This is a genomic window from Tunturibacter psychrotolerans (assembly GCF_040359615.1).
Classification (GTDB): Bacteria; Acidobacteriota; Terriglobia; order Terriglobales; family Acidobacteriaceae; genus Edaphobacter; species Edaphobacter psychrotolerans.
The window spans coordinates 2,302,914-2,360,584 of the sequence record NZ_CP132942.1 but is presented as its reverse complement, the minus strand read 5'-3'; the positions used below and the strand labels follow the sequence as shown (position 1 = coordinate 2,360,584).

Sequence of the window (57,671 nt, the reverse complement as noted above, 5' to 3'; positions counted from 1 at the left end):
TCCGATGTGGCTGAACGCCTGCGGAAAATTGCCTAAGAGTTCCTTCGTATCTGGAAGGATCTCTTCCGAGAGCAAACCAACGTCATTGGCAAAGCCGATGGCCTTGGCGAAGGTCTCCTTCGCTCGATCTAACTGACCTGACATCGCTTGTGCCTGTGCAAGCCAGAAGGTGCAGAGAAGAAAAGAACCTTCCTTACCAGACAAGCCATCTTGCGCAACGTAGCGAAAGACAAGACCATGCTGGTCCGTGAGATGTGCGACAGTTGCGTCGATGGTGGAGAGAACTCTCGCATCGTCCGCCGGCAGAAAACCGACGATGGGAATCATCAAAGAGGACGCATCCAGGTCGTCTGTCCCAAATGCTTGCGAGAAAGATCCGACTTTTTGGCTCCAACCTTGCGAAAGTATCGCTCCGCGAATCTCCTCTCGAGTCTGTCGCCAAGAAGACACGCTATCTGCAGCTTGCAAGAGTTCGGCCATTTGAATGCCTCTATCCAGAGCAACCCAGCACATCAGCTTGGAATAGAGAAAGTGTCGCGGTTCACCGCGAATTTCCCAAATTCCCTGATCCTTTTGCTGCCAGCGTGAGGCCGCTGCGTCTACGATACTGACCAGAAATTCGCGGGTGAGCTCGTCCAGATCGTTAAGATGTTGCCTTAGCAAAAAGACAGCCTCCATCAATTCACCATAGACGTCCAACTGGCGCTGGTTCCATGCGCCATTGCCTATGCGTACCGGGCTGCTATCGCGCCATCCGCGCATTTGAGGAAGCGTCCGCTCGGTGAGGTCGTGCTCACCACGTATTCCAAACATGATCTGTAAATCCGCGCCTTTGCGGACCTGCGTCAGGGCTGCTTCCGCAAGGAAATTGAAGAACTTCAATGCTTCATCCGGACACGCCGCAACCCACAGAGCCTCGAGCGTAAAGCTGGCATCTCGAACCCAGGTGAAGCGATAGTCCCAGTTTCGGTCTCCACCAACCGATTCCGGCAAAGAGGTCGTGGGCGCCGCAACAATGGCCCCTGTTGGAAAGTACGTAAGAGCCTGGAGCACACGACCACTATGAGCGACGAGTTCCTTCCAGGGCCCCTGATAATTTTGGTGCAACTGAGACCAAGTCTGCCAGCCCTCCACCGTATCGGACGAGTGATCAGCAATCTCCGTCTGGCTCCACGAAGACAGAGGTTCGTCGAGAATCGAGCGATGTTGTAAGGAAAAGTGAAGGGCTTGACCTGAGTTGAGCGTGAACTCGGTGCGCGCAGCGCTCTCCACTATCTCCAAATCGAGAGGTGTGGAAAGGAGAAACATGCTCGATCCCCCACGGCTTTCCAATCCTCCGCTGACGCGCTTCAAAAGCGGAAGCACAAGCCCGTATTCTGGCCGTGGGGAGTATTCAAAGTCGACATGTACGTGACCGTCCATGCAAACAATTGAGCGTAACAAAGCGTGTGGGGATCGACGGCCAAGATCGTGTCCTCGCTCGCCCATTCCAAGGGCCATTGCATCTGTAACAACTACCGTTCCTGATTTCACGACGAATGTTGTCTCTAAAACCATCGCTTCTTTCACATACTTCCGACTTATCTGCACAATTTCCCTTGGACAGATGCACCAGTGTCCGCAGTCCGTATCAAGGAGCTGACCGAAGACAGACTGAGAATCGAAGTCCGGCATACACAACCAATCGATTGAACAGTGCAAGCTCACGAGAGCAGAGGAACGGCAATCGGACAAGAGGGCGTATTCAGCGATCGGTGTACTTTGCAAGTGAATGCCTCCCAATTAATAAGAGCGGTTGGCCTGCAAGCCTGATCATTGGGCATCACCGACCACTTACGTACTCACAGCTATCTGATACCCGTTTTAGGGATCGTGGTAGGCAATCTCTTCAGGCTATCGCCTAGAGATTTCTCTAGGTGGGACTTGCGATCCTATAGAAAAGTACAGTCCAGGAGCTGCAGTCTGTGGGCTGTCTTTGTAGCGGTCTCTTCGACGATGATCACACAGTTAGGTCAGATTGGCTCGAACCCCTTGAAAGTTTTCGTCGGAACGTTGTCGGCAACTCCAGCGTGTATGTTCCCAACGAAGAGATCAGTGAAAGGGCTTGGAGGATCTGGCCGGGCCTAGGTGAGGACTGCCGTCGCACTGGTTCATTTGCGATGCGAAGCGATCTTAAAGGTGTCCCAGAGGGTGCAAACGTGTTGTTCTCAAGGTCTTTTATTCTCGCGCTGACTGCTCTTCTCCCGCTCATTAATCCAATTGGATCTGCGCTAGTCTTCCTTGGATTAGTGAGGGACGAGCCTGCAGCGGTCTATCGCCAATTGGCGCGAAAGATTGCGTTCTCGACGTTTGGATTTCTCATCGTCATCGAGTTTTTGGGTTCCTTACTCCTCGCCTTCTTTGGTATATCCCTTCCCGTTGTTCAGGTCACAGGGGGGATCGTCATTGCAGCAACGGCATGGGCACTGCTGTTCGAGAAGGACGCCAACGCATCAAACCGTGCGAAACATCAAGAAATCGAGGGAAGCGCGCCCACAGAACATGAAGATCTGAATGACAAGATCTTCTATCCCTTCACCTTCCCCATCACGGCCGGGCCAGGGACTCTGGTAGTAACAATCACGCTCAGTGCGCACGCTACAGCTAGCAGCCTGATTGAAAAGGGCGAAGCTTATGGTGGGATTGCCCTAGCCGCAGCGGTTCTGAGCGCATCGGTCTACCTCTGTTATGGCTATGCACCGAAGCTGATTAAGGCAGTCTCGCCGGCCACCGTACATGGCATTTTGCGCGTCATGGCCTTCATCCTGATGTGCATTGGTGTGCAGATTGCTTGGAACGGCATGTCCCTCTTGGGGATGGTGCTGCCAATGCATCACTGACCCGATGTGTCATGTGTCTAAACGAGGTCGCACCCTGTTTGTAGATTAAACAGTCGCGATTGTCGGTACGATCGGCATCTTCCGATGGAGAGAATAATCTTCTTACACAGAACAAAAGCACCAATCACTTCTGGCGACGCTGAGAGCTGCTCATTTCTCTTCCGTCATCATCGAGCAGCTCTCGCATATCTTAAGGGGCCAGCAGTCTGATCGGAGGCCGGCGCATGTCATCTCCATGTGTCAGCACATAGGCCGACAGCAGAGCGTGAACGCTACCTTTCATGCTCGAGACGTGCAAATCGGCATGGAAACGGGCAGGTTGAGTGCATATCGTGGAACACCTTCGCACAATAAATTCGGCTCGGTCCAAAGGTGCGGATGTAAATACCTGCGGCCGCTAACATTCCGAGACAAGGAGCGATGAAGTATATCCAGATCCCCCACCAGATCCAGGCAAAGATCGCCGATGAGAGGGTTCTAGCGGGATTTACGCTGAAGCCCGAGATGGAGGAGCATATAGCAAAATAAAAGACAGTGACCGCGGCAACAAAGAGCGGACTAAAGCGTGCCAGGGTCCGATGGTTCGTGGCAAAGAGCACGACACACATTAGCAACGCGGACAACAGAAACTCCGCGATGAAGGCGGCTGCCCGCCCGTAGCTTCCTGGTACGGTAACAACATAGTGAACTGGGTCGGATGATAGAGAAAGCCCAAGTAATTGACGGGCAAGGAACACCCCGCACAGAGCTCCTGAAAAATGAGCCGCGACGTACGAAAGAGCATCCCAACGGTGCATTCGACCAAGCCAGAGGTAGGTCAGACTAATCGCGGGATTGAAATGCGCTCCTGAACGTCTGCCAAACGGTGATCGAACGATAAGCAATGTCGCCCCTGCAACACCCACTCCCATAATCGCAGCGTTTTCGGCCCGCGAGAGAGCAAAGCGCGCCATGGGAGACGTATTGCAATAGAGAATTGTCCCGAAGAGACAGATGCAGAACATCAGTGCACCCGTTCCCGAAAACTCCGTCAAGTACTCGCGCCAATGTGTCCTAACTGCCTCTCCGAGCGAGGCAGACGGAGACAGAGCGGTTATTTGAAAGCCTGGGGATGACATGGATCGATCGCCACTGGTGCATGGGGCACAGTTGAAGAGCTGAAGGCAATCCTTGAAGGACTGCTTGTCGCCCTCCATCGCCGTACTTAGAGTGCAGCAATCAAAGCCGACGAAGCACTAGAGAAAAATACAGGTATGTCCCTATGGAATGGGTAGATGCCTGACTCTCCTGCAGAGCGAAGAATACTAGTTGAACAAGCGATGTTGCCTAGTTTCGGTGCGCCATGGGCCTGGTCAGGCTCGGACGTAGGAGGCGCTGCTGGGGCGTCAACAGCTGCAAACTCCAGCTTCAAAGGAGACAACAATGAAACGAGCAAGCATGAATTTCGAAACGACGACCGTGACACGCCGTACGATGTTGGGCGGTGTTCTTGCCAGCGCCGTGGCTTCCATGGTGCCGTCGAAGGTGCTGGCCGAAGTCGTCGGCGTGTCCGCAGACGGTAATGAATACGCTCCCAAATCAAACAAAGCTAACCTGTACGCATTTCCCGGAGTACAACCGGAAACAACCGTGATCGCGGCCACATGGCCGCTCCGTCTGAATCGATTTGACTGGAGCGCGCAAAAGGAATCGCAGGTCACGATCCACTCGGGAGCGCGGAGGTGGGACGTAGAGTTGCCTGGCGGCGCGGCGGATACTGCAGTGTTGGAACAGCATGGATGTCGAATCTTTGCAGGCAGCGTCACGACACAGCCTGGAGTAGACGGTGTCGTTCTCAAGGCAGTGATCGTCGAAGTGCCAAAGAAGGCGGTGGCCGGCTCAGGAGCGATGGATATATGGGCTGAGCGAGTGTTGCATACGGGACAGCGGCAGCGAGTCGGATCGCCGTTCATCGCCGCCCTTCTCGTGGAAGACGACGGCTTGGCGAGGTCGTATCACAACATCTCTCCCTCGCACGATCGCGCGATGCTCATGGAAGACGTTGTCAAGGCGATTGCAGCGAAGGGGCGCAAGAGCGGAATGGCAGGCGATCCGGATGCTTACGCCCGACGGGTGGCCTCGCGGCTGCTACCCGACGTGCTGCACTACGATCCACAGTGGCCTTCCGGTTTTACGTTCGCTGCTCAAAACGGCCGGCACCCGGAGGAAGTTTCCGACCTGGTCGTGGATACCATTCTCAGCGGATCACCCGCTCCGGGGTCGCCAAAGGCAGACATTCGCCTTCAAAAGTCGTTCCCATTCTTCCCACGGCACGACTCCGCCGCCTATACCTTTCGATCTTCCGCACTCACTTCATGAAAGAGGTTACGTATGTCGCATCATTTCGATACAAAACTTGCGAAAGAGGATCCAAGCCTAAACGTCTGCGATTTCTATCTCTTCGAGGGCGCACCCGGTCACACGGTGATGGCTATGACAGTCAATCCGGATGCAGGTCTGTCTGTGCCAGATGTTCTCCATAAAGAAGGCCTATACGCCTTTCGGTTCGACCTGAATGGTGACTCGCACGAGGACGTGACGTTCAACCTCCAGTTCGGTGATGCTCGTCACGCCGATGGTGAAGAGCACACCCACATTCAGAGTTACAAGGTTCGCAGAGCAACGGGCAAAGATGCCGCTCGCAGTGCCGCGGGTGAAGTCCTGATTGAGGGTGAGACCGAGAAGGTCGAGACCAAGAATGGTGTTCGTGCCTATGTTGGGTTGGCGCCAGATCTATTCGCTGGCGACGCTGTTGCCATCATCGGCTGGATCAAGACGTACTACAAAGAAAAGCGGTATGACGCCAGCCACTTCCAAAATCGGAAAAATTTCTTCGGTCACCGGAACGTCACTGCAATCGTTCTAGAGGTTCCAAACGAGCTCATCGGAAAGGGCAAAGTACATGCGTGGGCCACATCGTCGCTATATGGGCATGCGCCGGAAATGCAGGTACAGCGGTGGGGACTGCCGTTGTACACCCACATCTTCCTGACCGATCCTTCAAAGCCAGAACTGATCGACAAGTTCAACGCCGCAGGACCAGCCGAGGACATTGCGAACTACGCCGGCGTGACCGCTGAGTTCGCCGAAAACATGTCGACCTATGCAGGGTCGGTGGTCAATCCATCCGAATACGGGAAGCAGGTCGTAGCCCGCCTTCTTCCCTGCGCCCTTCCTTATGAACTCGGCACAGAAGCTGCATTCGATCAGGCAGCTTTCAACGGTCGGCCATTGGGTGATGACGTCATGGACATCATGCTGCAGTTGGCATCGAACACTCCACTTGCAGATGGCGTCGCCCCAGACCTCAGCCGCACCCGGAAGGAATTCCCCTACTTCGGTGCCGCCTACACGAAGGAAGAACAAGTCGGAGTCGTTCCCGTTCCGCGTCCCACCAAATAGAGCAACTCTTTGTCGCAATGCGCGTAGCACGGACATCGGTGCTTACTGCAGCGGGAAAGGTCGAAGGGGCCGGGGTTTCCGGTCCCTTTTCACTTTTGCCAACGGATTGCGGGACAAAGGTTCAAGGCCCTCACACCTCCAATCGACTCAACCCCAATCGGACGCACTGAAGGCGTCCTCCTCGATCCCATGCAAGCCTCGCAGCCGTACGCCGGTTTGAAAAAAACCACTGCAATGATGATGAATAAACACCTAATAATCCGGGCCCAGGCCTTAGCTATCTTTCTCCTGATGTGGTGTGCAATATGCTCCGCGCAAACTCCCTCTGAACCCAAAGGAATGGGGCAGATGACCGGGCGTGACGACTCTGGCGCGGATCGGAAAACCTATACCCTCGGCAGGTACCCAGAAGATCAGAAGCCGTTGTTGGGTCGGGATGCCCTTTCCGACTGGGGACAGAAACACAGGGTTCGTTCATTTGGATGGCTGGATGGTGGATTCACTTCGGTTAGCAACGCCAGCGGGCTTGTGGTCGAAGCCCCGATACCGAATCGCTTCAGTAACCAGTTCATGCTCGACGCTGCGTGGCTAGTTTTGGAACGATCGACCACCAAGAGACTCTCGTGGGGATTTCGAACCGATTTTTACGCAGGTTCCGACGCTGCTCTCCTGCGCTCGCAGAACCATTTTGGACCGACCGGCCCGCGATGGGGTACCGAATTCCGCCAAGCTTACATTAAACTGCACACGCCGATTCTGTTTCGGGAAGGGATCGATTGGACCGCCGGAAAAATCAACATTCCCACGGGTGTCGAGACGACGCTTTCACCCTACAACCAGCTCTATTCCCGCGGCTATTTCTGGACGCATGATGGTTCGAGTGGAACCGCGCTATTTGCAACCGCCCACACTAACTCGCAAACCGATATCGTCCTAGGAACGACGATGGGCTACAACACATCCTTCATTCTTCGCGGGCGCGCTCCCAGCTATCTGGCCAAACTTATTTATCATCCGACGACCGAGAGGAAACAACAATATCTTGTAACCGTCTATACGGGGCCGAAGCCTCTAGCTGCGGCATCAAACCACGTTGGGACCTGGCAGACACTTGCTGAACTGCAGGCGCGCGAGGTATGGGCCCCTCGTTTCAATCAGGCTTTCGAGGTTGGGTACTTTTCTGATCCGCATGACCCGGCCAACCGAGGACACAACTCGGGGAGCCGGGATGTGTTCGTTATCTCGTCTTATGAACTGAATCGGATTGCCGCGTTGCAGACGCGGTTGGAATGGTTTGCCGATCCTCACGGAGCAAGAGCCGCGGTTCCGGGCACCTACGGAGAAGCAACCGCGGGTATTACGCTGCGCCCCAAACCGTGGTTCGAGTTTCGCCCTGAGATCAGGGGAGACTTTTCCGGGCAGCATTCGTTTGGAGCCGCAGACTCGCCTATCCGGCATCGCAACGAATTGAGCGCTGGGTTCGAGCTGCTTCTCAAGGGCCGAATCTTTTGACGAGCATGCAGGACACACGCGACGCGCTCAATGAGAGATAGTGAAACGACTATCTTCTGCTTGGGATCCGCTCTGCGCTTTCAGGATCGCGTTCACTTATCGTTGCTTGGTTCTCCGATAAAGTTGAGCGGTAGGAACGTAAAATCTTGTTGTGACATCCGTATATGGCCGACGCCAGGAAACGGTAAATGGGAGCCGGCGATCAGATCCCTCTGAGAGCCAACCTCTTTTAGCATCTTGAAACGTTCCGCTCGGGCTTGTGTCGGATCACTATCGAACAGGATTGTTGTTTGGGGCGTGGTGAGTTGCACCTCGGCCACGTGAACGATGTCACCCCAAAATAGAATTCGAGCACCGTCGCTCTCCAGAGCGAACATGGTATGCCCGGGTGTGTGACCGGCAGCGCTTATCGCACGCAGGCCAGGCAATAGCTCCTCTCCACCGTGGAACCACTTGAAGTGGGCCGCGTCGATGTAAGGCTGTATCGCTTTACGGGTCTCGACGATGTTGTTTTCGACGAACTTGGCCTGTTGGTCTGACGGATGCCTGGCGGCGCTATCCAACGCCCGCTTCTCGTTCTCCGGATTCAACCAGTAGTCTGCCTCTCTGTCATCGGCATGGAGGACCGCGTTAGGAAACGCTCTTATCCCATTGCTAGTCAATCCGCCCTCATGGTCGATATGCATATGCGTCAGGAAGATGTCGTCGACCTGATCTGGTTCGTACCCAGACGCCCGAAGATTCGCCTAAGATGATTGAGTGTTGGACCAAGGGTAAGTCCGGCACCCGTATCGATCAGAACGAGCCTGCTACCGAGAAGGAAGCAGTTTACCAAGGTGGCATAAGGCTCCTTGATGAAGGACGCGGTGAGTGTGTGGTCCACAAGCGCCGGGGTGGTGTGGGTAAGCAGTTGATCCATCGGCAGTGGTACGGTCCCATCCGACAAAACCGTGACCTCCACTTCTCCCACTGTAATTCGATAAAAGCCGGGAGCTTGAAAGCCAACCTTTTTTGCCGATCCGTGCATATCTGGACTCGCCATTCCTGTGACCGCGATCAATCCAATTGCGAAGACGTTTCCGAATCTCATCTCAAGAGCCTCCAATACTAACTGTGTAGATAAATTTGTGGACTCCGCCCAACCGAGCACAGGATGATCTGTCGAACTTTAAAGTGGATTCGACTTGGTCTCGCGTCATCGAGAGGCGCACGCAGTGGCACTATCTGTGCGTGCTCGCGACAGGTTTTTGGCCACCGCTTTGTTGCAAGAGTTTAGCCACGAGCCCGGTCCACCCGGTCTGATGACTTGCGCCCACACCCGACCCGTGGTCACCATGAAAGTACTCAAAGAAGAGCAGAAGATCTTTCCAATGTGGGTCGCGTTGAAATTTCTCTATGGACCCATAGACTGGACGCCGGCCGGCTTCATTCTTCAAAAAGATGGCGCTCAGACGGTTTGATAGCTCAACCGAGACTTGCGCGAGAGTCATCAGCGTGCCGGAGCCGGTGGGGCACTCCACTTTGAAGCTGTCACCGTAATAGAAGTGGTATTTCTGCAGCGACTCAATGATGAGATAGTTCATGGGGAACCAAATCGGACCCCGCCAGTTGGAATTGCCACCGAATAGTCCAGAAGTGGACTCAGCGGGTTCATAGTCGACTCGATACTCTGTGTCACCGACGTGCTTGATGTACGGGGATTCGAGGTGAGTCCGTGACAATGCTCGCACTCCATATGGGGATAGAAATTCGTTTTCGTCCAACATAAAGCGAAGAATTGCGCGAAGGCGCTCTTCGTCGATGATTGATAGGAGGAGACGATCATTTTGGCCGCCATGCATACGCGCGACATTTGAAGTGAGATCAGGCCGATTCTTGACGAACCAGTTGAGTCGGCGCGTAAAGTCTGGCATCCTGTCAAGATCGGCCGATTCCAAAGTGTCCACGGCGAACAAGGGCGTCAGACCCACCAGAGATCTCACCTTCATCCGTTCCCAATCACCACTCTTCGAGTACAAGACGTCGTAGAAGAAACCGTCTTCACTATCCCAAAGCCCCTTTCCGTCGACGCAGATATGAGTCATTGCGTGGGCGATGTAGAGGAAGTGCTCCCAGAACTTGCTGGCTACGTCTTCGTAGGCAGGATTGTACCGCGCCAACTCAGAAGCGATGGTAAGCATGTTGAGGGTGTACATGGCCATCCAGCTCGTGCCGTCGGACTGTTCGATCAAACCAGCCACCGGAAGCGGGGAGCTTCGATCAAAGACTCCAATATTGTCGAGGCCGAGGAATCCTCCTTCAAAGACGTTCAGACCATCGGCGTCCTTCTGATTTACCCACCAGGTAAAGTTCAGCAGGAGTTTGTGAAATGCAGACTCAAGGAAGTTAAGATCACCTGAGCCTCTGCGTCGTTCTTCGATTCGATATACCCTCCACACAGCCCAGGCATGCACCGGCGGGTTCACATCTCCGAAAGCCCATTCATAAGCGGGTAGCTGCCCGTTCGGGTGCATGTACCACTCGCGCAACATCAGCGATAGTTGGCTCTTCGCGAAATCCGCATCGACGATCGAAAGCGCAATGCAATGAAATGCGAGATCCCAGGCCGCGAACCACGGGTATTCCCATTTGTCTGGCATCGAGAGGACATCTGCGTTGTAGAGATGACCCCAACTGGAGTTGCGACCTGTATTTCGCTCGGATGGAGGAGGCGGCTGCTTCGGATCGCCTTCCAGCCACTCTTTGATGACGTAGTGATAGAACTGTTTGGACCACAACAGGCCCGCAAGGGACTGACGCATGACATTTCGTTCGTCATCATTGAGTTCTGCAGGGATGATAGCTGCATAGTAATCGTCGGCTTCTGAGACTCGCGCTTGAAAGATCGCGTCGAAGCCATTGAACGCGTCGGTCAGGCCATCGCCTTTGGTTAGTCGGAGACGCAAAACCGCTGATTGTCCGCCCTGGAGGCTCACTTTATAACGCGCGGCGGCTTTGCTGCCGCAATTCTCCGGATTGACAGCCTGCATCCGTCCGCTAACGACAACATCATTGATGCCATCTTTGGTGAATGAACGGTTTGAAGAACCGTATAAGCGTTCGTAGTTTGTCTCATTCTCGGTAAACAACAGATCTGGACTGCCTTCAAAAGACAACCCATAGGAATCGAACTCAGCCTTCATTGCAAGGAATTGAGATCGCCCTGACTTGTTCTTCACGACTCTGATCTGAGGTACCTCCTCACCTCCATTCCAAGACCACGTATTCCGGAACCAGAGCGTGGGGAGCACATCGAGAGATGCTGCATCGGTTCCGCGATTGGTTATCGTAATCCGAATCGCTATGTCGTCGACATCCGCTTTCGCGTATTCCACTTGAACGTCAAAGTATCGGTCCTCGTCAAAGACACCAGTGTCAAGCAATTCGAATTCGGGCTCATGCTTTCCACGCCGAGCGTTCTCGCTCACAAGTTCGTTGTATGGGAATGCACTTTGCGGATATTTGTAGAGAAACTTCATGTAGGAATGCGTTGGGGTCGAATCGACATAGAAGTAATACTCCTTCACGTCTTCGCCATGATTTCCCTCGCTGCCAGTCAAACCGAATAGCCGCTCCTTCACAATCGGATCATGGCCATTCCAAAGGGCCAGTGCGAAGCAAAGGTTTTGGTGGTTGTCGCAGATTCCGCCTAGACCGTCTTCATTCCAACGGTATGCTCGTGATCGTGCGTGATCGTGCGGAAACGAGTCCCAGGCGGTTCCATTGACGCTATAGTCTTCACGCACTGTTCCCCATGCACGTTCACTGAGGTAGGGTCCCCACCGTTTCCAGTGCTTTTCTTTCCGCCTTGACTGCTCTAAACGGGTTTGTTCGGGGTTGTCTACTTCCGCACTCTTCTTTTCATTGATCATTGTTTGACAGGCTCCATATGAGCGCCCCGCTTGATCAATTCCAGTAGATGGCCGTCAGGATCTTTAACCCACACGGCTTCCTGATCAGTTCCGTCACGGGCAGGTAATTTGATCCAGTGTGTGCGTGAAAGGTCTTCAATCGCGTTGACAGATTCTGGCCCCGGTGCGACCTCCAACGGGATTTGCCAGCGAGCGACATCGGTTACGCGAAGGTTGGAAGGGATCGGACGGCCGGAGGTCGGAGTTACGTAATCAAGAAGCTCTACTCCGATACCTGATTCGGTACGAAGGCTGGTGATGAGAACATGGGCGTTGAACACCCCGCTGAGATGCTCTTGTTGCTCTCCGTAGTTCTCGCTGCTTCCAGTGACTCGGAAATGAAGACCGTCGCGATAAAAAGCGACGCTCCTCTCAGTGTCAGAAACGGCAATCGCAGTATGGTCTATACCCAAGAATGTCTTCGTTGACGGCTTTTGCCACTTCGGCTGTCCCTTACCGGATGGAAAATGGATCAGCTCCAGATAGTGTCCATCCGGATCGCGAAAATAAAATGCCGATATGCCTCCCGCATCTTTGTTCCATGCCGGTAGGGTTTGAGGAACGTTCGAGACAAAGCTAACGTGCGCTACTTTAAGTCGGTCATAAGCCTCATTCATGTTTGAGACCACGATGGCTACATGCTCGAACCAGAGATCATTCGCGCGTGAATCACCAGCAAACGGTTTGCCTATCGGCGAACTGTACTCTGTGATGTCCAGGCATTCGTCGCCAAGTGAAAGCTTCGCAGTCCTGGCCTTCGTTTCGAGCGACATGGCAGGCGCGAGCCGCGCTGAACTCGACGAGTCCTCCATCTTCACAAGCTGAAAGTCGAGCACCTTTGTGTAGAACCTGACTGCGCGATCGAGTGAGACCGTCGAGATCGAGGGACAACCTACGCTGGTCACACGAAGCGACGCCCTGGCGCGCCCACCGCTGACGACCACAATGCAAACAACTAGCCAACGCAATGTCAGAAATAAGTGCTTCATGCCTGCAACGCCTTTGACACTTCCTTGCGCGCATGCATTCGCTCTAACAAATGATCGCCAACACGCAGCGCGTTTGCAACGATGGTCAAGGCAGGATTTACCGCCCCACTCGAAGGGAAAAAGCTCCCATCGACTACATAAAGATTGTCGACGTCGTGAGCCTTGCAATTGATGTCTAGTGCGCTCGTCAGCGGATCATGGCCGAAGCGCACGGTACCATTCTGGTGGGCAACCCCAGCAAGGGGAATTTGCTGGCCGATAAAGATGTTCCTATCGAATAGTCCCTGATGGCATCCAGACCCATGAAGCTCGCACGAGGTGATCTTCATCATCTTCGACAACTGATGCTTCAGCCGCTTATGGGCCTCCAGGTTGTTCGGCGTATAGCTTAGAACGATCTCGCCCGCACGGTTGATCGTGACTCGATTCTCCGGGTCGGGCAGGTCTTCCGACGTAAGCCAGAAGTCGAGTGAGTGTTTCGCCATCAACTCGAGACTCCAGCCAGGAGCAATCGCCGGCGCTCCCGCCTTGAGTGTGTCGAGATCCAGTTTTCCGACAAATGAGATGTGTCCCATCGGATACTCCCACTCACTCGACGCCTGATAGAAATCGTTGACCGAGAGCGTCTTCTGAAAAGTCGTAGGATTGGGGCAGAGCGAGAGAGCCATGACCACCGAGTTGGTGTGCCCCATGTAGTGCCGACCAACGACGCCTGAGCGGTTTGCCAGGCCGTTTGGATGATCGTTATTCGCCGATCGCAGCAATAGAGCGGCCGAGTTGATCGCTCCGCAAGAGACGACGACAACATCTGCCGACATCTCCACTTGCTCCCCATCGTGCTCAAACAGGACGCCAGTAATCTCCTTACCCGATGCGCCTGTCTTGAGAGAAGCGACCTTTGCTTTGGTCAAGAGCGTGACATTGTCGTACATCCGAAGTGTCGGCTCAATGCACATCATCTCGGCATCGGATTTTGCATGGATCAGGCAAGGAAATCCATCACATGTGTTGCATCGAATGCAGCGACTCGTGCGCCGGTGTTGCTCGTCGAGGCGCACGCCTAAGGGCGTATGGAACGGATGGAGGCCCATGGACGAGAAATCGGCACTCAATCTCTCGAGCCGTTCCTCATGTGAAATAGCGGGAAAGGGATAGGGGCCGGTGGTCGGCGGATCTGTAGGATCGACGCCGCGTTCACCACGAACCTCGAACAGATCCTCGGCCTCATCATAGTAGGATTCGAGATCTTTGTACGAAATGGGCCACGCGGGCGATACTCCCGCCTCATGTCGGATCTCTCCAAAATCGACTTCGCGCAACCGAAAGAGAGCCGCACCAAAGAATTTTGTGTTTCCACCAACGTTGTAGTTGGTATGAGGTTCAAGGACCTCCCCGTCTTTCGTGCGCCATTTCTCCTTGGCGAGATAGTGTCCCTTGAGGTTGACCTCCAGAGAGCTCCAGTTTTCCTTCTCACGCGGAACATAGTCGCCGCGTTCAAGAATGAGAATCTTCATTCCTGAGGGCGCGAGGCGTTTGGCCAGCGTAGCTCCGCCTGCACCTGTACCGATAATGATGATGTCGTAACGCGTTTGATGTGCCATGATTCTCCCTTTGGGATGCGTGGTTAGAGCCGACTCCGGATCACAAACGAGACGTGGATGACTCCGGTTGTGCAAGCCTTTGAAAACGGCAGCGAAATGGACAAGGACTATGAAGGTCGTGATAGATCTTGGCGCAGAGGACGGCATGTGGGTCGGAGAAGAGAACATAAAGTGAGGCCGCGAGAAGCATACCCAACAGTGGAGCTGTAAGGTAAAGCCACATCGCGGTCCACACGCCGGCGAAGAGCGCCGAAGATATGGTTCGAGCGGGATTGAGACTAAAACCGGACACCGGGGAGAATGCAATCACATACGTCGCTACCAAAAGTCCAACCAGCAACCAGGTGATGCGTGAAAGACGCGGACGATTGGAGCTCTGAAGCACCACCGTCATCGTAAGCAGCCCCATAAAGAACTCGGCCAGAAAGGCAAGAGGCACGCCGTACTGTCCAGGGACTGTGACGACATAGCGTACTGACGGGGAGGCGAGCTGGGGGCCGATTAGAATCCTCGCAACAACTACCCCAAATGCCCCTCCTACAAACTGAGAAGTTATATAGAGAAGCGCGTCCAAGCGGTGCATCTTCCCTAGGCAGAAGAAAGTCAAAGACACCACAGGATTAAAATGCGCTCCGGATCGACGCCCCATCGGAGAGAGAATGATCGCGATCGCAGTACCGCCCATCGCGATGCCCATGAGAACGAGACGAAGCGCAGCGGATGGCATCCACAAAACGACTCGGGATTCGGAATAGAACAGCAGCGTACCGAAAGCGCAAGCCGAAAGCATGAAAGCCGCCAGTTCCAAGCCTTCGAACAAATACTCGGGCCAATGCAACGCGATGGCGTCTGCCAAGGTGGCCGACGGGGAAAGTTCCCGCACGGGATACGTTGCTTGTTCGTTCTGCACGATGGCCCTACCCTCTTCTTTTGAAGGAACTGGGGTTAATGCCTGCTGAACCCCAAATAGCGAGAACTGCCTTGGGCTATCCGCCCGTCGCAAACCCCGGATACAAGGTCATTCCGCCGTCGACGAAGAGCGTGGTTCCGGTCACATAGTCCGATTCATCGGAGGCCAGCCATACGGCTGCCTTTGCGATATCCTCTGGAACACCTACACGGTCGTATGGAATGAGTGTGCGCAGCGCCGCCTCGGCAGCGGGTGTCTCCCAGGCCACACGATTGATGGGAGTCTTGATTGCTCCTGGTCCGATCGCGTTGACTCGAATCTTATGCGGGGCCAACTCTTGCGCAATGCTCTCCATGAAGAGCTTGATGCCACCCTTCGATGTGGCATAGTTGCAGTGCCCAGCCCAAGGAATCACCTGATGTACGGAGCTCATGCAGATGATCTTCCCCGTCGCAACAGATCGCGAAGAGTCAGGACCACGTCTCAGAAACTCACGCGTCGCCTCTCTCGCACAAAGGAATTGTCCAGTAAGGTTGACGTTTAATACGAACTGCCAATCTGCGAGACTCATTTTGATGAAAGGTGAATCGCGCTGCAAACCGGCATTGGCAACGAGAATGTCGACGGTTCCGAATTGCGCGACGATATCGCGGAACATCCCGATTACCTCATCCTCTTTGCTAACGTCTGCCCCAAGAGCAATCGCGGTGCCACCGTTACTCTTGATTTTGCCGACTACCTCTTCCGCTGGCGCGGGGACATTCGGATGATTGACGACGACGGTCGCACCTGCATCTGCGAGTGCAACTGCAACGGCTGCGCCGATACCGGAACCCGCCCCGGTCACGACCGCGACCTGTCCTTTTAGCAATGTATTCATTTCGACCCCTTAGGCATTCGCCAAGTCCAATCTGTGAACAGCAACCTGCGTCGTGCTGTCACGATTGTTATCGTTCGGGGTAGCGAACACACCCTATCTTCCTCTTGCTCAACGGCTAGAGTTTTCTACAGGAAAGTCCAGAATGCTTCAAATTTGTATCAACTGACTGAAGCGAAGATACGGTTCAGGCCTGGTGTCTAGCTTTGTTTAGAGGGTTCTTTCAGATCGTCCGTAACGGCGTCAGACCGTAGGGCCGACTGATGACTCGTCTTTAGCATCTGGCTCGTATCAAGTTCCAGCGGAGTGGTCGCGATCAAGCCGAAATCCAATGACTGTAAGCCCCGAGCTCATCAACTTCAGACCACGGCGGGTGACGCACAACGAAGGAATGAGAAGCGGTCAGAGATCCGTCCTCATTCCTTCGTAATTGTTCTCTTCCTATGCTCGCTCGCGATTAGAAACTGAAGTTCGCTTTGACCTGAATGAGTCGGGGCGAAGCATCTCCACCGAGGAAGGAGCCAAGGATGGAAGTTGGAGGATTGACGGTGCCATCGATTGTTCCGATTGATGAACCAGCGCAGGGGTTAGGCCCAGTTGACGTGCAGGCTCCCACATCGTGCGAGGGCTGGGCGAAGTTGGGGTGATTGAAGAGGTTGAACATCTGAACACCGAGTTTCAACTTAGCGCTCTCCATGAAGTGAAGGTCGAAGGCCTTGGTAATGGTGAGATCGGTATCCGTGTAGTTCGGCCCGAAGACCTGATTTCTTTCCTGTTGACCGAAGTCGGTGGCGGTGGTGAAGTCCAATGAGGCAGCGCAGTTCGCGCCGTGAGTGATGGCATGGCCAGAGCACTTGGTCGGAACATGAGCTACAGTCTGCTGCGCGAAGATCGGACCGGTGTGATTTGGCAGATTGCTGGCGGTGATGTTATCGGTAAATGTGAAGGGAAGGCCCGTGCTGTGGAAGACGGTTCCCGCCGCCTGCCAGCCGGCGGTGAGGATTCTGGGTCCACGTAAAGAGGGCAGATTGAAGATGTAATTACCGCTGATGTAATGACGAACGTCATAGTCGGCGTTGCCATAGTTCTGATGAAGGTTAGCCGAGTTCGAGGGGAAGACGGAATTTGAGCTGAAGCCGTTGAAGCCGCCGTTTGAGATCTCGTCCAGCGCGTGACTGTAGGTGTAGTTCACCTGAAGGGTGAGAAGGTTAGCGCGGTGAATAGCACTTAAAGTCACCCCGTTGTAGTTGGAGCTTGCACCGGTGTAGACCTGAGTGACTGCAGCGAAGTTTGGATTTGGAGTCGAGGTTGGCAGTGAGGCAAACCCTGGAGCACCGGCATTGAAGGCATTCACGTTGTTGTCATTCACCGGCTCGTGGTAACCATGGTTGCCGACGTAGCTGGCTGAGAAGCTGGAGTTGTGGCCTATCTGGTGTTCTACTTGAAGGTTCCACTCCTCGTACATGGGATAGGAGAGTTTGTTTACAGTGCTGATGAAGCTTGGCGCTGCGAAGCCTGGAACCGCTGTGGAGAGCGAGTTGTTGCTTCCGCCGTTTTTGAACTGGTTCTGGAAACCAACACTGGAAGCCGATGCGAGGCTTTGGAAGCTGCCAGGCGCTCCGGGAAAGAGTGGAGAATTAGATCCTCCGCCAGCAGGTCCCTGGATGGTAAAGCCGATGTTATTCGGCGCGTTGTTGAGGAGGTTGTCGGTGATCTGCGCGGGAAACGAGTCGGCAAACATACCGAAGCCGCCGCGAACGACGGTCTTGGAGTCTGAGCCGAAAGGAGACCAGGAGAAGCCTACGCGAGGCTCGTAGCCAACCTTCTGGAAGTCTTGGAAAGCTGAGCCAAGGCCTGTGTTGATGAGCTTGCTGTAGGCAACTGCGGTGGAGGTGGGGACCGAGCCGAAGTTGCTAGCGAGCTGAGAGAAGCAGTCGGTTCTGCAGATGGGGTTGGAGTTGTGCTCAAACCGCATTCCATAGTTGAGTGTGAAGTTGGAGGCCAGCTTCCATTGATCCTGAATGTAGAAGCCAAGAGTGTAGAGTGCAATGGGCTCACTGATATGAGTTGGAAACTGTTGAATGAACTGATCGGCGGTACCGGCCTGGAAGCTGGCCTCGCTGGTCAGGATGAGTGGAGTGGTGTTATAGCCGGGGCCGAAGTCGGTGACATCATCCCGACGGAAGGCGAATCCGAGCTTGATCGTGTGGCGGCCTTTGTTCATGCTGAAGTCGTCTACGAACTGGTAGCCGGTAACATTCCTGCCTTGAGGGAAGGCAAAGTCTTGGCCGCCTGGGAACGTGGAGTACGGTCCTGAGAGATTATTCAGGTTATTGACCAAATCTCCGTCTGTAAAACGAAGGGTGAAGGGAACAAGAGCGTTCGCAGCGGCAGCATTTGTGTTCGTGAAGATGGCGCGATAGTAGATTGCGGCAAAGACGAACTGGTTGGTGATGTTGGGAGTAAAGATGTGTGTCTCGTTCAATTGACCTTCATAACCAGGTTGGGGACTTGCGGCGTTGAAGATGGGATTCAGGAGACTGGTAAAGGTAGGCTGAACTCCCTTATCGATCTTGGCGTGTCCGAACAAATTGTCCTTGTCGTTGAACTTGTGATCGATGCGAGTCGTGATGAGCCACTCGTGAGCGAAGTTGGCCGAGTTCGCATTGTAATTAACGCTGTTGGGGTCTGTTGGGCTTGAAGTGGCCGTTGCGTAAGCAGGATTCGAGGTGTAGAGGCCGAAGATGTTCTGATAAAAAGCAGTGGCTGCGGGCCCCTGCGCCGCTGCGTTAGCCAGTGTTTTGGAGATATAGCTAGGGCTGGGAGCGTAGACCGTGCCGCGGACGGGGATGATGACGCGAAGGCCTTCCGTGTTAAAGAAGAAGAAGGTCTTATCCTTGCGAATGGGGCCACTGAAGGCTCCTGCCCACTGATTAGCGTTGCTGCGTGGGCGCGGAGTGCCCGCCAGGTTGTTAAAGTAGTCGTTCCCGTTGAGCACGCTACCGTTCCACCACCAGGTGGCATCGCCGTGAAAGCTGTTCGCTCCTGAGCGGCTGATCTCGTTCACTTGAGTGGCACCAAGACCGCCAAACTGCGCGCTGTAGGCGTTGCTGGTAACGGTCACTTCACTCACGTCGTTGTTGCCGAGCAGGAGGTTCGAGGCACCGGAGTTGCTCAGGTTGAGAAAGGGATCGTTCTCGTAACCGCCGTTGACGGTGAAGGTGTTGGATGTGGCGGGGAGACCGAAGGCGGAGAAGTTGCCGTAGCCGCTTTGAGTGTTCATGATCGCACCCGGAGAAGTCTGCGCGATAAAGGTCAGATCGTTGCCGGGATTAGGCAGATTTTGGACCTGCTCCTGGGTGAACGAGGTAGTGAGGTCGGCGTCTTCTGTGTGGAGCAGCGGCTCGGTCGCGGCTACTTCTACGCTAGTGGTACTTGAGCCTACGGGGAGTTTGACATCAGCTTGAGCGATCTGTCCTGGTGTCACGGCGATAGTAAGAGTGATGCTCTGGAACCCCGCCATAGTAACGGCGACAGTGTACGAGTCGGGCTTGAGGAGGGAAACGCGGAAGTTTCCATTAGAACCGCTGGTGATTACCTGGCTAGCGCCAGTTGCCTTATCAACGATTGTCACTTTGGCACCCGGAATTGTGGCCCCGGTCGGGTCAGTTACCGATCCTGCAATATCGCCAGACGTATTGTTTTGTGCGAAAAGGGGCGGACAATAGATATTCAGGATGGCGGTAATACTGAAGGATAGGGCAACTGAAAGGAATGGACGACGACGGGAGAGAGGTTTCTCTTTCGCAATAATGCTACGAATGCTATTTGAAACTCCTTCTGCGAAGGGTTTCATTTCGTTAGAAATATGCACTGGCTTCTCCAATTAAGTTACAGCAAAAGCGAAATATTAATTCTTGACTTTTTCGCATCCTGAATAAGTGACGATTGGGCTTCCTGAAGATCGTCTCTCTATTCGGTGATGGCGCACGATGCGTTAACCGAAGCGTAAAAGGCTGGATATGGCTGGCGCCTACAGATTTCTGCAGCCAGGCAACTACATTTTCGTGTAGGTGTAGAAGTGAAACATCGCGTCCAGAGTTATATCGATGGCAGGGTTGAAATGATCGGTTTAAAGTCGTAGGCGGCGCCGTTTACTTGTCCGGAAGCTCTCCGGTACCGACTAACTAATTCATTCAGATTGTGTCTACCGTCGTCCAAAGTAATTCGAGGCGTCGATATCACGACAGAGTAAACAGGCCGTCAGCTCAGCTGAGATCGCGGAGCGGCACACGCCGGACGTGCTTCCGCTCCAGAGGAGCGGACTAGCCGACGATGCACTTGTCCGTGAAGGCTTCAGCGAAGCCCTGCAAACGCAGAATGTTGTCCCACGTCTTGGCAAAGTGAACATGTTGTTCGTGCAGTTCCACGAGATGCACATATTGGTTGTGGACGATGTTGCGGCTCCAGTGCTCGACCCCGACATAATCATTGCGCCAGTAGAACGGGCTTAAGTGTGTGCTTCCGGCAAGACCGAGTTCGAAACACATCTCGGGATCGCGGTGTGCTCGATGTACTTGCCATCCTTCTTGTAGGAGCTCTTCGTTGCCAGTGAAAGAGTCGTTAGGCTGCGGTTATCGGTGGAGCGAACTTCTGCTTCGTTGCCGAGGAAGCCGATGAGGGTGACTTTGTTCTGGTACATGATATGAGGTGGACCACAAAGATCATGGACGCCATCGTCATCAAAAACGCGACAAGACCTGGAAGGCAACTCAGAACGGGCCACTATAGCTATGGCGGAGTCTCAGAACGAAGCGGCATGGAACGATTTACGGAAGCGTCCTGCTGCAGTCGTTGCACAGCGCGTTTGCGATCAAGGAGTCGAGCACCCCGACCAGTTCCGAGTTATCTATTCCAGTGAGCCTGAAAACTAGGGCTGTATCAGTGCATCCGTGTACGATAGGTGTACGATAACCCCGGCAGAGTGGCACTTTTGGCACTTCATACTCTTTGTAGAATGTGTAAGTTACAGGTTCAAAAAACTGTGGAAAAGTTCGACTCCCACCGCCTCCACCATTTACTAAGTGATTCAGAATGAGCCACCTGAGAAGGTGGCTTTGCTTTTAGTGTCAAGAACGTGTTTAGTCCTCTCGTCACGTCACCAACCTAGAGCACCACGACTACCACACCCACCATCACCATCAACGTAAGACACTCAGCAGGCTGCAATACGAGGGTAACGAGGTCTTCAAGCGTTGCGACTGGCTGACGGCACGTCTTGCGACCCAAATGCACTGTGGAATGTACCCGGTCCGTTGTTTCTCGTGACCGAAGTGGTTGTACGGCAAAACGAAACCGGCTTCTACCTTCTTGTGGCGTCTCCGCTATAAGCGTCGACCCGCAGCAGAGGACGCGGGCGAAAGCGAGTGTTCGAGAACGTATATCCGGTTTCGGTTGAGACGCTCCACTCCAATTCGGTCTTCCCCAAAAGAGCCCATTGATCATTCAATTCCCAGTTGTAGTCCAGGCCCGAGTCAGGAACCCGAAAGAGTCTAGCTCCTATGGTGTTGCGAAGCTCGTTCCCGGAGCCGCGATTGTATGCGGCACATGCTGTCGCCAGACCCAAGTAATAGACATCAATCTGACCTCAATTGGTTATTGAAAGAGGAGCAGTGAGATAGATCCCCTATGTCGTTTGGCCATGATTCGGCGCATCGTCAAAGAAGGCAGGATAGTCCTCCACGGGTTATAGAACGAAGTTATCCCAGCGGATGTGTACGGTTTGCGTAGTCAGCCGCGTACCATCGAAACTGAGTTTGACGTTCGGCCCTTCGTTGTTGTCGAAGAGGCGGCCTGTGCCAAGAACGACTTCCTGCCGCCCGATCCGCAGGCTTGTGCCTCGTTCGCGGCCGACATGCGTGCCTACTTCCAGAAAGCCCTGATGAAAATCTCCTCGATCTTCATCGATGCCGGTGCGCGGACCGCCATTTCTGCCGGTACTGTAGTCGAATTGCAGCTCCGTGAAGAAGCACAGATTTGATCCAGCATGCAGATCCACATGTGGCATCACACGGCTCATCACATAGCCGTTGTGATCCTGCGGGCCTGACCAAGCATCCAGTTATCGAAATATTCGTACTCCGTGCGATGTTCGAGACCGAACGAGGCATAATGCTGTGCGTCAACTCCCCAGGGCAGATACTTGCAGCGATCCAGAGTATCCGTTCTTGCTGTCGGGCCGGCGAGGAAACTCCAGTCCTGCTCCGCAGGGAAGGGGTCTAGATGCGGGCGATTCGCTACCGGCGGAGAGCCCGGCGGGGCCGGTTCCGGGGTCTGTGCGATTGACAAGCTTGCAATGAGTAGGCATAACAACCCGAACAGGACGCGCTGTCCCCACGCCACGAATTGTGACTTTGTTAGTTGCATAATATTCGATTCCGAGAGGTTATTCTGTTTCGCCAGATCGGGCCGGTATCATACTCAGGACCACCCGGCCGCCGTGTCCCGTTGAGACACGTTCATACGCTTGTCGGGCCTCTTCGAGCGGCAATATTTGATCGATCTTGTGGGGCTGGTACGCTCCAGTTTCAAAGCCTTCAGCAACCTTCTCAAGGATGCGCGCGGAGGCAACGAGGTCCCGTTTGAGGGTATCGAGGCCGAAGAGGCGCGACTCGTTATGGTAGAAGTCCACCAGATCGAAGTGGCTCTGCGCGCCGTGGGCGAAGTGATCTCGACCTGCCGTCCTCTACGGGCGAGAAGTGTCAAGCCAATCTCGAACATCGGCCCACCTGCAGTATTGAATACGACATCCGCACCCTTGCCCGCATTCATCGAGCGCAGTAACTCGGGCAACATCGGATCGCTCGAATCGAGAACCAGATCCTCTAGTATTGCTTCGTCGTCTCGCGAACGGTTAATCCCAATTACGAAAGCACCGAGATATTTGGCAATCTGCACGGCCGCGCGTCCCACCCCTCCCTTACTGCCAATGACGGCGATAGTCTCTCCAGCTTTGAGTGCCGCATACTCATACACGGCGCACCATGCGGTCACGAACGTGACCCCGGCACTCCCTGCCTGTTCATGCGTGAGACTCTGTGGCTTGCGCACCAGACTGGTTCGCGGAACCGAGATGTACTCGGCATGCGTGCCATCCCGTGTGAAGCCGACATCTCCTCCGGTTCCCCAAACCTCCTTGCCAAGCCAATCAGCCGGACCGTTAACGACCAGTCCCGAATAGTCGCGCCCTGGAATGCGAGGAAGAGTTGTCTGCTCCATCCTTCCGGCAACATTTTTAACATCGCTTGGGTTCACTGCCGCGGCCACAACCTGCACGAGGGCAGTCGATTGGTCCGCGGTTAGATCCGGCCGTTCCACTAGACGAAGCTGAGACGGATCACCGAACTGGCTGAACTGGATGACTCGCATGTTTGCTCTCCTGAGAGTGTGAGGATGATGTCAGTGGAATAATGGCTTGTGCTTTCAGGCGATCGATCACCTGCCCCGTAACCACATAGCCGACGCTCATCGTGACGACAAGCATCGAGCCTAAAATCGCTTGTGGGGCCGGCGACGGATCCGTGTAAGCCGGCAAAGGCGCCAATCCCGAAGGCCACGAAAAATCCTAGCAACAGCTTCATATTTTCCCTCCCGACTGATGTGCTCTCGACGACTGAGTCGAGATTATCTTTCGCCGGACACCTGGAGAAGCCTGAAAGAGTGCAAACGAGCGTTGCACTTGGCGTAAAGCCGGATATGTTGACTAGAACTCTATCGTTAACTATTTCCGCCCTTTCCCTGCAGGTACTTTGGAGCGAACGAAGAGATCTGAGATTGCAGCGTGGGAATACTATGGATTCATGCGCAAGGTCGTCATCAGTGGCCCGCCGCCAGTCCAAATTCTCGACGTGACGGGGCCACTCGAAGTGTTCTCGAATGTTCCTGACTATCAAGTGGAGATCGTCTCCTTGGATGGAACGGGCCAACTCAGGACGAATCGAGGAATCACCCTATCCGGTGCAGTCTCACCCACCAGTGTGTCCAGTTCGATTGACACTCTTGTTATTGCTGGGGGACCTGGCGCCGAATGCGGTGAGTACGACCTCGATTATGTACGCTGGATCGCCGACGCCGCTGGGCGATCACGACGTGTCGCTTCCATTTGCACCGGTGCCTTCCTGCTCGCCGCTGCTGGACTTCTCGACGGCAAGCGAGTTGTCACCCATTGGAAATTCTGTGATCGTTTGGCTCGTGAGTTTCCGAAAGTGAACGTCTTGCCCAACCCCATCTTCTTGCGCGATGGATCCATCTACACCTCAGCGGGAATCACCGCGGGAATCGATCTCTCGCTCGCTCTTGTTGAGGAGGACCACGGCCACCAAACTGCTCTGAATGTCGCCAGACAGCTTGTCATGTTCCTGGTTCGGCCCGGAGGCCAGGCCCAATACAGCCACATGCTCTCCCGACAGGTCACCACCTCTGAGCCTCTACGCGAATTACAGGTGTATATGCTCGAAAATCTGAAAGCGAATCTGTCGGTTGATGCACTTGCGGAAAGAATTGGAATGAGCCCGCGACATTTCTCTCGCGTATGTTTGCGAGAGATGAAGATGAACCCCGGGCAGTTCGTCGATCGTCTCCGAGTCGAGGCAGCTCAGCAGATGATTGATAGTTCGTCGATGGGGCTCAAGGAAATTGCGGAGGCCTGTGGATTCGGCTCCGCAGATTCCATGCGCCGAACCTTCCAACGCGTCATCGGGATTACCGCAGGCGAATACACGGAGCGATTCAAACGCGCAAAGGAGTAAATACGTCTAACGATGTCCGAAAGTGTCGGAAGGATGTCGTGGCGGCGTTCGGGGATCAGACTTAAGCTGGTTTTGTACTGAGAACAACCGCTTAGGAGATAAACCGATGACCAGACAATCCGTTTCGAATAGTTCGGCTGCGCCAGAGGCAATTGCGACCGGCAGTTCACCAGCCAAAATCGTAGAGACAGAAACCGCCGAAATGAGACCTGCCTTTCGACACCCTGGGGTAATTCTGCCCGTCCCTACGCCTCAGGAAAAGTTCCAGCATGCTCAGCCGGGAGTTCCCGATACGCAGTTGACTCGCGAAGCGACCGGACTCCTTCATGAGTTCAGCACGCAGCTGCTGTTCAATCATTCGCATCGCGTGTTCTTCTGGGCGAATGAGCTTGGCCGTCAGACGGGTCAGCACTACGATCAGGAGTTGCTCTTCGTCTGTGCTGCATTTCACGACATGGGACTTCTGAAGAAGTTCTCAAGCGCCGAGGATCGGTTTGAGGTCGATGGTGCGAACGCTGTCCGGCAGTTCCTCGAGCACCATAACGTGCCGGCAGCGCGCATTCAGGTCGCGTGGGATGCGATCTCATTGCACACAACACCGGGCATAGTGCAGTACAAGCCGATCGAAGTCGAACTGCTCTACAACGGGGTTGGCCTCGACGTTCTTGGCATCGGCTATGAAACTTTCCCTGATGATCTGCGGAAGACAATCGTCGCCCAGTATCCTCGCGTGAACTTCAAGCAGGATATCGCCAACGCATTCCTTGGTGGCTTCAAACATAAGACGCAGACAACTGAAGGCACCTGCAACGAAGATATTTGCTCGCACTTCATTCGCAACTACAAGCGGAGCAACTTCTACGAGCAAATCCAGAACTCGCCTTTTCAGAACTCGCAGCTCTAATGGAGTCGCACCGATAGAAGGGGATAGTTAGCCAGCAGCTGTTCCCTTTTTCCATGGGCCAATCGTTCCAGAAGTCGCTCAATTCCACTTCTGGCGAAGATTTTAATTTGCTGTGGAGTTTGTGGTGTTTTGCAGGGAGGTTCCACGATTTCTTGCTGCAAATCGTGGTGAAAACGTGGTGTGTCTGTGGTGAATTGCGTGGTAAACGTGGCTTCTGACATCCACTTTTTCGAGAGTAAAAAATACGCCACGTTTTTCGACTTTATTTTTGATGCTCTGCACAGCAGAGCCACGCGGACCATTCAGTCGGTGGCCAGGCTATGGAACGATGTCGGTCGCGGAGGCAAAGCTTAGCTGGTGGATTGCCATCCAGGTCTGAGCATATGCGTTGAGTGCGTCCGATGTGACTGAGCGGGATTCGCGCAGGGCGTCGAGGTAGTCAATCAGCGCGAGACCACCGTGCTGGTAGCTGAACTGCGCGATGTCCAGAACGTCCTTCGCTTCGTCGAGGTAGTGGCCGTTGTAGCGATCGGAGAGCACTCTCGCGTTGAAGTATCCGGAGTATGCCTGGTCGACGTCGGAGATGACCTGGTTGTGGGCAGCGGTGACGGAGAAGCGGTTGGCCTGAGCGGTGAACTTGGCGGTTTCCTTGTTGCCCTGGTTGCGATCAAAGACGCGAATCGGGATGTTGAAGACGAAGCCGACGGAGTTGTCCGCGGCGGTGTTGTTGGGGAGGCCGTTTTCACCGTTGTGGTTGTAGTCGGCCTCTAAGGTTGGGTCGGCGGTACCGTTGGCGTAAGCAAGCTTGACACTGGCGTCCGCGACGGCGACGGCAGCGACGGCGGCCTTGAGGTCGGGCCGCGCTGCCAACCCTTTCAGTTCGAGGTCTTCCATAGTGAGGGAGATAGGAGGGGGAACGACGTCGCCGATCACGTCGAAGTCGGTACGCGGCTTGTCGTTGCCGAGCAGTACCTGAAGCTGGTCGGAGGCCTGCTGGGCTGCTGTGATGGCGTTGGATTCGTCGGTTTCAAACTGGGCGAGTTGCAGGTCGAGGCGCTCGAAGTCGAGCTTGGCGATGTCGCCTGCCACAAAGCGGTCGTGGCCGATCTGCAGTTCGCGCCTATAGTCGACGAGGTTGTCGTCTGCGACTTTTTTAGCGGCCTTGGCGATGACAAAGTTAGTGAACGCCTGGCGGACCGCGAGAATGGTCTGCTGGATGGTGAGCTGGAGCTGGGCGTCTGTCTGAACAGTGGTGGAGCGGGCGACGTCGAGACGCCAGCGACGTTTCTGCCCGCGCTCGAAGAGGCGGCCAACGCCGAGGGTAAAGTTATAAGGATTAGTGTTGCTGTCAGTTTCGGTGAGGTTCCCACCGGATGCGGTGAAGTATGGATTGGCGCGGACGCCAGCCTGGATCTCCTGAGCTTTGACTGAGAGCAGATTCTGCTGGGCGGCGAGCAGAGTCGGATTCTTGGCGCGCGCCAGATCGACGGCCTGCTGCATGGTGATCGCGTCGGGCGAACCGGGAGGCTGCGGAGTTTGAGCGAACGACGCGCAGGGGGAAAGCAAGATGCAGGCTGCGACGAGAAGGATCCGACATTTTTTATTCGTCATGGAACCTCCCGTGGCTTTTGTAAAACGGATTGTGAAACTGCTTGCGCGGTTGGACAGCATTAATTCTCGAACTCCGTCTCGGGTGTGGGCAGAACGTCGTCGGGCCTTGCGATCCAGACGTACAAAGTGGGAAGAAGAAAGACGCTGATCATGAGCGCGCCAATAAGTCCGCCAACGATAACCATGGCGAAGGGTCGCTGTGAATCCGACCCGATGCCGTGCGAGGTCGCAGCAGGGAGAAGACCAAGGGTAGCGACGAGCATGGTCATCATGATGGGACGAAGGCGGAGTACCGCTCCTTCTATGGCAGACTCTTCGATGGAGTGACCGCGAACGCGCATCTGGTTGATGTATTCCAGCATGATGACGCCGGTTTGCACCGAGACACCGAAGAGCGCGAGGAAGCCGACGCCGGAGGATACGCTGAAGTTGGTATGAGTGATAAGAAGTGCAAGTAGTCCGCCGACCGGAGCCATGGAGACGTTGATGAGAATGAGGCCAGCCCATTTACCGGAGTGGAACATGGAGTAAAGAATGATGAAGATGAGCAGGATGGTAATGGGGAGCACCAGCATAAGACGACGTGACGAGCGCTTCTGGCTCTCGTATTCGCCGGCCCAGTCGATCTTGTAGCCGGGTGGCAGTTTGACCTGGTCGTTGACCTTGCTGATAGCCTCTTCGACCGTGCTGCCGAGGTCGCGGTCGCGGACGCTGTATTTGATCGCGACGAAGCGCTGGCCTGCCTCTCGGCTGATGGTCTCCGCGCCATCTTCCATCTTTACATTGGTCAATTGGGCTAGCGAGACGCGCTCACCCGAGGGGGAGAGCAGGCGGATCTTGTCGATGGCGTCCTGGGTGTCACGATACTGCTGCGGATAACGGACGACGAGGTCGTAGCGCGCTTCGCCCTGGAGTACCTGGCTGACCGCGTTACCACCTACAGCAGTCTGGATAGCGTCTTGTATATCGGCGACGTTGATACCGAAGCGGGCCGCGGCGAGACGGTTGACGGAGTAGTTGAGATTGGGCTGGCCGATGACACGGAAGAGGCCAAGATCCTGCACGCCCTGAATTTTGCTCATGATGGAGACAATCTGATCACCCTTCTGTTCGAGGGTCTTGAGGTCGTCTCCATATATCTTTACGGCCAGTTCACCCTTGACGCCGCTGACAGCCTCTTCGACGTTGTCAGAGATCGGCTGGGAGAAGTTCCAGATGACACCTGGGATCTTCTCGAGTTCGCGGTCCATAGCGCCGATCAACTCATCCTTGTTCTGTTTGAAGGGATGACGCCATTCGGCCTTGGGTTTCAGGTCGACGAAATATTCGGTGTTGAAGAAGCCGGTGACGTCGGTGCCGTCATCGGGGCGCCCGGTCTGGCTGACAACCTTTGTCACCTCGGGAAAGGACGACAGAAGAATACGAGCCTGATTCATGATGCGCAGGCTTTCGGTTGGGCCAGTGCTGGGAGCAAGAGTGCCACGAACCCAGATGGCACCTTCGTCCAGGTGGGGTAAGAACTCTGAGCCGATGACGCCGCTTAGACCGAGGAAGAGGGCAAGGAGGAGCGCAAAACCTGCTCCGCTGAGAGTGACCCAGCGATGTTCGATGGCCCAACGCGCGGCATGGCGGTATCGGTCGGTGAGCCACGCCATGACCGGATTTTGCCACTCGGATGCGCCTCTCGGAAATAAGAGGCTTGATAGGACGGGTGCGATGACGATGGAGAAGATCAACGCGCCGAGAAGGGCGAAGGCTACCGTCCAGGCCATGGGACGGAAGAGTCTGCCTTCAACAGCCTGCAACGTAAAGATGGGCAGGTAGGCCGTGATGATAATGCCGATCGCATAGAAGACCGGCCGCTGCACTTCGTGAGCAGCTTCACGAATCTGTTCGGCTGGAGAGAGAGTGTCTTTGCGCTGGTGGCTGAGGTGCCGGACGATGTTCTCCACCATAACGACGGCCCCGTCGACGACCATGCCGAAGTCTAGTGCGCCGAGGGAGAGAAGATTCGCAGGGATATGACGGAGGTCGAGGCAGATGGAGGCAAACAGCAGAGAGAACGGAATGGTCAGCGAGACAATGAGAGCGCCGCGGACGTTGCCTAGAAAGAGGAAGAGAATGATGATGACAAGGATGATGCCTTCGGTGAGGTTATGCAGCACCGTGTGGGTGGTGTAGTGGAGAAGGTCGCTGCGGTCGAGGAAGGGTATAAGCTTTACGCCCGGCGGGAGGATGCGTGTGTTGAGTTCGTCGACCTTCTTGTGAATTCCTGCCAGAGCAAATTCAGAGTCATCCCCTTTTTGCAGCGCGACGATCCCTTCGACAACATCTGGATCGTCGATGATCTTGCCATCCTCGCGTCTGATGGCGCGCTCGTGCTTTGACTCTGTCTGCGATTTGGCGACGTGGTCGATGCATGGGTCGCTGGCGGTAGAGGAGTTGGGCGGTTCAGGCATCGGAGTGCCGCCAAATCGGCATGACTTGCCAATCTGACCGAGACGGATCTTGGGGCCCTGAGCCACGGTGGCGATGTCTTTGACGCGGAGAGGAGTTCCGGATTGCGTCTTGAGAACGGTCTCCTCGATGTCGTGAGTATTCCTGTAGAGACCGACTTCGCGGATGTTGATCTGCTGCTGACCTTGCTCGATAAAGCTGCCGCCGGCGTTGGTGTTGTTGGCGGCGAGTTGCTGCTCAACCTGACCGATGCTGAGGCCATACGCCACGAGTTTGTCGGGATCAACGCGGACCTGGTACTCCCGTGTCATACCTCCGAAGCTGGAAACGTCGACGACACCGGGGACCGCTTTGAGTTGCTTTTCAATTGTCCAGTCCTGAAGCGACTTCAGGTCCATGTTGTCGTAGAGGGGGTTGGTACTTCGCAGGGTGTACCAGTAGATTTGGCCGACGGGGCTCCAGTCGGTGCCCATCTGAGGCTGAAGGCCAGGGGGAAGTGTGACTTGAGAGAGCCGCTCGAGAACCTTCTCACGATTCCAGTCGTTGACGGATTCGTCGTCGAAGATGAGAGTGAGGCTCGAGATGCCGGCAAGAGAAGTCGACCGCAGATGGGTCATGTGGGGAATGCCGGCCATCCCGATCTCGAGCGGGATCGTGACCTGCTGTTCAATTTCTTCGGCAGCTCGTCCGGGCCATTGCGTGATGACCTGGACGTAGTTGTTGGCAACGTCGGGATAGGCCTCGACGGGCAGGTTATGGAAGGAGACGATTCCCCACCCAAAGAGCAGGATGGAGAGACCGAGAACCATCCATCGATTGTTCAGTGCAAAGTCGACGAGACCTCGAATCATTACTGATCCGCCGTGTTCTGGAGAGCGAGGGCGTTGGTGACGACCTGCTGGCCCGCGTTGAGGCCGGAGATAATCTCCTGCATATTGCCCGGCAAGGATGCGCCTCCATGCACCAGTACCCGTCGGAACTTACCATCGCCGACAGGAGTGTAGATCCAGTCGCGGTCATGCAGATGGAGAACTGCGGTCGCAGGTACTTGCACGTGGGTCTGCGAATTCCTCCCGTGAATGGTGACCGTGGCAAACATGCCGATGCGCATTAAGGTATCGGGATTTTCAACCTGGATGCGAACTTTTGCGGTGCGGATCTGCGGATCGAGGACGGCTCCAATGTCGCTGATTATGCCGGTGAGGACACGGTCCGGATAAGCGTTGAGGCGGATGTCCGCCTTCTGGCCGAGATGCACAGTTGGAAGATCGTTCTCGTAGACGTCGCAGATAATCCATACGTGCGAGAGGTCGGCGATGGTGAAGGCGTTGGAGGAGCCGGCGAAGGTTACTCCGGCAGCGGCGGCGTTGGTGACGTTTTGGGCGATGATAAAGCCGGAGGCCGGAGCGTACACTTTGACTGTGGCGGCGGGGTGATCTTTGTCGACTCCTAGAACGCGGAGCTGCTCTTCCGAGGCTGTAAGCGCCGCCTTCGCGTCATCCTCGGCATTCTGGGCGATCTCGACCTGACTGTTGGGGATAGCGCCCTTATCGTTCAGGATCTTAGCCCGGTCGAGCTGAACCTTGGCGAGGCGCTCGTCGTTGACCGCCTTCAGGTAGGAGTTAAAAGCGCCCGAGACGTCGGTGCTCTGAACATCCATTAGAAGCTGGCCCTTTTTGACATAGTCGCCGATGCGCGCGTGTACCTCAACCACACGGCCAGAGGCAATGGAGATTACGGGAATGGTGCGGGAGATGTCCGGATTGACTGTGCCAGTGACCTGAATGGCGGAGGCGGCTGCATAGTCCGTCGCGGCAACGAGCGTGAATTGATCCGGGTGATCGACGTGAACCAGATTCGGGTCAGCGTCGGGTTGAACGACGGCAGTGGGAGGAGCTTCGCTTTTGGGATCGGACGGCTTGGCGTTGCAGCCTGACAGCAGGCAAACGCCGAAGCAGAGCAAGAGAGTGGCGAGATGCCTGAAACTGATTGAACTCATCGTGTAAATTCTTTATCCCCTGTGAAATCAAGCGCCAGTTCTTCCATCTTAAGAGATTATCGGAAGCACGCAATTTGGGCGCACTTGAATCAGCCAAAGGTGCGTTTTTCCGGGGCCACATGACACACCTTCGGTTTATCTAACCCAAAGTCTACCGTTCGGTTGCTATTCCCGCGTCAATTTTCGACCGAAAACTGGATTGGCTTGATCGCCGCTAATGGAAGAAGATCCCTCGAATGTGAGAGAAAGACCCTTGGTCCAGATCGCATTGTCGCTCTTTGCGAGTCTCCAGAGACAAGCAGCCATCGCATGAATGAAATATTGACAGAGGTAAATTTACGCAGAGCCCATCCAGTCTTCCCCCCGGCCACGCTCAAATGTCGAGAAAGCCGCGCTTTAGCGCGATCATAACCGCGTGAGTCCGATCACTCGCGTCGAGCTTGGAAAGAATATTCTTAAGATGGCCCTTGACGGTGTGCTCGGAGATTGAAAGCCGCGCCGCAATCACTTTGTTAGAACTGCCCTTAGCTACGTCCCGCAGCACTTCAATCTCCCGAGTAGTTAGGGTATCGTCGCCGGCGTGCTCAGCCAGTTCCAGAGCTATCTCGGGTGGGATCCGCCTCATGCCCGCATGAGCTAGCCGAATGGTGTCAATTAACTCCGTCCGCAACATGCTTTTCAACAGGTAACCGACCGCGCCCGCCTTGAAAGCCCGCAGAGCCTGAATATCCCCCCCGTATGTAGTCAGAACGACAACGCGAGCATTGGGGAATTCCTTGCGGATGGCCGAGATTGCGTCGATACCATTCGTCTTCGGCATCCTTATATCCATCAGAGTTACATCAGGGCGATGTTCTCGAAAGGACGCAATCGCTTCCTCACCATCTGCTGCTTCGGCCACGACGGACATGTCGGGCTGCGCGTTGATTGCACCCGAGATTCCAGCTCTAAGGAGAGGATGATCGTCGACGGTAAGCACCCTAATTGTACGTATCTCACTCATTGCGATCTTTCTGCTCCAACGGAACGTTCCCTAGAACCGCAAAGGCGTAAACGCTCAAGCATTCACCGATATCATTCGGGGTAGCCGTCCCTCATTTTATCTCTGCGCCTGCGCTGAAGTGACATCAAACTTCGAGATCCGCACTGTTTCGCTCTCCAGCGAGAGCTTGCTGGCAAGTAAAAGACAGCACCCCCCGAAAGTGTTACTCTTCACTCCCTCTCTTCGGGTTTGCCAGGTTCCAACAGCACGACTACCGTTTTCTGACTGTGCAGAGACTCTTTTCGATGTTCCCGACGGGAGCGGCGGGCGTTGCGTTGATTCTTCTGCGAGTTTCTGTGGCTGCAACGCTTTTCATCAATATATTGCCGCAAGGAAATCCAGCAGCTCACATGTGGGAGTCTGCCGGCCTGGGTCTGCTGGGTGTCGCAATCTGTCTCGGACTATTTACTCCTGTGTCTTCCATCGCATGCTGTCTGATTGAGACTGCGATGCTGCTCGACGCGAAGGACCTCGACTTCATCCCTGTCATCTCATCTATTCTCGTTGCAGCTTCTCTGGGGCTGTTAGGCCCTGGGGCATACTCCCTTGACGCGCGCATGTTTGGCAGACGACTGGTAGTTTCATCCTCCGACAGGCCATGAGCAGTAACTAAACAAACCTATCCGTAATCCGTAGTGCATGCAGTCTTGCGAGCAACCGAGATTATTTTGGGGTAACTTTAGTCCCCCTCGAAAGAGTATCCCCATAGGGCCACGATTTGGGCTGGCGAGCGATTGATTTACGCATTAGCTTGAGGAACATCTTCGATAGTTGGCGATTCTCAGATTCACAAGATGATTCCAATGCACGCAGAACTCGTAAATGGATTCCGAAGTGCACCGAGGAACGGTTTTCTCAATACCTAAATTATCCAGCGAGTCTTGTATTTGAAATGGCTTTTGTTCCTCACTCTAAGCCTCAACGACTCTGGCTCTAGAACTCTCACAGAAAGGTCTTCTAATGGACTCATACTTTTCACCAGGCACCCTCAGCATGCAAGCTATCCTCGAGACCTCAAATGATGAGATGTTGGTCGCCGCTGCGAAGACTGGAGAGCATTTAGCCTTCTCCGAGCTTTGGAATCGCCACTCAAAGAAAATCTTCAGCACAATGTATCGGATCACGAGAAATCGGCAAGACGCGGAAGATGCGCTGCAAGATGCTTTTTTGAAGGCCTATGTTCACCTGAAGAACTTTGATGGCAGATCGACCTTTTCCACCTGGCTTACGCGAATTGCCATCAACTCTGCGTTGATGATTTTGCGCCGGAAGCGCGCTCATCCCGAGATCTCGATGGATGGAGGGGTAGAGGGCGAGACGTGGCAGCATTGGGAGGTGGCCGATCGGCGGGTCAACACGGAAGAGCACTATTCGAGATCTGAAAGAGAACACCATCTGAAGCGTGCAATTCATCGGCTGAGACCAGCGCTCCGCACCATCGTCGAAATTCAACAAGTACACGACACCTCCATCAAAGAGATCGCCGAAATCGCGGGAATCTCCGTAGCCGCCACGAAATCGCGCTTGTTGCGCGCCAGGACGGTGCTTCGCCGTTCGCTCGGATGAGGTTGAGAAATCTTTCTATAGTTAACTAATGAGAGCGGTCTATTCATCTTTGTCCTGATATATCTCTGTCGGGAACGAACTGGTAAACTTGACCATTCTCAGATGACGGACACGACACACCTTCTTTATAAATTTAGTCTCCGGCTTACATTTCTGACTTTCTTTGTGTGTCTTTGGGCGCCGCAAAGAGGACTGACGCAGTGCGCAGGAGCGGCATCAACGCCCCGCGCGGTGTCCGAGTGCGCCGCTCATTCCATTCCCTCGGCAAAGGTTGCAGTCCTCGATCCAAAGCGAGGCTATGCGCTTGCCGAACTGATCGATATAGCGGAACGGAACAATCCGCGCACTCGAATTGTGTGGGAGCAAGCCAGGCAGAAGGCCGAACAGCTTGGAATCGAGAAGAGCGCCTATTACCCAGTACTCGTTGGGCTCGCGATATTCGGAGACCAACGGACAATCACGCCGTTTCCTGAGTCACTCTTACCTCGCGGATACTCGACAGTTGAGATTCCAATTGTCCAGCCTGAGATCACGATGCAGTATTTGCTCTTCGACTTTGGCAAGCGCGAGGCCACGGTAGACGGTGCGACCGCTGAAAAATTGGCTGCGGGGGCCAACTTCATCCAGGCGAACCAAGAGGTTGCTTTCCGTGTCGCCAGTGAATATTACAAGCTGCTCACCGCGCAGGAACGACTGCAGGCCGCGCAGGAGACGCTCAAGACTGCGCAGACTACCCAGGATGCGGCCGAAGACCAGTTAGCGAACGGGCGCTCCACCTTACCTGACGTGCTCCAAGCTCGTGCAGAGACGTCGCAGGCTGTATTCGACCTCGAGTCTGCGGACGGCGATGAAAAAATCTCGCGAGTCACACTTACCGAAGCGATAGGTGTGGAACCTTCCCCGGACATAACTATTGATTCGCAGAAGGATACTCCGCTACCCGAATCGCTTAGCCTTTCCATCGATGAGTTAATCGAGCGAGCGTTATCTGACCGTCCCGACCTGGCAGCGCAGGCTGCGGAAATTCGTGCAGCCGACGATGCGGTGCGGGCAGCAAAGGCGGAGTATCGTCCGAAGATCGTTCTATCCGGTTCGGCCGCACAAACCACAGTCTGGCCAACGGCGGACAATGGTCTGCTTGGCTATGCGAGCGTACCCACCTGGGCTGCCGAGTTGGGAGTGGAATGGCGAATCTTCGATGGTGGAGCACGAAAAAACGGAGTGGCTATCGCCGAATCGAAAAGACGTGAGGCGCAGGATGAAATGACGGAAAAACACGACCAGGCGACACGTGAAGTTTGGACAGCATTTATTGCTTTTCGTACCGCGCTGAGAAAAGAACAGGCTGCACTCTCTTTGCTCGACTCTGCGAATACATCTTATTCCGCTTCTCTGGAAGCTTATGAATACGGCGTGAAGAATCTGATCGATGTTGTTACTGCCGAAAGGCAGTTAGCACAGGCTAGACTCTCTGGCGTTTCCGCGCGCTCTCAACTACTTCTGGAAGCAGTCGATCTCGAGTTTGTGACTGGAAATCTTCTGAGAACCAAATCAGCGGCAACGAAATTACATACACAGGATGGCCAGAAGTGATGACCATTAGAAGAAAACGTCCATCTTATCTGTTCGCTGTGTGCCTGCTGTGCTCTGGGTGCAACCGTGCGCCATCCATCGACATTATTGGCTCTTTTTTTCCTGTCTGGATGCTCTGTTTGGCGATTGCCGTAGTCCTAGCGTTTGTCGTGCGTCACTTTCTGGTTCGGTTCAATTTGGATTCTGAGGTTGGACCGGTCGCGCTCTTTTACCCCAGTGTCGTCATACTTTTCACAAGCCTGCTCTGGCTGATTTTTTTCCGGTAAGGAGGAAACATGGAACAGGCGCCTGAAGCTCTCAAACGCAAGCAGATTGGCCGCTGGATCGCTATCGGTGTCGTTACGGCCGCAATTGTCGCTCTAGCGTTTGCCATTCTCCAAACTGACCTTCATCCACGCACTGACGATGCGAGCGTAAGAGCGAACTACATCGAGATCGCTCCGGAAGTAAGTGGCAGGCTGGTTGAACTGCCGGTCAAAGACAACGCGTTCGTGAAGAAAGGCGATCTCCTGTTTCTGATCGATCCTCGTCCCTATGAGTACGCCCTACAGCAGGCGTTATCCGACCAGGAGGCATTGGAGCAGCAGATCATCGATGCGAAACGCAGAATCGCAGCCCAAAACAGCGCCGCTGAAGCTGCTCTCGCGGGTGTGCACAGCTCCCGAACCGGAGTCAAAACCGCGGGGAGCACCATCGATGTGGCAAAAGCGACCGTCTCTCGAGCTCAAGCGTCGTTAGCAGCCGCAGAAGCTCAGCTGAAGTTGGCGACAAACAATCTGCACCGCATAGAACCGCTGCTGCAAAAACAATATGTGACGGTGGAACAGATCGATCAGGCCAACACTGCGGTGCGCGTGGCTCAAGGAAACTTCGATGAAGCCCAAGCTGCTCTTGTTCAGTCACAAGCTCAGCTCGCTCAATCGATTCTGCGTCAACAAGAGGCGGATTCAGCGGCTGCTGAGTCACAGGCGAAGCTAGGCCAAGCTATCCATACGATCGATACAGTTGACACGCTGATGTCCGAAAGACCGGGAAAGGCAGCCAAGGTAGATAGCGCTAGGCTTGACCTTGAACGCTGCCGCGTTGTCGCTCCCTTCAATGCCTATGTGAACAACATGAATATCTCTGTGGGTGAGTATGCACATCCCGGCACCCCGCTGTTCACCTTGATAGATACCCGGACCTGGTGGGTTGTCGCCAACTATCGTGAGTCCAAGGTGAAGAATATCGCCATCGGATCCCATGTTGATGTGTATCTAATGGGGCATCCTGATCGACGATTCAATGGGACTGTTGAGAGCATCGGATACGGCGTCTTTCCGGAAGATGGAGCGGTTACTGGAGGACTACCCAATATCGAACGCACTTTGAACTGGGTCCATCTCTCCACAAGATTTCCTGTTCGGGTTCGAGTTCAGGATCCCGACCCAGATCTGTTTCGTATCGGCGCAACCGCACTGACGGTCGTGAGATAGCAGATGGACGACACATCTCTATTCGGGACGATCAAATCTATGAGGCGAAAGTTGTGGGAGGATCTTCAACCCACGCCTGGGCGACTCAACAGCTCTCTCCGTATCCTACTTGCGACCATCATCGCTCTAATCCTCATGTTGACCTGGCGGATGCCGTTTATTTACATCGGCATGTACTTTATTTTTCTCGTCGGACGCGACAGCCCCACAATTTCTTTTCGCACCGGCCTGATTTCGGTGCTCACTGTCACAGCTGCAATTGCGGTGGAACTCGGCGTTGTCATTGTTAGTGACAACGATCCAATGATCCGCGTACTTAGCGTCGCCATTGTCACCTTCATTGCTGGTGTGCTTGTGGCCTCGACCAACTTTCCGACTCTCGGATCGACCTGGGGACTCCTCTTCTGCACCGTGATTGGGAATTGGGAGAAACATGCCCCTGCGGACAGTTTGGTGAAAGGTTCACTCTGGCTTATTGCGACGTTTGCTGTCGCGGTCGGTTCTGCTGTTCTGGTCGAGTATCTTTTCGGCGACCGCGACCCCGCGAAGAAGTTGGAAACAGCGCGCGCAATCCGGTATCAGGCTCTGGAGAAAATGTTCACTGTATACGCTCAAGGTGGGACTTCAGAGGAGCGATCCGCCGCAGCAATCCCCGTCTCTCGCCTCGCGATAGCCGGTTCAGCTGGAATGCTGGAGCTATACAACAAAATCGCGGAGCGCGGTCTCGACGCCGGGACCCTCCCTCCGGGAACACGCCTGCGTGTCACGATGCAGGCCCAGCTCATGGATGTCGCCGCGGCGTTCGGCTTACAGAATACAGGGGAAGACAGTCCGGATTTAAGACGACGGTGCGCAATTATCGCCGAGCAATGTCGCGAACTGATCCCGGTTTCTATTCCAAAGTTTGAAAGCCGTTTGCGATTTATGCCGGAGGACTGTGTGACGTTGTTGGATCGAGTCGAAGCAGCCCTTCATGCGCTTCTGACGATGCCCACCGACGCCTCCCAAATGGGTAACAAAGAGCTGGTCGCGATGCCTGTAAGAAAGGCACCCTTTTTCATTCCGGGAGCGGCGGGCAGAAATGACACAATTGCATTTGGATTGAAGATCAGCCTGTGCGCAACGCTCTGTTATGTCATCTATAACGCCGTAGATTGGCCTGGTATCTCGACGGCGGTGATTACTGTTATCGTCACCGGGTTGAGTAGCAGCGGCGCAATGAAACAAAGGCTCTTCTTCCGTCTGGTAGGTTCAATGGTCGGCGGTCTCTTCCTGGGTCTTGGAGCGATCTCTCTCCTCTTTCCACACATGGATTCGATTACATCGCTGGTCGTCCTCGTCGGATTTGTTGCATTCATCTCAGCCTGGACGGCGGGGGGACCAAGGTTCAACTACATAGGTTTACAGATGGCGTTCTCGTTTTACCTTGTGGCATTTGAAGACTTTAGTGCTCCCACCGAACTCGCTCCCGCGCGTGACCGTCTTATCGGCATACTCGTCGCACTTCTCGTCATGTGGTTTGTCTTCGATCAAATCTGGCCAGTGCGCACTGTCACAGTCATGCGTCAAGGTCTTGCAGGTATGCTCAAGACGGTTGCGAGTTTCCTCCGCCTCATCGAACCTCGTCCCGATCCAAAAGATCTGCTTCAACAAGCGGATGCCCTGAGAGATCAGATCGGCAAGACAGTTGTATCGCTTCGATCAATGAACGACGCCGTAGACTACGAATTTGGGGTGGACCGTGAACGGCATGTCCGCACCAGCGAGATGATTCTCCGAACTTCTCTCACCGCAGGAACGCTCTTTTGGAATCAGTTCGCGGTTCTCTACAGTGTGGAGGACAAAGACTTTCTCACTGAACCTGACCTCATCGAAATGCGTCGAAGACTGGCGGAATATATTGATGGGATGGCCGACGGGGTTATAAAAAGGACGGCCCCCGCTGCGGTTCCCGCAAATGCTTTCCTGACTCCAGCGATGCTCAATGACCCGCGCTACGGGGAATATTCCCGAAACACGATCGCGCGGCTTGAAGAACTTCATTCGTACGCGTTAATGTTGAGCCGCGAAGTGTAGTGCTGGCTCGGATTTAGCTTCCAGATGCCTTCAGGATTCTGAACTCAGTGTGGAAGGCTGACGGCATAGAGATACCAAGCCGCATGCGGAAGCCACTGCTCTGTCCAACGCCAGTCTTCATCTTTGCCAGTAACGGCATATCCTTCGTTGAAGGCAATCCCATCTTCATCATCGATTGCCGCAGTAATGCCGTTGAGGATTGAGCCCGGCGCGCTGGTGTACTTATAAGAGCGAAAAAACATATACGGTGCGTTCCCATGGCCACTCCCCATCAGCATGCTTGCGTCAAAGGGATTTCGACCGAGAATCCAGTGCAACTGATTCCACGCATACTCCTGGAGTTGCGATTGGAATGCTGGATCGTCGTCAAATAGGGGAGCCGCCATGCGCGCGGCGGCCGCCAGCGAGGCTAATCGAGCATCTTCGCCCTGCCACCAGGGGGCTGCCTCCGTATCGTGAGGAAAGAAAAATGCGCTGCGAATCTTACCGTTTCCCATCCGCACTAGTTGTCTGGCATATCCAAACGGATTGTTAACTTCGGCGGTTACAGAAAGTTCGAAACGCAGCGACCGTTCCACTGCGTCGCGAACTTGCTTTTGTGAGGTGGGAGCCGCGATCTGCGCGAACTCCAGCAAGCTGACGACCGGCAAGCCTGCATCGGACGGATGGAAGTAGGGCCGCGAACCTTCATCGGCCCGCCAAAAGTTGCGACGTCCGTCAGCACTTGAGAGTCGCTCCATTAAATGGACAGCTCGCCGATCGGCCGCTATACGATAGTTCTCCCGCTTCGTTGCTCGATACAGTTCAGTAGCCGCCATCAGCGCGCAGTAGTCATCGAGGATATTTTCTTTTCCATCGTTAAGTAACTCGCGATTGTGTACATCGAGAAATTGAAATGCTTCCTCGGCAGCACGAAGATAAGCCGTGCGAGGCAGATCCCCATCAATTGGCATGGTGCTAGCGAGTGCCAGAGCGGCGATGGCCATACCTCCTCCTGCGCGAAAGCTTGCCTCATAAGCATGGGGTCCCTCAGCACTTTGAATATGTTCCGTTGAATCTGAGGCATTCTTCTTGATCTGCGTTCGCCAGTTGGGATTGCCGATGGCACGATCCTGCGGCAGCTTGTCTTTTCCTGGTGCCGTAATGCTTTCGAAGAAGGATCCGCCCGGTCGTTTGATTCGCACCAGAAAGTCGGCGCCAAAGAGTCCCTCATCCAGCAGTCGCCGCAGGTACTCGCTGAAGTTGTCGTCATGTCGGGCTTCGAGAACTCGATAGCTCTTCAACAAGCTCCACGCAACCAGCGGGACCTGCTGGGGATTGAAGTAAGACGTAGGATTTTGATGGGAGAGATGGATCCCGTAATCGCCGGTCGCGTCATACCAGCCGCCGTGAACATCTACAAACCCTATCTGACCTGCGGGCAGGGGAAGATGACGATCCGCTTGATCCATCAGGCCACTGGCACGTTGCCCTTTGAAGTAGTAGATAACATTTGAAAGCGTGCTGCGTTCCAAGAGATTTTCATCGATATCGAACTCGGAGGAACGTATCGCTCCTGAGTTCGACTGGATCTGGACCGCATAGTGGCCAGTCGCCTGCCAGGAGGAAAAGTCCGCGGTCCAGAAGACGCGGCCACCCCACGAATCTACCTGACCATTGGGAACCAGGCTTCCTGTCAGCACAATCTTGCTACTTGCTGAATCGACCAGCGAAAATCTATCTAGGTGATCCTGCTTGGTCCCAACTACGATTGCATGCTTGAGCGACCGAGGCTCGTAGCCGACCTGATCGACCACGACGGTCAACTGTCCCATAGCTGCAGAGGTGAGTGCCCCGATAAAGCCGCCGACTAAAATTCTCATCCCTAGATGTGTAATTTTCCTGCACCTCAAAAGACATTATGAGATAGGAACCGATGCGCTCAACGAATCTCGATCCCGCGTTCCAGAAATCCCGTTGCCGGGAACCTGTCTGGACGACTATACTCATTCGCTAATCTCCAAACAAACCTAAAGAACAGCCCACTCCGAACCGCACGAATGATCCAGTGACGCTGAGCTCTTGACCAGACCAACGAGTTTCAACCGCGAATCAATCAATCCTTCGTTCGAAGAACACTGCACAGAGAACACTTTCCCCGGGAGACAGAGTGGAAAATAACGATGTCCAATCTCCTTTATCGTCGCTCGACAAAGACGGATTTATACCGCTTTACTATCAGATTCAGCAGGTTCTGATAGAACAGATCCAAACGGGTAAGCTGCTGGTAGGCGATTGCCTTCCTTCGGAATATGAGTTGGCGCGATCCTATCAGGTAAGCCGAATGACGGCTCGGCAGGCCCTGCATAACCTAAAGAGTCGAGGTTATGCACTCAGCCAAAAAGGACGAGGCACCTATGTCACGCGCCCCAAGCTGGAGAAGAACATCATGTATCTCCGAGGTTTCACGGAGGACATGAAACAGCGCGGAATGATGCCAAGTTCACGTCTACTCGCGCAAACTGTCCTGTCGGCTAAAGGAGTTCTGACGGAACAGCTTCGAGTTGAGGAAGGTTCAGCGATACTACAACTCCGTCGGCTGCGCATCGCGGATGGCACTCCGATGGCACTCGAAGAGTCCAATATTCCCTTGAAACATTACCCCGGACTCGAACGAACCGACTTTACATCAGAGTCACTTTACAAAGTGCTTCGCAATAAATACGGTGTTCGCGCTGCCTGGGCTGATGAGGTACTTGAGGCCTCCCCGGCGACTCTCGAAGAGTCCGAACTGCTTTCCATCCCTAAAAACGCAATTATGCTATCCATCTCCCGAGTCATCATGAGGACGGACGAGATACCAATTGAAGCCGCCTGCTCTCGTTACTATGGCAATCGATACCGCGCGTCGATCCGCGTCCCGACAACCACGATAGAGTGAGAAGCGCCGCGATTAATCAAAGCAGTTTCCCAGAGCAAATCAGAACTCGTTGACCAGCCGGTCTTTACCGCAGTGTCCTCGCAATACGATCCGTCTCCTGCGAGAGGATAATCCTCAGTCTCGGGCGAATCGGTTTCGAAGAACAAAGGAGGGAGTCCGCTTCTTTAGGGCGCCTCTCGGGCGCTTCCTGGCGAAACTTAGAAGATTTCTCTTGCACTTCAGTACAGTTGTCTATACGATCTGGCATCCGCGCATTTCAATTTACGAATAAATTTTGCCTTCTTTGACCGTGAATCAGAACGTGATTTCCGCATTTTCCAAGGAGTGGCCGTTGCCCTTTCCTCAGGAGAATCACAGGACTAAGAATTACCGCTGGCCTGTCCGTTTCGGAGGTACGGACTACGCGCAATGTTAGGACTTTCGAAGCTCGGACTTGATTGAAAACGCAAGATCTACGCACTAAGCAGGATGGGCCAAGGGAAGCCAACCGCGAAGCTCGCACAGACAAAGCAATTCACTCTGCATTTTTATTTTGGAGGAACGCAATGTACAAAGGACTCAAGCTCGGCTTCTGTTATCTTTCAGCGCTGATGCTGGTTATCATGACCTGTATACCGGCATTCACGCAGACCATCACCGGGTCCATCACTGGTACCGTGACCGACCCAACCGGGGCAGTCGTGGCGGGCGCCAAGGTAACCGCTACCAATGTCCTAACAGGCGTGGCCACTCCGACTGTGACCAATCCCAGTGGCATTTACTCTCTCCATTTTTTGCAGATCGGCCAATACAAGATCACCGTAGAATCTAGTAGTTTCGCTCCTCAAAGCACCAGCCCCTTTGCGCTTGAAGTTGATCAGGAAGCGAAAGTGAACGTGGCCTTGAAGGTCGGCGGAACAAATAGCAATGTCGTCGTCACCGACACAGCGCCCATCCTCAACACAGAAAACGCAACAACAGGCGACACGATTACCGCAGCAGCCGCCACGGAACTGCCGTTGCAGAGCCGCAACTTCTCTACGCTCACACTGCTCGTCGCAGGAGCCATCACGCCAAATCCACAGGCACTCGATAACGTCGGCCGCGGTCAGTACAACGGCGGGTTCAACGTCAACGGAAACCGCGAGCAGAGCAACAATTACACGCTCGACGGAGCCGATATCAACGAGGCGATCGATAACTACATCGGCTATAGCCCCAACGTCGACGCACTCGGCGAAGTCCGCATCATCACCGGAAACTCCACAGCGGAGTACGGCAACGCAAACGGCGGCCAGGTCGTCATGGTGACGAAAAGCGGAACCAATCGATTCCATGGCAACGCTTTCTTCTTCGGTGAAAACCAGAATCTGAACGCGAATACGTGGGCTGCAAAGCTGACCGGCGCACCACGTGCTCCATTCAACCGCGCCATCTTCGGCGGTACTCTCGGCGGTCCCATCTTCAAAGACAAGCTCTTCTTTTTTGTGGATTACCAGGGAGCTCGCCAGCATTTCTCCACCGTCGAACTCCGAACGGTCGTCACTGCCGCAGATCGCACGTTGCCCGGCATCACAAATCCCGCAGCAATCTATCTCTTCGCCCACCCAGAGCTTTATCCAGAACCCAATACCGTGACGGACACATCCGTAAACTACGTCGGCTCATCAGGCCAGGCCACCGTCAACAATCAGGGCGATTTCAAGATCGATTGGCGAGCGACTAACCGCGACACGGTCTCAGGCCGCTTCTCTATCGGCCGCGAGAATGATGGTTACTCAAAGGTCGCTCTCCCCACCGATATTCCAACCAATAACAACGATCCCTACACCGGCTTCATCGTCAACTGGACCCACGAAATCTCGCCCAGCATCGTCAACGAAGCGCGCGCCGGCTATGGCCGCACTCGTTACATTCAAACTCCAACCGACGTCTCTGGAAATTGGGGTCTCACTGGCAACGCCAAACTTGGCATACCTGGAACCCAACTCGTTCCCGGCTTCAGCACGCTCGTTATAGGCAATGGCGATAACTCCGGCACAGTGGATGACATTGGCGCTCCGTTTGGTCAAGATGGCAATGGCTCCTACGGCGGTATCAATAGCGACAGCATCGTCAACGCCTATACCTATGGCGATAATCTCACCTGGCAACACGGCAAACAGACACTGAAGTTCGGCGCTCAGGTGCTTCGCTACCAGGAAAACCGCTACTACTCGGGCAACGATGGATCACTGGGCTGGTTCGGCTTCAATGGCAAAGTTACTGACTTCTTGAGCGACAACGTAACCTCCGAAGGTCAGGGCGCTCTGACCGGCCGCTGGGGGCAACGCCAGTATCGTCCCGCCGTCTTCGCGCAGGATGACATCAAACTGAGCTCTAACCTGACAATCAATCTCGGCCTGCGCTGGGAGTACGATCAGCCCTACATCGAAGTCAATAATAAGCAGGCGAATGTAAACATCACCACCGGCGTGATCACCAACGCAGGTGTAAACGGTGCGCCGCGTGCCCTCTACAATGCATATCACGCGGGCTTCATGCCGAGGTTAGGTTTCGCCTGGTCACCGGAATCCTTCCACGATAAGTTTGTACTTCGCGGCGGTTACGGCATCACCAACTTCCTGGAGGGAACGGGGGCCAATCTGCGGCTCACTCTTAACCCACCATTCTTCGTCGACGCCTCCTGCAACAACAGCTTGCCCTGCGCCAACGGAGCCCCCTTCCTCAGCATCACCAACGGCTTCTATCGTCCGTCTGACCCGTCTGTATATGCAGGCAATGTACGCGCTTGGCAGCCAAATCTGAAGCCCGCCCTGATTCAGCAGTACAACCTCACTACCGAATATCAAGTAGACAACTTCACCTCCGTGACGGTCGCCTATTTGGGACAGAACGGAACCCACCTGGTAGACCCCCGCGAAGGAAATCAACGTGCCTGTCTCAATTGCGCTCTTCCAATCACGACGTTGTCTGTTCTCAATCCGGCTCTGAGCCAGATTGCGAATATCAGCTATACCGAGTCGGAAGCTGTCATGAACTACAGCTCGCTGCAGGTAACCGGGCGGCGTCGTCTCGACCACGGCCTTGAGTTCCTAGCCAACTGGACTTACAGCAAAGGCCTCAGCAACAACCTGGGCTACTACGGTGCAGGCGGCGGTGCTGGCGACTCGCAAAGTGCCTACTGGCAGGACGCATATAACGGCGGCGCGGATTATGGTCCGACGTACTTCGACGCCAAGCACAACGTCTCCATCTCTGGCTACTACGAATTGCCTTTCGGCCGCGGGCGCCAGTTTGGTGGCGGCATGAATCGCATTGCGGATGAGGTGGTTGGGGGCTGGAAAGTAGGTTCCATCATGAGCTTCCACACGGGCTTCCCCATTACCGTAAATTCAAATGCGTTTTATTCGGCGAAGGTGAACGCCAGAGCAGCTCGTGCCAACCACCTCCGTTCCCTCCATGTAAGGGGTCGTACAGAAACCAATTATTTTGGTACTGATCCTTCAGCTGGAACCTGCGCAAGCGACACCGACAACGGAACCTGCGCTTACCAAGAGCAGAGCGCTTCGAGCTTTGGAAACTCCTCGGTAGGTTCAGAACGTGATCCTGGGTATCAGCAGATCGATCTAGCCCTATCCAAGGACTTCGCGATCACTGAAGGAAGTCACATTGAATTCCGCAGCGACTTCCTAAACGCCTTCAACATGGTCAGCCTGGCCCCTCCGAGCAACAACGCCAGCCCCGGAAACAACTTCGGTCAGATCAGCAACACCGTTAACGAACCTCGTAACATCCAACTGGCACTAAAGTTCGTCTTCTAACGCTTAGAACAGCGGGTTCTAGGGACGGCGAAAGACTTTTCGCCGTCCCTCTTTTTGCCATACAACCAACAAAAAAAGATGCTGCAGAGCTCTTCAGTACCGGTAGAAAATCCGTAGATTGGCTTGTCAGCAAAAAACAGGAAATCCGATGAAGCGTAGTTGTAACCTTTTCAACCGTCTATTACTTCGCGTACTAACTGTGTGCGTGGCTATCCTTGTCCTGCCTATGTGCTTCCCCTTTCATCTGCGAGCCGCAACATCTCCCGTACAGAAAAAGGAGATCATTGCCTACATCTTTCCAAAGGATAGGATCCTTACGCCGCAGGAAGTATCAGCAACAAAGTTGACGCGCATCAACTACGCCTTCGCCAATCTACAAAACGGTCAAATCGTTGAAGGCTTCGCGCATGACGCAGAAAACTTCGCGGTCCTCAACTCTCTAAAACGAGACAACTCTTCTCTGACCGTAGTGGTCTCGGTTGGCGGATGGACGTGGTCCGGCGATTTCTCTGACATGTCTCTAACGAAGCAGAGTAGACAGGTCTTCATCGAAAGCGCAGTCAAATTCGTAGAAAAATACGAACTCGACGGCGTTGATATCGATTGGGAATACCCCGGAATGGCTGGCGACAATAATCGGTTTCGCCCTGAAGACAAGCAGAACTACACACGCCTACTCAAAGAGCTGAGGGAACGATTCGATAAAGAACAAAAGAAACTCCATCGACATCTGGTGACGTCCATCGCAACGGGTGCTTCGACCGATTTCCTTGAGCACACCGAGATGGCGAAAGTACAGAGATACGTGGACACGGTCAACCTGATGTCTTACGACTACTACGTCCCGAGCTGGGACAAAACCACCGGACACCATGCGCCGCTGTTCACTAATTCCGCCGATCCGAAGAAAATCTCAGCCGACCGCACAGTAAACGAATATGAAAGCGCCGGTGTGCCTCCGGAGAAACTCGTGCTCGGCGTGCCTTTCTACGGCAAGAGCTGGACGCAGGTTCCGGATCAGAACCACGGACTCTTTCAACCTGGAAAGGAAGCACCTAACACCTATCTCCCGTTCAACGCTTTGACCAGCCTGCAGAATAGTGGCTACACACGCTACTGGGATTCGACCGCTTCTGCCCCATATCTCTACAATCACGACACCCAAACCTTCATATCGTATGACGACCCCGATTCATTAAAGAAGAAATGCGAGTACGTGATTGATCACAAGTTGGCCGGGGTCATGTTCTGGGAGTACACCGGTGACTCTGCCAACACTCTTCTTGACTCAATCAATGTTGGCTTGCAGCGTGACTCGCGCATCACGACGGAGACGCGATGAATCCAACGATGGAAATCCCCCAGGCGAGTGCAACCAATACGATTCGCGCTCAACGCGTTGCATCCATCGACATATTCCGCGGGCTAACGATGACCTTGATGATCTTTGTCAACGAACTGGCCGAGGTCAAGGGTCTCCCCTGGTGGAACTATCACGCTCCTGCAAAGGTCGATGCGATGACCTACGTAGATATGGTGTTTCCAGCCTTTCTATTCATCCTTGGGATGACGATCCCCATCGCTCTGGAACATCGACTCCGCAAAAATTCATCCGTGCCAGCTTTCTGGCTACATATCATCCTCCGCACCATCGCTTTGGTCGTCCTCGGACTTATTCTTGCGAACGCGGAACTGGGAAGTCGAGCGCTCATGGGGATAGGTCCGATGCTATGGACCATCCTCGCGCTCGGCGGTGCCGTCTTATTCTGGAACGTGTACCCACGCATTGACCGCTATCAGCCGTCGTTTCGAATTCTGCGATTCTCCGGTCTGGCATTGATGATCGCGATGTTCGTCATCTTTCGCCGAACGACTCCCGACGGACATGCGGCATGGATTTCAACGTCTTACCCCGAGATTCTGGGTTTGCTCGGGTGGACCTACGTCGCGGTTTCCATCCTGTACATCGCAACGCGACGATGGAACTGGGCACCGCTTGCGTGGTTCGCCGCCATGACGATCCTTTGTATCGCTTCAACAGCTAAGTGGATTCCGTTCCCAAATCATCTCCCCCTGTACGTCTGGCCATGGGGCAACGGTGCTATGGCTTCGATCGCCCTGGCCGGCGTCGTCGCTTCGAGCATCTTTGTGAACAGCCATCTCCGATGGAACACGTTTCGGCAGAAATCTACCGTCGCCATCCTATTCAGTGTTGTCACGTTCTTCTGCGGATGGCTTCTGACTCCCCTGGGCATCTCGAAGATTCGCGCCACTCCGACTTGGTGTCTCTACAGCATCAGCTGCAGCGTACTATTATTCACTCTCCTCTATTGGGTCTGCGATGTCAGGCGAGCAGTACGTTGGGCCGTATTCGCACGCCCCGCCGGCGAGAACACACTCCTAACCTATCTGCTCCCTGACTTCTACTTCTTCATCGTCTCCGCATGTGGCTTCACATACTTTGCGGAACACGCCAACTACGGTCTCCCCGGTGCACTAAGGTGCCTGATCTTCACAGCACTGATTCTGGCGCTCTCCGCGCTCCTCACCAGATGGAAGCTAAGATTGCAGATCTAGAAATCACGGGCGTCGCGACTAGCCACGACTAGGACTCTTCCCCAGCAGCTCCCGCGCAATCACCATCCGCTGAATCTCACTCGTACCTTCACCAATCGGACACAGCCGCACATCCCGGTAAAATTTCTCCGCGGGATAGTCCTTAATGAATCCGTATCCGCCATGTATCTGCAGACCTTCATCGCAGATCCTACATGCGGCCTCGCTCGCATAGAGCTTTGCCATCGCAGACTCGAGAGTCACTTTTTTACCTGCGTCCTTCATCTGTGCCGCACGCATTGTCAACAACCACGCGGCATCCAGCTCGGTCGCCATATCGGCCAGTTTGAACTGAATCGCTTGAAACTCACTGATCGTCTTGCCGAACTGTCGTCTCTCCTGCGCATACTTCATCGCAGCATCGAGCGCTCCGCGTGCCATCCCCAAACTTAGCGCTGCAATCGAAATTCTTCCGCCATCGAGCACGCGCATCGCATCTTTGAAGCCATCACCCTCCTTGCCGACAAGATTCTCCGCCGGAATTTCGCAATCTTCGAAGATCAGCTCTGCAGTATCGCTCGCCCGTAAACCAAGCTTGTTCTCCTTCCGCCCCGACCGAAACCCTTTCGTACCGCGCTCCACGACGAACGCCGAGATTCCTCCACGGGTTCCCTTCTCCTTATCCGTTACTGCCAGTACTACCGCGCAATTTGCATAGCTCCCATTGGTGATGAACGTCTTACTCCCATTCAGCACCCACTTATCGCCACGCTTCACAGCAGTTGTGCGCGCGCCGCCAGCATCCGAGCCGGACCCAGGCTCCGTCAGACCCCACGCCCCAAGCCACTGACCACTCGCCAGCTTGGGAATCCACCGCGTCCTCTGCTCGTCGTTCCCACCTAGCATGATGTGGTTCGTGCACAGCGAATTATGCGCCGCCACAATAATCCCCACGCTGCCGTCCACGCGGGAAAGCTCTTCAATCGCCAGCACATACTCCACGTAGCCCATGCCGGCCCCACTCAATGACTCAGGAAAGATCACACCCAGCAGTCCCATCTCTCCAAGCTTCTTCACCACTTCGTGTGGGAACTCGCTCTTCTCATCCCACTCCGAAACGTGCGGGGCTACTTCACCCTCGGCAAAGGCCCGTACCGCACTCTGCAACTGCTTCTGCTCATCGGTCAATCCAAACATGCACCCTCCAACGCTTTATAACCTGCGCTAATACATGTATCACATCCATGCATACTCTGGCACGTCGCTCACTGGCAACAAAAAGAGCGCGGACCCTCAAGCCCGCGCCCTTCGGTTCAAATCACCAAGACCTAAATTCGATCCAGAGCCTGTCCCAGGTCCGCGACGATATCCTCCACATCCTCAATCCCGACCGATACCCGCATCAATCCATCCGTAATCCCCAGGCGTGCGCGACCCTCTGCTCCGACCGCAGCATGGGTCATGGTGGCTGGGTGACAGATCAGCGTCTCCACCCCTCCTAACGACTCCGCCAGCAGTCCAAGGCGCAACGCCTTGGCAAACGCATTCGCCTTTTCCAGCGACCCCAGTTCCATCGAGATCATGGATCCAAATCCCTTCTGTTGTCGCTTCGCCAGTTCGTGTTGGGGATGCTCCCCCAACCCTGGGTAAAATACCCGTTGAACCTTCGCGTGGCTCTTCAAGAAATCCGCAACCACGCGCCCATTCGCATCATGTTGCTTCATCCGCACAGCAAGTGTTTTCACTCCACGCAGTAGCAAATAACTTTCAAATGGTGACAGAATTCCGCCTGTGCACTTCTGCACAAACCGAAACGTCTCCGCGTGCTCCGGCTTCGTGCAGATCAATACACCGCCCAGCCCATCCGAGTGCCCATTCAAAAATTTTGTCGTCGAGTGCATCACGATATCCGCTCCCAGTGCGATCGGCTGCTGCAGATACGGTGACAGGAACGTATTGTCGACACTCAACTCCACACCCTTCGCATGACAGATCTTTGCCACAGCCCCAATATCCGTCAGCGACATCATCGGATTCGTCGGCGTCTCGATATGCACCAGCTTCGTCGCCGGCGTAATTGCAGCAGCTACATTCTCTGCCACACTCGTGTCGACATAGGTAAAGGTCAGCCCATAGTTCGTCAGCACCTTGTCGAACAACCGTCCCGTCCCGCCATACACATTATCCGAGCACACCACATGGTCGCCCGACTTCATCATCGTGCACAACGCCGTAATCGCAGCCATTCCACTGCCGAAAACGTGAGCACTCGTTCCGCCCTCCAGCGAGCACAGGCTCACCTCCAACGCATCCCGCGTAGGGTTTGTCAGCCGCGCATACTCATGCCCTTTATTCTTCCCGATCTCCTCCTGCTGATACGTCGAGGTCAGATAGATCGGTACATTCACCGCTCCGGTCAACGCATCCGAAGCCTGCCCATCATGGATCGCCCGCGTTGCAAATCCAGGTCGTTTCTTCATTTCCTTCATTTGTAACCTCAACAATCACAATCTATTCAAAATTCAAAAAATTAGTCCAACAGTCCCTTCGACAGATACCGCTCGACCGAATCCGGGATCACCGTTACCACTCTCTTCCCTTTTCCAAGTTCTCTCGCCACATCAACGGTCGCGCACAACATCGCACCTGCGCTGGAGCCAGCAAACACACCCTCTTCCGCGGCCAACCGCGTAACCATCCCCAACGCCGGCTCATCCATCACCATCATCACGCGATCACATACAGAGCGGTCAAACGTTGCAGGAATAAACGAAACACCAATACCTTCCACCTTATGCGGCCCCGGCTCTCCACCCTCCAGCACACTCCCCTGCGGCTCCACGGCAACAGTCAGAATCTCCGGTCGCTTCTTCTTGAAAAACCGAGCCACCCCGGTAAAGGTTCCCGCCGAGCCCACTCCCGAAACCCAAGCGTCCACGCGGCCTTCCATCTGCTCCCAGATCTCGGCTGCCGTCGTCTCCTCATGAAAATCAGGATTCGCCGGATTCTCAAATTGCAGCGCAGCGAACGCTCCCGGCGTCTCTTTTTCGAACTGCAGCGCCCTCCGAATCGCGCCTGCCATGCCCTCATCCTCAGGTGTTCGCACCACGGTCGCCCCGAGCCCACGCATCAGTTTGCACTTCTCCTCCGCAAACTGCTCCGGCACATACAGCATCACCTTGTACCCACGATTTACACCAATCAGCGCCAACCCAACGCCGGTATTCCCCGCTGTCGCCTCAACGATCGTTCCGCCCGGCTGCAAAACTCCCCGCCGCTCCGCATCCAGCACGATCCCTAGCGCGGCCCTGTCTTTGATACTTCCACCAGGGTTCAAATATTCCAGCTTTGCCCAGATCTCCGCGCAGTTCTCACTGCCGCTTCCTGACTCAAGTCGGCGCAAACGCACCATCGGCGTTTGCCCTACCAGCTCCAATATGCTCTCTACAACCTTCATCAACCAACCCTCTGCCTTTCCTGGGACCTCCTTCTGGAAGCCTTCGACATCATCTCATCTCACAACCACATCTTTCCTGCAAGCATCAGAATCTCTTCTGAGGCCAGCAGCTCTGAAGTAGTGGACATGGAGCTTTCGCTAAGGGCTAAACCCTGCCATCCAAAGAGAATTGAGGAAGAGAAGATTGTCCGGTCCTGACCTTGCAGCTGATAGCCTGTACCCTTCCCATCAAGGCTTGTTCCCTGCACTAAAGCCCGCACTGCCGCCTTTGCTCGCATCCGCGATCACCCTCGGGTAGTAGCCTGTTCGCGTCCGCACCGAAAGCCTCCCGAAGTTCTTCGACTTCGCCTCTACGTGCACCTCGCGATACCCGCCCAGCGTCGGCGATTTCGTCGAGTGATACGAGATCGTGTACTGGGTGCGAATATCCTGCGCCACCTCCGCAGCAATCGCGTCTACCTCTTTCACCGACTTCGGAAAGTACGCCGCTCCGCCCGTCTGTTCCGCGAGAGTCTCCAAAACTCTGCGCGCATGCCGCGACTCGCGTTTATCGGTATCGTCGCCAAACAACAATCCCACGCAGTAGATCACCGGCCCATCCAGATCCTGAATCCTCCGAATCGTCTGTTCCAGCGTCGCGCTCGAAGCATTGTCTTCACCATCTGTGATCACAAGCAGCACCTGCTTCGGATGTTTCGCGTTCTTGCTCAAATAGTCCGCCGAAGCCACCAGCGCATCGTAAATTGCCGTCCCACCGCTTGACTTGATGTATCCCAACCCTTGTTGCAGCTTGTCGATATTGTTCGTAAAGTCCTGGTCGATGAACGCCTCCCATGAGAAGTCCACTAAAAACTCTTCATCTTCCGGGTTCGACAGCTTTACAAAATCCAGCGAGGCCTTATCCACCGAAACCCGCTTGTCATACATCGATCCTGAACTATCGATCAGCAGCCCCAGCGAAACTGGCAAATCCTCATGCCGAAAGGAGTTGATGGTCTGGGGTACGCCATCTTCGTAAATGTGAAACGCATCTCTATCCAGTGTCTGAACCGAGCGTCCGCTCCCATCGAGCACAGTCGCGTTCAACCGGACTTCATAAGCATCCTGTCGCAGCGTGTACTTGCCGCCCTCACGAGAGATTGCACTACTGGCTCCCACACCTTGCGGCGCACCAGTCTGGCTCTGGGCAGGCGGGTCTGGGTCCGGCGAAGCCACAGGATCGCGATCGATAGTCAGCGAAGGCTGTTGCGATGCAGGCTGTTGTTTCGCGGGTGTCTGCGGAGACGCCGGCCGCTGCGCCCATCCGCTTACCCCACCCGACAGCAGCGCCAACCACCCCGCGGCGGCCATCCCTAATGAAAAACACTTACTGCGAAGGTGCATAGTACCCCTGGCGATTATGTACCGTCAGGTTTGGAAGCCCTGGCGGCGGAACGAGTCGTATCTTCAATTTACGCCAGTTCCCATCCTGCTTCACCTCCGAAGGCCTGTATCCGATCACATATTCATTTCTCAGCTCGGCGCTGATCCGCGAAGCAATATCCCCCAGGTCACCCAACTCCGACACCCGGAACATCCGTCCCCCTGTCATGTCGCAGATATCGGTCAGCAGAAGCGGCCCTAGCTGCTCCTCGGTCGTCGGGGCATATTGGTCGAAGATCCCGATTGAATATATCTGAACGTCGCTCTCCCGCACCACCCGCCGCAGCTCGCCTTCTGTATAGCGACTCCGGTTATCCCCGCCATCGGAGATGATCAGCAATGCCTTGCGTTCATACTTCGCCTGCTTCAATTTATCCACGCCAAGATAGATCGCATCGATTAACGCTGTCCGATTCTCCGGCTTCAACATCACCATCCGCGCCTCAACGTCGTCCACATCCGACGTGTAGTCCACAATTACGGCAGGCCGGTCGTTGAAGCCCACCACAAAAAACTCATCTTGCGGATTCGACGTTCTTAAAAACTCACTCAACGCCTTCCGCGCCCGCACAAACTTCGACGACATACTTCCGCTTAGGTCGAAGATGACCCCAATCGTCACCGGCGCATCTTGTGTCGAAAAGCTCTTAATCACCTGCCCGATGTTGTTGTCATAGACCTCAAAGTTTTCTTTCTCCAGTCCCGTGACCAAACGGTTCATCGAATCGGTCACGGTCGCTGGAATCAGCACCAGATTCACGTCCACACGAATGCGCGCGTCACGCCGCGAGGTTCCCAGCGCAGCTGCATTTGCCGCTCCTTCAATGACAGGTTTTTTTTCTTCTGGCGTCTTCGGTGGTGGAGGAGGTGTAGGCGTATGCACTACGTCCAGCGGATTCTCCTGCTCCTGCGCACCGCAGACTCCGCTCCCTGCCGAAGCCCATAGCCCCACCCAGAGCAATGTCGCAACAACCCAGACAACTCGCCGCGCTATCCGCCGACCTGACTGCAACCCTCTTCGCCTACTACCCTCATCCATTCTGTTTCGCGTGTTGGTTTCCATCTTGGCACCCATGCGTCCTCACGACAATTAGTCGTAACCTCAGTGAGGACTTCACATCGTCTCCTCGATAGTCAACTTGCCAGACCGCCAAGTCCATCAGTTATTGCGTTCTGAAGATAATAGACCCCGTGTCAACCCCTTTTGTCATCATTTCCTTGCGAGAACGTCGTACTTCTGTCTCCTCAACGTTCTCCGTGCGCTTCCGGATTTGACCTAACCCTTCTTCCTCTGTCTTTCACACTCCAACCCGTACAATCACCTCATATCCCAAGTCTGGAGAAACCTCGAAGCATGGCCCGTCTCTACCCTTTCCGCGCCCTCCGTTACGACCCCGCCCGCGTCAACATGGAAGACGTCGTCACCCAGCCCTACGACAAGATCACTCCGGCCATGCAGCAGCGCTACTACGAAGCCAGTCCCTACAACCTCATCCGCATCATCCTCGGCAAACACGAGCCCGGCGACACCGACCCCCAGGACTTCCTCCCCGCAGGTGAGCAGGCACACAACGTCTACACCCGCGCCGCCGAAACCCTCCGCGAATGGCGCCACGACCGCATCCTCGCCGAGGAATCCGAGCCCGCCGTCTACGGCTACTCCCAGACCTACACCGTCCCCGGCACCGACGAGACCCGCGAACGCCGCGGCTTCATCGCCCTCGGCCACCTCTACGATTACGCCGACAAGGTCGTCTACCGCCACGAGCAGACCTTCCCCAAGCACAAGTCCGACCGCCTCGCACTCTTCAAGGCCACCCGCGCATACTGTGAGCAGATCTACATGCTCTACTCCGACCCCGCCTTCACCGCTGAAAAACTAATCTTCGGCGCCAGCGGCCCCAATGGCCCCGACACCGCTCCAGCCGACCTCGCCATTACCGACGAATACAACGTCGTCCATCGCGTCTGGAAGATCTCCGATCCCAACATCATCAATCTGCTCCTCACCGCCATGGCGGACAAAAAGCTCATCATTGCCGACGGCCACCATCGCTACGAGACTTCCGTCGCCTACGCCAAGGAGCGCTCCGCCCAACTCAAGCTCCCCTTCAAGCAGCCCATCCCCGGCGACGAACACGGTTCTCCCTCAGTCATCGCCGACGGCGACACCCGCTCGACCCTTCCCACCCCCGCCTTCCCCGAAGCAGCCATGATGATGACCTTCGTCAACATGGACGCACCCGGCATCACTATCCTGCCGACCCACCGCGTCGTCCACGGTCTGCCCAGCTTCAGTTCGCCCGACTTCGTCACCAAAGCCAGTGCTTACTTCAACATCAAAGAGCTCGCCACCCCCGACCTGACCGTCCTCAACGCCACCCACGGCACCGCCTTCCTCGCCGCAACCGGCGACGGCAACTATCTCATGACTCCAAAGCCCGACGTCATCGCACAAGCCCTCAAAGCCATCTCTCCGCGCCAGGCCCAGCTCGACGTCGTCCAGCTCCACTCCATCATCCTCGACAAGCTCCTCGGCCTCGATCAGGACACCATCACCCGCCTCGGCAACGTCCGCTATATCCGCGAGGCCTCCGAAGCCACCGCTCTGGTCACCAGCGGCGATGCGGACATCGCCTTCCTCATCAAGCCCATTACCCTCGCCCAGCTCCGCGACATCTCGCTATCTGGAGACGTCATGCCGCAAAAATCCACCGACTTTTACCCCAAACTCCTCAGCGGCCTAGCCATCTACGCCCTCGACTAAATCGTCATCTCGATCGCGGCCGCTCACAGTCTTGCCGTGAGCGGCGGAGTCGAGAGCCCCCGCATTCCGCTTTCGTCTTTCCGCTCATCACCTACGCGGTCACCTACGCATTCCCATCCCGACATTTACAATCAATTCCGCGACCACTCACTATCCCTTGACTCTCCCCGCTAACCCCATCGCCGCGCGCCTCGTACTCGCTCTCCTGACGAGCCTCGCCGCTGCCTCCCTTTCAGCCCAGCAACCCCTACCTCGCACCGTCATCTTCCTTGACCCAGCCCACGGCGGCTCCGATTCGGGCGCCCGGCTCTCCGACAATCTCCCCGAAAAGAGCCTCACCCTCTCCTTCGCTGCCCGCCTTCGCACTGCCCTCTCCTCCCCTGGCTTCTCCGTCATCGCCACCCGCGACTCCGACCCTACAGCCTCCTTCACCACCGACCAGCGCGCCGAAATAGCCAATCACTCCCATCCCACCGCCTGCCTCATTCTCCACGCCACCGCCGGCGGCAACGGCATTCACATCATCACCTCCGACCTCCCTCCGCCCGACGGCAACGAAGCCGACACGCGACGCCCGATTCCCTGGGACACCGCTCAATCCGCCTCCATCCCGCAAAGCGTAGGCCTGGCCAACACCCTCGGCCTCGCCCTCCTTCACGCCAGGCTCCCCGTCCTGCTCAGCCGCGCCTCCCTTCGCTCTCTCGACAACCTGACCTGCCCCGCCGTCGCCATCGAGATCGCCCCCCTCACCCCCGCCGACGGTGACACAACCCCCGTAAGCGACGCCAATTACCAACAGCAGATAGCCCAGGCCATCGCCACCGGCCTCACCACCTGGCGCAGAAACCTGGGCGCTCCCGCCGGAGTCACGCGATGATCCCCCGCTACCAGCGCATTCTCTTCTGGAGCCTCTTCGCCGGCATCTTCCTCATGTCCGCCTTTCTGCTCCGCGGCTGCCAGCAGGCACACAAGCGCCTCGCCGCCCTCAACGACGCCACCCCCATCGCCGCTCCGACAGCCACCAGCACAGAGGACGTCACCCTCTACCTCGCCAACG

General features: G+C 55.0%; 40 protein-coding genes and 2 pseudogenes (2 of these 42 cut by a window edge). 19 read left to right on the top strand and 23 right to left on the bottom strand.

Annotated elements, in window-relative coordinates; translation table 11 throughout:
• A protein-coding gene (locus RBB77_RS09810; protein WP_353066922.1) for a glycoside hydrolase family 15 protein crosses the window boundary here: on the bottom strand, positions 1-1,767 show its 5' portion. The gene continues 96 nt to the left of window position 1, outside the view; the window shows 1,767 of its 1,863 coding nt (coding positions 1-1,767); it begins with the start codon at positions 1,765-1,767; its stop codon lies beyond the left edge, outside the window.
• Between the two features lie 431 nt (positions 1,768-2,198).
• Here RBB77_RS09810 and RBB77_RS09805 point away from each other — a divergent pair, with 431 nt between their 5' ends.
• On the top strand, positions 2,199-2,879 hold the full coding sequence (locus RBB77_RS09805) for a MarC family protein (RefSeq protein WP_313899506.1): 681 nt from the start codon (positions 2,199-2,201) through the stop codon (positions 2,877-2,879).
• 272 nt (positions 2,880-3,151) lie between these two features.
• Here RBB77_RS09805 and RBB77_RS09800 read toward each other — a convergent pair whose 3' ends face one another.
• Positions 3,152-3,883: an MIP/aquaporin family protein gene (locus RBB77_RS09800; RefSeq protein WP_353066919.1), complete on the bottom strand. Its 732-nt coding sequence runs from the start codon at positions 3,881-3,883 to the stop codon at positions 3,152-3,154.
• A gap of 418 nt (positions 3,884-4,301) precedes the next feature.
• Here RBB77_RS09800 and RBB77_RS09795 point away from each other — a divergent pair, with 418 nt between their 5' ends.
• From RBB77_RS09795 to RBB77_RS09785, 3 genes are all read left to right on the top strand, one after another.
• On the top strand, positions 4,302-5,237 hold the full coding sequence (locus RBB77_RS09795) for a hypothetical protein (RefSeq protein ID WP_353066917.1): 936 nt from the start codon (positions 4,302-4,304) through the stop codon (positions 5,235-5,237).
• Between the two features lie 12 nt (positions 5,238-5,249).
• Complete coding sequence (locus tag RBB77_RS09790; RefSeq protein ID WP_353066915.1) at positions 5,250-6,320, top strand: DUF4331 family protein; 1,071 nt, start codon at positions 5,250-5,252, stop codon at positions 6,318-6,320.
• A gap of 348 nt (positions 6,321-6,668) precedes the next feature.
• Positions 6,669-7,832, top strand: coding sequence for an outer membrane beta-barrel protein (locus tag RBB77_RS09785; protein ID WP_353066913.1), 1,164 nt, complete (start codon positions 6,669-6,671; stop codon positions 7,830-7,832).
• Between the two features lie 92 nt (positions 7,833-7,924).
• On the opposite strand, the gene RBB77_RS09780 is transcribed toward RBB77_RS09785, so the two are convergent.
• The 11 genes and pseudogenes from RBB77_RS09780 to RBB77_RS09730 form a co-directional block, all read right to left on the bottom strand.
• The gene (locus RBB77_RS09780; protein WP_353066911.1) at positions 7,925-8,518 is read right to left on the bottom strand and encodes an MBL fold metallo-hydrolase; all 594 of its coding nucleotides are present in this window, start codon (positions 8,516-8,518) and stop codon (positions 7,925-7,927) included.
• Between the two features lie 5 nt (positions 8,519-8,523).
• Entirely contained in the window at positions 8,524-8,922 is a 399-nt protein-coding gene (locus tag RBB77_RS09775) for a hypothetical protein (RefSeq protein WP_353066909.1), read from the bottom strand.
• Between the two features lie 130 nt (positions 8,923-9,052).
• A complete protein-coding gene (locus RBB77_RS09770; protein WP_353066907.1) occupies positions 9,053-11,743 on the bottom strand; it encodes an MGH1-like glycoside hydrolase domain-containing protein in 2,691 nt (896 codons plus the stop codon).
• Positions 11,740-12,771, bottom strand: coding sequence for a VOC family protein (locus RBB77_RS09765; RefSeq protein ID WP_353066905.1), 1,032 nt, complete (start codon positions 12,769-12,771; stop codon positions 11,740-11,742). Before RBB77_RS09765 ends, RBB77_RS09770 begins: the two co-directional genes overlap by 4 nt.
• Positions 12,768-14,372, bottom strand: a complete 1,605-nt coding sequence (locus RBB77_RS09760) for a GMC family oxidoreductase (protein ID WP_353066903.1) — start codon at positions 14,370-14,372, stop codon at positions 12,768-12,770. Before RBB77_RS09760 ends, RBB77_RS09765 begins: the two co-directional genes overlap by 4 nt.
• A gap of 40 nt (positions 14,373-14,412) precedes the next feature.
• A complete protein-coding gene (locus RBB77_RS09755; RefSeq protein WP_353066902.1) occupies positions 14,413-15,282 on the bottom strand; it encodes an MIP/aquaporin family protein in 870 nt (289 codons plus the stop codon).
• A 76-nt stretch (positions 15,283-15,358) separates the two neighbouring features.
• Positions 15,359-16,162, bottom strand: coding sequence for a glucose 1-dehydrogenase (locus tag RBB77_RS09750; RefSeq protein WP_353066900.1), 804 nt, complete (start codon positions 16,160-16,162; stop codon positions 15,359-15,361).
• 454 nt (positions 16,163-16,616) lie between these two features.
• Complete coding sequence (locus RBB77_RS09745) at positions 16,617-20,015, bottom strand: TonB-dependent receptor (RefSeq protein ID WP_353067601.1); 3,399 nt, start codon at positions 20,013-20,015, stop codon at positions 16,617-16,619.
• 469 nt (positions 20,016-20,484) lie between these two features.
• Positions 20,485-20,721 (bottom strand): annotated as a pseudogene (locus RBB77_RS09740) (DUF6908 domain-containing protein); the annotation flags it as partial.
• An 800-nt stretch (positions 20,722-21,521) separates the two neighbouring features.
• Positions 21,522-22,238, bottom strand: a pseudogene (locus tag RBB77_RS09735) (alginate export family protein).
• Positions 22,239-22,639: 401 nt separating this feature from the next.
• Positions 22,640-23,587, bottom strand: a complete 948-nt coding sequence (locus tag RBB77_RS09730; protein ID WP_353066898.1) for a quinone oxidoreductase family protein — start codon at positions 23,585-23,587, stop codon at positions 22,640-22,642.
• 431 nt (positions 23,588-24,018) lie between these two features.
• On the opposite strand from RBB77_RS09730, the gene RBB77_RS09725 reads away from it, so the two are divergent.
• The gene (locus tag RBB77_RS09725; RefSeq protein WP_353066896.1) at positions 24,019-24,966 is read left to right on the top strand and encodes a GlxA family transcriptional regulator; all 948 of its coding nucleotides are present in this window, start codon (positions 24,019-24,021) and stop codon (positions 24,964-24,966) included.
• A 106-nt stretch (positions 24,967-25,072) separates the two neighbouring features.
• Positions 25,073-25,870 carry an HD domain-containing protein gene (locus tag RBB77_RS09720; protein WP_353066894.1) on the top strand — a complete coding sequence of 266 codons (798 nt, stop codon included), beginning with the start codon at positions 25,073-25,075 and terminating at the stop codon, positions 25,868-25,870.
• A 318-nt stretch (positions 25,871-26,188) separates the two neighbouring features.
• Here the strand turns inward: RBB77_RS09720 and RBB77_RS09715 are convergent, their stop codons facing one another.
• The 4 genes from RBB77_RS09715 to RBB77_RS09700 form a co-directional block, all read right to left on the bottom strand.
• On the bottom strand, positions 26,189-27,481 hold the full coding sequence (locus RBB77_RS09715) for a TolC family protein (RefSeq protein WP_353066893.1): 1,293 nt from the start codon (positions 27,479-27,481) through the stop codon (positions 26,189-26,191).
• Positions 27,482-27,540: 59 nt separating this feature from the next.
• Complete coding sequence (locus tag RBB77_RS09710; protein ID WP_353066891.1) at positions 27,541-30,789, bottom strand: efflux RND transporter permease subunit; 3,249 nt, start codon at positions 30,787-30,789, stop codon at positions 27,541-27,543.
• Positions 30,789-31,937: an efflux RND transporter periplasmic adaptor subunit gene (locus RBB77_RS09705; RefSeq protein WP_353066889.1), complete on the bottom strand. Its 1,149-nt coding sequence runs from the start codon at positions 31,935-31,937 to the stop codon at positions 30,789-30,791. Before RBB77_RS09705 ends, RBB77_RS09710 begins: the two co-directional genes overlap by 1 nt.
• A 373-nt stretch (positions 31,938-32,310) precedes the next feature.
• Entirely contained in the window at positions 32,311-32,940 is a 630-nt protein-coding gene (locus RBB77_RS09700; protein ID WP_353066887.1) for a response regulator transcription factor, read from the bottom strand.
• A gap of 284 nt (positions 32,941-33,224) precedes the next feature.
• Here RBB77_RS09700 and RBB77_RS09695 point away from each other — a divergent pair, with 284 nt between their 5' ends.
• The 6 genes from RBB77_RS09695 (at position 33,225) to RBB77_RS09670 (ending at position 39,689) form a co-directional block, all read left to right on the top strand.
• Positions 33,225-33,581, top strand: coding sequence for a hypothetical protein (locus RBB77_RS09695; protein ID WP_353066885.1), 357 nt, complete (start codon positions 33,225-33,227; stop codon positions 33,579-33,581).
• Between the two features lie 358 nt (positions 33,582-33,939).
• Positions 33,940-34,545, top strand: a complete 606-nt coding sequence (locus RBB77_RS09690) for an RNA polymerase sigma factor (RefSeq protein ID WP_353066883.1) — start codon at positions 33,940-33,942, stop codon at positions 34,543-34,545.
• A 231-nt stretch (positions 34,546-34,776) separates the two neighbouring features.
• A complete protein-coding gene (locus tag RBB77_RS09685) occupies positions 34,777-36,138 on the top strand; it encodes a TolC family protein (protein ID WP_353066881.1) in 1,362 nt (453 codons plus the stop codon).
• Positions 36,138-36,404 carry a YtcA family lipoprotein gene (locus RBB77_RS09680; RefSeq protein ID WP_353067600.1) on the top strand — a complete coding sequence of 89 codons (267 nt, stop codon included), beginning with the start codon at positions 36,138-36,140 and terminating at the stop codon, positions 36,402-36,404. The genes RBB77_RS09685 and RBB77_RS09680 overlap by 1 nt, the downstream gene beginning before the upstream one ends.
• Positions 36,405-36,413: 9 nt before the next feature.
• The gene (locus tag RBB77_RS09675; RefSeq protein WP_353066879.1) at positions 36,414-37,613 is read left to right on the top strand and encodes a biotin/lipoyl-binding protein; all 1,200 of its coding nucleotides are present in this window, start codon (positions 36,414-36,416) and stop codon (positions 37,611-37,613) included.
• Between the two features lie 39 nt (positions 37,614-37,652).
• Positions 37,653-39,689, top strand: coding sequence for an FUSC family protein (locus tag RBB77_RS09670; RefSeq protein WP_353066877.1), 2,037 nt, complete (start codon positions 37,653-37,655; stop codon positions 39,687-39,689).
• A gap of 44 nt (positions 39,690-39,733) precedes the next feature.
• On the opposite strand, the gene RBB77_RS09665 is transcribed toward RBB77_RS09670, so the two are convergent.
• Positions 39,734-41,551 carry a glycoside hydrolase family 9 protein gene (locus RBB77_RS09665; protein WP_353066875.1) on the bottom strand — a complete coding sequence of 606 codons (1,818 nt, stop codon included), beginning with the start codon at positions 41,549-41,551 and terminating at the stop codon, positions 39,734-39,736.
• A gap of 287 nt (positions 41,552-41,838) precedes the next feature.
• Between RBB77_RS09665 and RBB77_RS09660 the strand changes: the two genes are divergently transcribed.
• The 4 genes from RBB77_RS09660 to RBB77_RS09645 all read left to right on the top strand — a co-directional run bounded on the left by RBB77_RS09660 (position 41,839) and on the right by RBB77_RS09645 (position 48,989).
• A complete protein-coding gene (locus tag RBB77_RS09660) occupies positions 41,839-42,609 on the top strand; it encodes a GntR family transcriptional regulator (RefSeq protein WP_353066873.1) in 771 nt (256 codons plus the stop codon).
• Between the two features lie 545 nt (positions 42,610-43,154).
• Positions 43,155-46,412 (top strand): TonB-dependent receptor, encoded by a 3,258-nt coding sequence (locus RBB77_RS09655; RefSeq protein WP_353066871.1) that lies wholly within the window; start codon positions 43,155-43,157, stop codon positions 46,410-46,412.
• A gap of 148 nt (positions 46,413-46,560) precedes the next feature.
• A complete protein-coding gene (locus tag RBB77_RS09650) occupies positions 46,561-47,754 on the top strand; it encodes a glycoside hydrolase family 18 protein (protein WP_353066869.1) in 1,194 nt (397 codons plus the stop codon).
• Positions 47,751-48,989: a DUF5009 domain-containing protein gene (locus tag RBB77_RS09645; RefSeq protein ID WP_353066867.1), complete on the top strand. Its 1,239-nt coding sequence runs from the start codon at positions 47,751-47,753 to the stop codon at positions 48,987-48,989. Before RBB77_RS09650 ends, RBB77_RS09645 begins: the two co-directional genes overlap by 4 nt.
• Before the next feature lie 18 nt (positions 48,990-49,007).
• Here RBB77_RS09645 and RBB77_RS09640 read toward each other — a convergent pair whose 3' ends face one another.
• The 5 genes from RBB77_RS09640 to RBB77_RS09620 form a co-directional block, all read right to left on the bottom strand.
• Positions 49,008-50,165 carry an acyl-CoA dehydrogenase gene (locus RBB77_RS09640; RefSeq protein WP_353066865.1) on the bottom strand — a complete coding sequence of 386 codons (1,158 nt, stop codon included), beginning with the start codon at positions 50,163-50,165 and terminating at the stop codon, positions 49,008-49,010.
• Positions 50,166-50,296: 131 nt separating this feature from the next.
• The gene (locus RBB77_RS09635; protein WP_353066864.1) at positions 50,297-51,457 is read right to left on the bottom strand and encodes a trans-sulfuration enzyme family protein; all 1,161 of its coding nucleotides are present in this window, start codon (positions 51,455-51,457) and stop codon (positions 50,297-50,299) included.
• A gap of 41 nt (positions 51,458-51,498) precedes the next feature.
• On the bottom strand, positions 51,499-52,425 hold the full coding sequence (locus tag RBB77_RS09630) for a PLP-dependent cysteine synthase family protein (protein WP_353066862.1): 927 nt from the start codon (positions 52,423-52,425) through the stop codon (positions 51,499-51,501).
• 228 nt (positions 52,426-52,653) lie between these two features.
• Positions 52,654-53,808 carry a VWA domain-containing protein gene (locus tag RBB77_RS09625; RefSeq protein ID WP_353066860.1) on the bottom strand — a complete coding sequence of 385 codons (1,155 nt, stop codon included), beginning with the start codon at positions 53,806-53,808 and terminating at the stop codon, positions 52,654-52,656.
• Positions 53,792-54,859: a VWA domain-containing protein gene (locus RBB77_RS09620; protein WP_353066858.1), complete on the bottom strand. Its 1,068-nt coding sequence runs from the start codon at positions 54,857-54,859 to the stop codon at positions 53,792-53,794. The genes RBB77_RS09625 and RBB77_RS09620 overlap by 17 nt, the downstream gene beginning before the upstream one ends.
• Positions 54,860-55,201: 342 nt before the next feature.
• Between RBB77_RS09620 and RBB77_RS09615 the strand changes: the two genes are divergently transcribed.
• From RBB77_RS09615 to RBB77_RS09605, 3 genes are all read left to right on the top strand, one after another.
• Positions 55,202-56,614 (top strand): DUF1015 domain-containing protein, encoded by a 1,413-nt coding sequence (locus tag RBB77_RS09615; protein WP_353066856.1) that lies wholly within the window; start codon positions 55,202-55,204, stop codon positions 56,612-56,614.
• Positions 56,615-56,771: 157 nt separating this feature from the next.
• Positions 56,772-57,491 carry an N-acetylmuramoyl-L-alanine amidase family protein gene (locus RBB77_RS09610; protein ID WP_353066854.1) on the top strand — a complete coding sequence of 240 codons (720 nt, stop codon included), beginning with the start codon at positions 56,772-56,774 and terminating at the stop codon, positions 57,489-57,491.
• A protein-coding gene (locus tag RBB77_RS09605; protein WP_353066852.1) for a GerMN domain-containing protein crosses the window boundary here: on the top strand, positions 57,488-57,671 show its 5' portion. It continues 476 nt past the right edge of the window; only the first 184 of its 660 coding nucleotides appear in the window; the start codon lies at positions 57,488-57,490; its stop codon lies off the right edge, out of view. The genes RBB77_RS09610 and RBB77_RS09605 overlap by 4 nt, the downstream gene beginning before the upstream one ends.

Excerpts from the sequence above, each read along its gene's own strand:
- RBB77_RS09785 (WP_353066913.1), top strand. The coding sequence starts at position 6,669 with ATGACCGGGCGTGACGACTCTGGCGCGGATCGGAAAACCTATACCCTC.
- RBB77_RS09615 (WP_353066856.1), top strand. The coding sequence starts at position 55,202 with ATGGCCCGTCTCTACCCTTTCCGCGCCCTCCGTTACGACCCCGCCCGC.
- RBB77_RS09675 (WP_353066879.1), top strand. The coding sequence starts at position 36,414 with ATGGAACAGGCGCCTGAAGCTCTCAAACGCAAGCAGATTGGCCGCTGG.
- RBB77_RS09645 (WP_353066867.1), top strand. The coding sequence starts at position 47,751 with ATGAATCCAACGATGGAAATCCCCCAGGCGAGTGCAACCAATACGATT.
- RBB77_RS09800 (WP_353066919.1), bottom strand. The coding sequence starts at position 3,883 with ATGTTCTGCATCTGTCTCTTCGGGACAATTCTCTATTGCAATACGTCT.
- RBB77_RS09720 (WP_353066894.1), top strand. The coding sequence starts at position 25,073 with ATGACCAGACAATCCGTTTCGAATAGTTCGGCTGCGCCAGAGGCAATT.
- RBB77_RS09680 (WP_353067600.1), top strand. The coding sequence starts at position 36,138 with ATGACCATTAGAAGAAAACGTCCATCTTATCTGTTCGCTGTGTGCCTG.
- RBB77_RS09635 (WP_353066864.1), bottom strand. The coding sequence starts at position 51,457 with ATGAAGGAAATGAAGAAACGACCTGGATTTGCAACGCGGGCGATCCAT.
- RBB77_RS09640 (WP_353066865.1), bottom strand. The coding sequence starts at position 50,165 with ATGTTTGGATTGACCGATGAGCAGAAGCAGTTGCAGAGTGCGGTACGG.
- RBB77_RS09715 (WP_353066893.1), bottom strand. The coding sequence starts at position 27,481 with ATGACGAATAAAAAATGTCGGATCCTTCTCGTCGCAGCCTGCATCTTG.
- RBB77_RS09795 (WP_353066917.1), top strand. The coding sequence starts at position 4,302 with ATGAAACGAGCAAGCATGAATTTCGAAACGACGACCGTGACACGCCGT.
- RBB77_RS09705 (WP_353066889.1), bottom strand. The coding sequence starts at position 31,937 with ATGAGTTCAATCAGTTTCAGGCATCTCGCCACTCTCTTGCTCTGCTTC.
- RBB77_RS09625 (WP_353066860.1), bottom strand. The coding sequence starts at position 53,808 with ATGCACCTTCGCAGTAAGTGTTTTTCATTAGGGATGGCCGCCGCGGGG.
- RBB77_RS09690 (WP_353066883.1), top strand. The coding sequence starts at position 33,940 with ATGGACTCATACTTTTCACCAGGCACCCTCAGCATGCAAGCTATCCTC.
- RBB77_RS09790 (WP_353066915.1), top strand. The coding sequence starts at position 5,250 with ATGTCGCATCATTTCGATACAAAACTTGCGAAAGAGGATCCAAGCCTA.
- RBB77_RS09725 (WP_353066896.1), top strand. The coding sequence starts at position 24,019 with ATGCGCAAGGTCGTCATCAGTGGCCCGCCGCCAGTCCAAATTCTCGAC.
- RBB77_RS09650 (WP_353066869.1), top strand. The coding sequence starts at position 46,561 with ATGAAGCGTAGTTGTAACCTTTTCAACCGTCTATTACTTCGCGTACTA.
- RBB77_RS09765 (WP_353066905.1), bottom strand. The coding sequence starts at position 12,771 with ATGAAGCACTTATTTCTGACATTGCGTTGGCTAGTTGTTTGCATTGTG.
- RBB77_RS09775 (WP_353066909.1), bottom strand. The coding sequence starts at position 8,922 with ATGAGATTCGGAAACGTCTTCGCAATTGGATTGATCGCGGTCACAGGA.
- RBB77_RS09665 (WP_353066875.1), bottom strand. The coding sequence starts at position 41,551 with ATGAGAATTTTAGTCGGCGGCTTTATCGGGGCACTCACCTCTGCAGCT.
- RBB77_RS09655 (WP_353066871.1), top strand. The coding sequence starts at position 43,155 with ATGTACAAAGGACTCAAGCTCGGCTTCTGTTATCTTTCAGCGCTGATG.
- RBB77_RS09730 (WP_353066898.1), bottom strand. The coding sequence starts at position 23,587 with ATGCGAGTCATCCAGTTCAGCCAGTTCGGTGATCCGTCTCAGCTTCGT.
- RBB77_RS09780 (WP_353066911.1), bottom strand. The coding sequence starts at position 8,518 with ATGCATATCGACCATGAGGGCGGATTGACTAGCAATGGGATAAGAGCG.
- RBB77_RS09695 (WP_353066885.1), top strand. The coding sequence starts at position 33,225 with ATGTTCCCGACGGGAGCGGCGGGCGTTGCGTTGATTCTTCTGCGAGTT.
- RBB77_RS09745 (WP_353067601.1), bottom strand. The coding sequence starts at position 20,015 with ATGAAACCCTTCGCAGAAGGAGTTTCAAATAGCATTCGTAGCATTATT.
- RBB77_RS09750 (WP_353066900.1), bottom strand. The coding sequence starts at position 16,162 with ATGAATACATTGCTAAAAGGACAGGTCGCGGTCGTGACCGGGGCGGGT.
- RBB77_RS09630 (WP_353066862.1), bottom strand. The coding sequence starts at position 52,425 with ATGAAGGTTGTAGAGAGCATATTGGAGCTGGTAGGGCAAACGCCGATG.
- RBB77_RS09710 (WP_353066891.1), bottom strand. The coding sequence starts at position 30,789 with ATGATTCGAGGTCTCGTCGACTTTGCACTGAACAATCGATGGATGGTT.
- RBB77_RS09770 (WP_353066907.1), bottom strand. The coding sequence starts at position 11,743 with ATGATCAATGAAAAGAAGAGTGCGGAAGTAGACAACCCCGAACAAACC.
- RBB77_RS09670 (WP_353066877.1), top strand. The coding sequence starts at position 37,653 with ATGAGGCGAAAGTTGTGGGAGGATCTTCAACCCACGCCTGGGCGACTC.
- RBB77_RS09700 (WP_353066887.1), bottom strand. The coding sequence starts at position 32,940 with ATGAGTGAGATACGTACAATTAGGGTGCTTACCGTCGACGATCATCCT.
- RBB77_RS09760 (WP_353066903.1), bottom strand. The coding sequence starts at position 14,372 with ATGGCACATCAAACGCGTTACGACATCATCATTATCGGTACAGGTGCA.